The organism is Motilimonas cestriensis (assembly GCF_021295315.1).
GTDB classification, from domain to species: domain Bacteria; phylum Pseudomonadota; class Gammaproteobacteria; order Enterobacterales; family CBDFNC01; genus Motilimonas; species Motilimonas cestriensis.
On sequence record NZ_JAIMJA010000018.1, the window covers coordinates 1 to 57,671 of the forward strand.

Genomic DNA, 57,671 nt, shown 5'->3' on the forward strand with positions numbered 1-57,671 from the left:
CATCCTCTATGACTACATGGTCAAGTGTATGCAGGAGTTAGCGAAAGCGGAGCCAGATATCGATGCGCTCCTGCCTTGGAACTTCAAACATTAGCAACATCAGCCCGTGGGATCATGGGGCGTTTACTGCATATCACCACCCTTCCTCCGATACACCTAGAAATGATCGGATTGTAATCAAAGCAACAGTTAATAAAGAATCGATTCTTTGGGCGAGAAATGCAGAGTCTGAGGTAGTACTTACCCTCGATTTTACAGCCATATCTGTATCAACTGCTATGACATATGATGAATTCATAGCTCAAGGTGGAGATGCCTAACCATTATACATAACAGCTTCTTAGAACCCATAACGGAGTGATAAAAACGCGCCAAAACGGCACGTAAAACATATCCACAATATTTGCATCATTTTTATCTATAGTAAACAAGTAATTAAAGAACGCGTTGCGCCTTCGCTGTTATATTCCGACAAAACGGCGCCTAATAATGTTATGCGACATGTGTTAACGAGTTATTGTCCAGCTTCGAGTTAGTCGGATCTGGGCTGGCACATTTTATGCCCCAAAATGAGTTTGGGGTGACCAGAAATAGTCCTGTATAGGCATATCAGCCAAATAATCAAGCAGGGTGTCAGTGAACGTCTCACCCTTGCCTGTGGTATCACCAGCAAAGGGCCTTGTAGAACAAAGAATCATATTGGCATTAGCAATGAGTTACGACAATGCTTGTCTCATTTTACGGCCACCAACAGGGTTCAAACCGTTTTTTGATAAAAGTTTAACGTACGTTCAAATTCAGGTAGAGGTGGCGTACTGATCCCTACCACTACTTTCAGCCCCGCCTATCATGTGAGTCTATAATAGGTGGTTTATCCCTTTCAATTACTTAGTTAAGCAATATCAGCAGCGTTATTACCTTGTAATAACGCTAAACGTTGCAGTGCCCCTTGTTCGGGTAGCTGGCGTTGCATTTTGCCGGTAAGGTAATGTTCTTTAAATACGTCAAACCACGCGTTCATTAACGCGCCATTTTTGGGCTCATTTATACTGTCGTAAACCAGCGCCGCCACTTCAGCTGTCGCGAGTTGATGGTCTTGAACACTTTTTCGAATTAAATAACGCGATACCAAATCAGGTGCGAAAGACAACACCGGCAAGTGGGCAAGCCAAGGGCTCTTCTTGAACATTTTTCGCGCTTGGCTCCAACTTGCATCCAGTAGAATAAATAGCGGAATTTTACCTAGCGGAACTTCTGGTTGGCTCACCACTCGCTCTGACGCGGCATACTCACCGGGAAAAACAACAAACGCTTGGTATTTAGGATCATTAATGGTGTCGAGCATGGCCTGCTCAGGCTCAGTGCGCGACCATATATAAGCATGACAATCACTCGCTACATCTGCTATTAAGCGCCCGGTATTACTGGGTTTAAGCACTTCATCATCATACATGACCAGCATAAAGGCAGCTTGGCTTTTAATACTCGGTCGATGGCCGCAAATGCAAAGATGGGCATTGATCATGCACAATTTACATCTAACTACATTTGCCCCGCGCGCTAAATAGGGTCTTGTCACCCGTTGCATTCGCGCTTGATATAAGCGTTGCACAGCATGAGTTTCGCTCATAAATACCTTATAAATCTTAATATTACAGTCGGAACGCTAGCGTGCTTGCCAAGCTTCACTGCCATAAAGAGGCACTGTCGACAAAGAGTGTTTATGACTACCGTTAGTCTCTTTGGTTGAATAACTGAGATAGAGTAATGTTTGTTGCTCAGCATCAAATACCCTACGCACTTTCAAGCTTTTAAACAAAATACTTTTAGAGGCAGAAAAAACCACTTCACCACTCTTACTTTTGTCGATTTTTGCTATTTCAGCAGCGCTAATGGGACCCGTTTGGCGACAAGAAATAGCCATGTCGGAAGGATCGGAAAAATCAAGATTGGCTTTAATATGACTTAGGTGACAAGTCACGCCGGGTAGCTTAGGGTCGGTCATGGCTTCGATGATCACATCTTTAGTCGTAAACAAGCCAAGACTAACTTTGCCTACGTCATCGCTGCATGCGCTAAGTAGCAACAGCGCCGTAGTGAAACCAAATAGCGTGAATCTTTTTTTCATTGGGTAATCGCCTTAAAATGAGTCGCTGCTTTTTTTGTTAGCTGTTTGTTTGCCATTTTTACCATGCTACGTAAATGCGGTTTTAAATGGGGCAATGCCTTTTTATAGTCAAGATCATGGCTTTGGCAAAACAGTGCAATAGCATAGCAAGTTTCCGCCTCAGAAAGCATCGCTTGGCGGCCTAATTTTGTGTTATGACAACTGCCACAGCCGCCACCGCGAAAAGTAAAGGCACTATTGGCGACCATGATCCCTGCCCCTAGTGCGATACTCAGTAACTCTGCCGCTTGTGGTCGCATTTGTTCGCCGCCAATGGCATCCAACTCAGACGGTTGCAATAACCAATGACTTAGCTGGATGGCCATGACAGAAACCAAGGCGTTTGGATTATTCAGGTGCGCGGGATGATAATCAATATATACCGGCTGACTAAGGGCATTTTGCTTTTGATTCAGCACCATTGGTTGCAGTAAGTGAGCAGGGAGCGAGACATTAAATTGATTAGGTGACTTAATGGTAAAACTCTGCTGCTCTAGCCCCATATACTGTTTTATCTGTTGCAAGGTTGCCAGCGCAATGCCTTCTGGCGAGTCTGCCTTACTCGGAAAGTCTTTAATTGTTGGGGTTATCAGTCGCGGACTAAACTGATGTAAAGCCATGACACGGTTAAATTGCGCCATGCCCTGCTCTAGCCATTGTTGCTGCTCAGCGCTAATCAGTTCAGCTGGACGCATTAAATTTTTCAACCAAGTTAACACAGGTACTCCTTGCACTGCATTTGCTTAAACTATTTGCTAATTAAACTAGCAACCGTAACAATACCACTTTTTATTACTAAGATCGTGTTTACCCAAGTAGCATACGCTGAACATGCCGCCGCTTGGGTATAATAGCGCTTTGAATACGAAGGATTATTTTATGTCTCCGCGCTCAGCCGCTAGTCAAATTCAACAAATGTTGGATATGCAACATCAAATGAATACTAAAGTTCATCCACAATGGTTCAATCAAGACTTTGCTTGGCATCGTGCTATCTGGGTAGAATGCGCTGAAATGCTGGATCATTTTGGCTGGAAATGGTGGAAAAAACAAAACCCTGATACCGAGCAGGTTATGCTTGAGTTGGTTGATATTTTACACTTTGGTTTAAGTATTCGCATTGATGGCCAAACGTCATTTGACGTTATTTCTCAAACCTTAGCAAGCGAGCTTGAACAACCAACCTTGGGCGATGATTTTCCACAAACATTAGAGCTCTTAGCCAGTGCTGCCGTAACAAAGCAAACGTTTGACGCCAATGCCTTTGCGGGATGCATGCAGCAAATAGGCCTTACTTTTGATCAAATGTATCGCATGTATGTGGGTAAAAATACCTTGAACATGTTTCGACAAAACAAAGGTTATAAAAGCGGCGAGTATATTAAAGAGTGGAACGGTCGCGAAGACAATGAGCACTTAATGGACATTTTGCACCGCTTAGACAGTCAATCGGTGCAATTTGCAAAAGAAGTATATCAGGGATTAGAGCAAGCCTACCCCGCTTAAGCTGCAGCTAGCTGTTGTCAAAGTTGACACAAGTATGACCGTCAATCCAGTATTGACGTTCATACCCTTGCGGTGTTTTAACCGATTTTGACCCTAGTGCGCCTTCAACCAACAAACTTTGCTGCTCAGTCAGCTTATCTAACATCAGCTCGGCGGTTTTACCGCGCAAATTTACTTCTAAACTCAACTGCTCAACCTGCAACAACAATTTAATGTAATCAGCATCACTCACACTTTTTAGTCGCTCTATTTGGCTGACTACACCGCTGCAGTAAACTTGATTCCAAAACAATTTATTCTTATCTGCCCACTGGCATTGAACAGCCTCGATATATTTTCCCAACCGCCCTTGCACAAATAGCGCATCGCCAGCCTGAACCCGTTTGGCTAGTTGCTCAGCCAGGGTGTCCAGCACGCGAACGGTGACAAAGGTATCATGGGTTTTAAATTCGCCTTGAGCGGTTTTCCATGATTTTTTTACCACAAGGTCGAGCATCAGCACGGCCTTGCCATCAGCAAAGTAACGCACCGTGTTTTGCTTGGAAACAACATTGCCTAATAAGTTGACCTGGCAGCCTAATACTTGATTATTCATGAATACACCTTAAATTCTACTTGTTAAAGGATACTCATGCAGGTTTTTTATTCAACGGTTATCCGCAGTTGAATGAAAAATCTCTAAGCCTGCAAATTAAGGCTAAATATCATAAAGTGATAAATTAATTCATCAAAGTAAGGCATTTTTGCTACCTTCTCCTAATATAACTAGAGACAAAGGTAGCAGATTATCAATTTAGCCATTTTAAAACCCCGTGAGATGACATATATAGAGTAAACATCCATGAATAATCCGACTGATACGGGAAGATCAATGAGAAAAACAGAAATAGTAACCACCGACGACATTTTATTAGTGTTATGTAAATCAGTCACCGGCGTTCTGGCCAGCGCCACTGCCAGTGACATCAATTACTCTGCAATGGTACAAAAAATAAATAAAACCTGCTTAAAACCAGACATTGGTTGCTTTGTATTGTTTGATGGTGGTTTCTCGGGCCTAGTGTTAATTAACTTCTCTGCCGCTGCAGCATTAGAAATTTATCACAACTACATGGTTAACATGGGCATTCCAAAAGAAGAGCTTGCCACCATGCACACATCCGATGATGTCGGCAATGTAATGGGTGAATTAATGAACCAGATTGTTGGCGATTTTACTGGTGCCATTGGTAAAGAGCTGCACACCTCTATCACCCAAAACCAACCAAAAATGTTGACGATTAATAAGCAAGTTGTAGTGTCAATTGACACTAACTTAGATCGCCCACAAGCAAGACGGGTAACCTTCACTACCGAGAAACACAATATTTTTTACCTTGAGCTGGCAATGGATAAAACTGAATTTATCAAGCTCCATGATTTTGATCCTAAGGCTGATGTCGATCCAGACCAAATCATCAGTGATGCTCAAAATAACCAACCAGCATCAAAAAAACCTGCCCCTGCGCCTACGGTTGATATTGACCAAGATCTGCTCGACGAGCTTGGTATCTAATTTACCCTTCTTTATCAGTATTGGTTAAGCCTTTGTTAAGGTTTGCTTAAACATAATTTAACCAATACTGGATCACTGATTTCTTAACATACTTTATTTATCATGAATTAGTGGTACATACGATTGCTGTGGGCCCTTATTATTGTGGAGTGTGAAATGAGAAAGATTCTACTGATACTATGTTTATTGTTAACCGGACCAGCCTTGGCTGACGAAGTTCAGGTTGCTATTGATAATTTTAAGCAAGCACCTGAAGTGAAACGTTTTTTTAAAAATTCTTATGGCTATGCGGTATTCCCCACAGTAGGAAAAGGTGGCTTGGGTATTGGCGGTTCATATGGTGAAGGTGTGGTCTTTAAGGGGCATCGCAGAGTCGGTGATACCTCATTAGTGCAACTGTCATTTGGCTTTCAAGCCGGTGGACAAGCCTTCAGCGAGATTGTATTTTTCCAAGATAAGCGTGCTTATGACAAATTTACCAGTGGTAATTTTGAGTTAGCGGCGCAGGTGTCAGCCGTTGTTATCACCTTAGGAGCACAAGCAAAAGCCAGTACTTCTGGGGCGTCTGCTGGTACCGACAATAAAAATCAACATGGTACTTACGTTGAAGGCATGGCCATATTCACTTATGCCAAAGGAGGCCTAATGTACGAAGCGGCCATTGGTGGGCAAAAATTTAACTTCACTCCCTACTAAGCGATATGGTTAGACAGCTATATTGATAAAACTAAACGCCAATTTTTGCGCTGTCGTTGTTCATTACAGTTTTGTTAAAGCTCTAGCGACCAAAAAGCGAGTTTAACTTTCCATTTTAGCTCGCTTTATTTCTTATTTACTTTTTACTAACCCATTCATATAAATGAAAAATACTTCCTCTATTTTGTCTTAATTGAATGTAGGTGTTTTTTTTACGTGATCGATTTCAAAAAAGCTTGCACATTTACCGATATATGGTATTTTTTCGCCGCTTTTTTATATCCGTCAAACAACGCAAATGACGTTTTAATTTAGTGTGAGATAGGAAGATCGCTAAGCTTGAAAACATTCAAGTTGGTGATAAACTGAGCAGCCCTTGCCGTATGGCCTTAATCTATACGGACAAGATAATCGGTATGGGGTAACCAGCCCCCGTAATAGTAGGGATAGTGTAAAGGCATTTTGTCTTTCATTAACAGTTTTAGGAGCCCGAAATGATTATGATCTCTCAACAGACCAACCTACATCCGGTCACCAGTCAATTTTGCCTGGTGCCAGAGCCTTGATCGCCCCTTACTCAATTTAAATTTCTCCTTATGCGCTTCGCATGGGTTTATTTTATTTATTCGTTAATTCGAAGCATTTATTGTCGCTTGAATTAATACAAAAAATTTATTGTTGGGATAACCAGTATGAATAACGTTGTTAACCTAGGGGTTGAGGAGCTAATCCACGACCAAATGATTCCTGAATTCAAAACAGTGTACGACTTAACACCTGATAGTGTGTTGTTAAGCCAAGAGCACTATGAATCAGAAGTGCGCTCTTACCCAAGACGTTTTCCAATTGCGATCCAACATGCAAAGGGTGTATTGGTTCAAGACACCAAGGGACAAACTTTTCTTGATTGTTTAGCCGGTGCTGGCGCGCTGCCACTGGGTTACAACCACCCAGAAATCAACCAAGAAATCATTAACAAACTCAATTCAGGTGTGCCATATCAAACTCTTGATATTACCACGCCAACAAAGGACGCCTTCATTAAAGAAGTGATGGACTTTTTACCAGCAGAGTTTGCCAAAGAATCTTGTATTCAATTTTGTGGCCCATCAGGTGCTGATGCGGTAGAAGCGGCGATCAAGCTAGCTAAGCTATTTACCGGAAAGAATAATATATTTTCTTTCCACGGTGCTTATCACGGCATGACCAATGGTTCATTAGCTTTAACGGGTAACCTAAATGCGAAAGAGCGCCGTACTGGCCTAATGTCAGATGTGCACTTCTTCCCTTTCCCTTACTCTTTACGCTGTAAGTTTGGTTTGGGTGGCGAAGCTGGTGACAAAGCATCGATTCGTTACATTGAGTCGGTGTTGCACGACCAAGAAAGCGGCATTGTTAAACCAGCCGCGATCATCGTTGAGCCGATTCAAGGTGAAGGTGGTGCCATCCCTGCTTCTGCTTACTGGCTACAACAGCTACGTCGCATTACCGAAGAGCAAGGTATTCTCCTTATTTTTGATGAAATTCAGTGTGGTGTTGGCCGTTCAGGTCGTAACTTCGCATTCGAATACGCAGGCGTTGAACCTGACATCTTAATTATGTCGAAAGCCATTGGCGGCGGTTTGCCCCTCTCTTGCTTAGTATTTAAGAAAAAATTTGATAGCTGGAATGCGGGTGAACATACCGGTACTTTCCGCGGTAATCAGTTAGCAATGGCAACGGGCGCGAAGGCATTACAAATTATTAAGCGTGACAACTTAGTTGAAAACGCGCTAAACATGGGCGCACGCTTAACCGAAAAATTACTTGATCTACAAAGTAAGCAAGCCTGTATTGCTGAAGTACGCGGTAAAGGCTTAATGATTGGCATTGAAATTGTAAAGCCCGGCGCTACCAACGCAATGGGTGAGCCACTAGCCGACCCACAAATGGCGGCACGTATTCAGCGCGCGGCGCTAGAGCGTGGTTTGATTATTGAAAAAGGCGGTCGTCACGGCGCAGTATTACGCTTTCTACCACCATTGATCATTAACGAAGAGCAAATTGATTATGCTGCCTGGGCATTTGCCGAAGCAGTTAACGTCTCAGCGGAGTGCGCAAGTGAATAATTGGCAACAACATTTTATTCAAGTTGGTGAAAACGGTAGCGATAACTACCGCCGTGCTATGACCAACAGCGTTAACGAAATTGTTAACGTATTTGAGTCAGCGGATAAGCCTTATTCCGCCATGGATGCCACGACATTACAACGTGCTATTTATGATTTGCGTCTCGAGCAAGGCAGTGTTTCACCATTAAGCCAAGTGATCAGCGAAACCGCTGAACTGGTCGCGCGCAACGCCATTATTGTGCAACACCCTGATTGCATCGCGCATTTGCACACGCCGCCACTGATTGCGGGGATCACGGCCGAGAACTTTATTGCCGCGCAAAACCAATCGATGGACTCGTGGGATCAATCAGCGTCAGCAACGTATGTTGAGCAATACATAACAGATTGGTTATGTAAGCAATTTGGCTTTGATGAGCACAGCGACGGCGTATTCACCAGCGGTGGTACGCAAAGTAATATCATGGCGCTATTAATGGCGCGTGACTGGGTTGCCGATGTGATGACCGGTCACAACATTCAAAAAGAAGGTTTACCTGAATACGCACCTAAATTGCGTATTCTTTGTTCTACCAAGAGCCACTTCACCGTTAAAAAAGCCGCATCCATTATGGGCCTAGGTGAGAAAGCAGTCGTGTGCGTACCAACGCATCAAGACGGCACGCTTATTTTAGCAGCCCTTGAAGAAACGTTAGCGCAACTAAAAGAGGCGGAATTAATTCCGTTTGTCGTAGTAGGCACTGCAGGCACAACAGATCATGGCGCCATTGATGATCTAACGGCGATCAGCAAAATTGCTGAGCAGCATAAAATTTGGTTCCATGTTGACGCAGCTTATGGCGGCGCGGTTATTCTCAGCCAATCTAAGCACCGTTTAGCAGGCATCGAACTAGCCGACTCGGTAACGGTCGATTTCCATAAATTATGGTTCCAACCCGTTAGCTGTAGTGCGGTGATGCTAAAAAATAAGACAAATTTTAAGTACTTATTACATCATGCTGACTATTTAAACCGTGAAAGTGACGATCTACCAAACTTGGTGGACAAAACCATTTCCACCACGCGCCGCTTTGATGCTCTAAAGGTATTGATGACATTACGCGCAGTGGGCTCAGAAACATTGGGGCAAATGGTTGACCACTTATTAGCACAAACCCAGCAAGTGGCAGCCATGGTCACCGAGCACAATGAGTTTGAGCTATTAGCACCACCACCACTCTCTACCGTGTTGTTTAGATATGTCGGTGAAAACATCGGCGAGAATGTTGACGAGTTCAACCGTCAATTACGTGTGCAACTGCTTAAAGCAGGTATTGCGGTTTTAGGGGAAACGACCGTAGATGGCCAAGCGGCTTTAAAGCTAACCATTTTAAACCCTTGTTTAACACTGAACAATTTTAGCGAGCTGTTCGAAAAGATCGTGAAATTTGCGAAAGCGCTTAAATAATTTTAGGAAAAAGTATGTCTATTTTACAAATAGGAGCCGGCGGAGTCGGATGGGTAATTGCGCACAAATGCGCTCAAAATAATGATGTTTTTGGCGATATTACTATCGCCTCACGAAATATTGAAAAGTGTGAAAAGATCATTGCATCTATCGCGTTACGTGATAATCAAAAAGACAAAAATGCCGCGATCCGTGTGGCAAAGGTCGATGCTGATGATTTAGATGCGCTAGTAGAATTAATTGAAGACGTTAAGCCTAAACTAGTAATTAATGCCGGTCCTCCATGGGTAAATGTTACCATTATGGAAGCCTGTTACCGCACTAAAACATCCTATTTAGATACCTCTGTTGCGGCTGACTTATGTAGCCCAGGCCAACAAGTGCCAGAGGCATATGATGTGCAATGGGCGTATCGCGAGCGTTTTAAAGCCGCTGGCATAACTGGTATTTTAGGGGCGGGTTTCGATCCAGGTGTAGTGAGTGTATTTGCCGCTTATGGCCACAAACACCTATTTGATGAAATTGATTCTATCGATGTGATGGACGTTAACGCTGGCGACCATGGCCGTAAGTTTGCGACAAACTTCGATCCAGAAACCAACATGCTTGAAATTCAAGGGGATTCTTTCTACTTTGAAAATGGCGAGTGGCACCAAGTGCCTTGTCATAGCCGCATGTTAGAGTTTGATTTCCCTGTTGTGGGCAAGCAAAAAGTGTATTCCATGGCTCACGATGAAGTGCGCTCTATGGCAGAATTCATTCCTGCTAAACGCATTGAATTTTGGATGGGTTTCTCTGATAAATACCTAAACTACTTTAACGTAATGCGCGATATTGGCTTACTGAGCCCTGATCCGATTAACGTTGATGGTGTTGAGTTGCAGCCATTGCGCGTGTTGAAGGCGCTATTGCCTGATCCAACCTCTTTAGCACCCGGTTACACTGGAAAAACCTGTATCGGTACTTGGCTACAAGGTAAAAAAGACGGTCAACCACGTAGTGTCTTTATCTACAACATCTGTGACCATGAACAAGCCTATAACGAAGTTGAGCACCAAGCTATTTCTTATACTACAGGTGTACCGGCTATCACAGCTGCACTGTTGTTCTTCCAAAATAAATGGGCAGAGCCTGGCCTATATAATGTAGAGCAGCTAAATCCAGATGACTTTTTAGAGCTAATGCCGAAAATCGGCTTAAGCTGGGATGTGCAAGAGCTCACACCTAACGCTTAATCGAAAAGCTCCCAACTGGGGGCTTTTTTTTCGCAGATTTTTAAGAGAAATATTATGACTGAATTAGCAACTCCCTACTTCATGATCCATGAAGACAAGTTAATCGAAAATCTTGAAAAATGTAAAAAACTAAAAGAGCTCAGCGGCGTTAAACTGGTGCTAGCTTTAAAATGCTTTTCAACGTGGGGCGTGTTCAACATTATTGAGCCTTACCTTGACGGCACCACCAGTAGTGGTCCTTACGAAGTGATGCTAGGCCATGAAACCTTCGGCAAAGAAACCCACGCCTACAGCGTCGGTTACAGTGAACAGGATGTGCTTGATGTTGCTAACAAAAGCGACAAAATTATCTTTAACTCACAGTCACAACTGAATCGTTTTGCGCACCTTGTACCCGATTCATGTAAAGTGGGCCTGCGCCTTAATCCACAGCGTAGCGCCGCAGGGCAAGACTTAGCCGATCCTGCTCGTCCGTTTTGCCGTTTGGGAGTGAGAAAGTCGATTTTAGAATCTAACATCGCGGAGAAGATTTCAGGTGTAATGTTTCACATGAACTGTGAGAATAAATCTGTGTCTTCATTTAGCGCCCTGCTTGACCATATCACAGAAAATTTTTCTGACTTATTGGCCAAACTGGAATGGGTTAGCTTAGGCGGTGGCGTGTTCTTTACCTACCCCGGTTATGATCTGGAAGCCTTAGCCGAAAAGCTAAAAGAATTTAGCGAGCTGCACGGCGTGCAACTTTACCTTGAGCCGGGTGAAGCCGTCGTCACTAAAACCACTGACTTAGTGGTGACCGTGGTTGATATTGTTGAAAACAAAAAACTAACGGCGATTGTTGACAGCGCCACTGAAGCACACCGCTTAGATACGTTAATTTACAACGAGCCTGCAACCGTGGCCGAGGCCGATGAAGACGGTGAGCACGCTTATGTGATCGGCTCTTGCTCTTGCCTTGCTGGCGATCAATTTTGTGAAGCGAAATTTGCAGTGCCACTTGAGGTTGGCCAACGCTTAACCATCGCCGATAGCGGCGGTTATACCATGGTTAAATTAAACTGGTTTAACGGCATTAAAATGCCAGCGATTTACTGCCAGCGCAGCAATGGTGAGGTTGAACTACTTAACCAATTTGGCTATGAAGACTTCAAGCGTATGCTATCAATTAACTCAGTTTCTCAGTAGTTAAAACTAAATAACAATCGGCGGCGATATTCTTGTTCGTCGCCGTTTATGAGCAAGCCAAAAGCGGATGACCAGTCGTTAATGCAAAATGCGCGAAACCCGGTGGAAGGTTAATTGCTGTCGCCACTTCCCATTTTGGTCCCCTGCTAAATAGTACCCTTGTTCAATCATGGTTGGCGATACTAGCGCCATAAAGTCTGCCGTTTTCATTTTTATCATTTCTTGATGATTGCCAGCATTAAAATAGATCCATGGCTGCACTTCAAAACTCACCGCCATAAATACCGGTAAATGAAATATTGAGCCAATAGGTGGAACCGCACCAAACTCACACTGGCTGAAATAAGGCATAAATTCATCCTCGCAGGCCAATAGCACTCGATCGGCACCTAATTCAGGCGCAAGCTGTTGTAAATCTAGTTTATAGGGAGCAGGAACGACGACCATTGCAAGCTGTTCATCAAGATTAACAATCACAGCCTTGGCCAACTCATAGCCCGAAACGTGTGCGGATTGTGCGCGATGTTGTGAGGTGTAGGCGGGATCAAATTCACCAATGTAATAGTTAATTTGATTCAATTCGAATAAGGCTTGCAGTTTTGCTTGGATCATAGCCGCTTCCTTTCTACTTCATTATATTGAGTATAGAAGGAAACGGCTTAAGGGCGTATTTAGCCTAATAACTGCGGATCGTTATTGAATAACGATATTAGAGTTAACCACTTGGCTACTGATGCCCTGTCCTAACGCTAAGCCTAATTTCTTAGTAAATGCATCAATCGGCGATGGTTGCACCGTGTAGTTAATAATATCTTCAGCGTTAATGACATCTCGAGCAACTTGCCCAGGACTGCCAAGGCCATCAATTAGACCAAGCTCAAGTGCTTGCTCACCATTCCAAATTAAGCCACTGTATAAGCCATCCGCTTCAGTGGCTTTTAAACGATCGCCACGACCATCTTCAACCACTTTAATAAATTGCTGATGGGTTTTGTTTAACACCTCTTGCCAGAACACTTTTTCCTCTTCCTTTAAAGGTGAAAACGGGTCTAAGAAAGCCTTGTGCTCGCCCGCCGTAAAGTGGCGACGCTCTACACCCAATTTTTCCATGGTGTCAGTAAAGCCAAAGCTCGATGCCGTGACACCAATTGACCCCACTAAACTGGCTTTATCAGCATAAATTTCATCTGCGGCAGCAGCAATATAGTAACCACCGGATGCACCTAGCTCGGAAATGACTGCGTAAAGTTTTTTATTCGGGTAAATGCCGCGTAAACGCTTGATCTCATCATATACGTAGCCAGCTTGCACGGGACTGCCGCCGGGGCTGTTAATATGCAACATGACCGCTTTGCTGTGCTCATTTTCAAACGCCGCACGCAGTCCGGTGACAATGACATTGGCGTTAGCGTCTTGATCAGCCGCTATCACACCCGTCACCTTAACCAATGCTGTGTGCTCTTTGTCAGCAGAAGGGCCATTATTCAAGCCACCTATATTTAAAAACATAAATAAGGCAACAAACAGATAAATAAAAGTAAGTAGTTTAAAAACAATGCCCCAACGCCGCGATTTTTTCTGCTCGCTAAAACTTTCTTTCATGTATTGCTTGATCCATTGCTGCTCTGGCTCTTGGCTCACAGGTTAACTCCTTGATTGGGTGTCAATATTAGTTAGTTGATAAGAATATACAGAGCAAACAAACAATGATACCTAAACGATATTTTTTTTCGTCTCGATAACCATGTTCAACACAAAAACGCCATACTCAGCTGATTTAATCCACACTTGTTGAGGGCTGCATCTATACCCAGCACTTTAATCTTTCCATTAATCAAATATTTATATTTAAAGAGACATGTAATGATAAAAGGAAGCTGCTGTTGCGGAACGGTTCAATTTGAAATAAGCGAAAAACTGAACTTGATAGGTTTGTTTCCGAGAAACCAAGTTGGGTATCAACTGGTGATAAGGCAAAACAATTTATCGAGCACCCACATGAATAATGAGTAAAAGACTCAACTTAGGAGGCAATATGTCTACAAACATAATTAAATCTTCAGTGGCTACCGTTCAAGTTGGCGTAGCAAAAGCTGATGGCAAACTGTTGTTAACAGATTCAGTCGTTATTTTTGAACCTTACAATCAGCAATTTGGACTTGGCCCCTACCAATTTAAGCGCAATGAAATCACCTCAGTGACCAAGTGTTTAGGTAAAGGCGGTGGCATATTACCTATCACAACAGACGCGATACGCATTACCTTGGCAAGTGGACAAGTTTACGAATTGATTATTTCGGATCCCGAGCAATGGATCAATGAACTAAGTGAGGTTGTCTAATAAAGTATCAAACAAAAATGGCCAAAAAAAGCCGCTGTCATAGCGGCTTAGGCAAGAGTGTAAAACGAAAACTTAGCTCTGCTTAAGGCTGATCAGTGCTTGTTTTTCACTATTAGATAAAAATGCCATTGCTAAGCCATTCTTTTGCAACGTAAATATTTCGCTTTGGCTTAAGCCTATCTCGCTAGCGGCAATCTGATACTCGTGAGCGATATCAATGTTACTGACACCTGGATCATCGGTGTTAAGGCTCACTGGCACACCAGCGTTAAGGAAAGTTTTAATCGGATGCGTTTTATAATCTGCCACCGTCGAAGTGTGAATGTTGCTGGTTGGACAAGACTCAATACCGATACTATTGTTCGCCATAAACGCGAGTAATTTTTCATCATGTATTGCTTTAACGCCATGGCCAATCCGCGTCGCGCCAAGCTCGTTTATGGCCTGCCAAATACTTTCGCTGCCAGCTGCTTCACCCGCGTGTACAGTGATGGCTAAATCACTTGCACGCACTTTAGCAAAATGTTCATTAAATAATTCACCTGGGAAGCCAAGCTCATCACCGGCTAAATCCATCGCCACTAAATGCTGTTTACACGCCAATAAAGCGTTTAATTCGTCTAAACACGCTTGTTGACCAAAGGTACGCGACATAATACCTATTAAATTCACTTTGATAGCGTGATCTTTTAAACCTGCTTGAACACCATCAACCACAGCTTCAACCACACCTTGTAGTGGTAACTTATGAGCCATGGCCATGTAATATGGGCTAAAACGTAATTCGGTATAATCCAGTCCTGAAATAGCCGCATCGGCAACGTTTTCATAAGCAATACGTTTCACTGCGTCTAAATCGGCAAGCACTCCCACCATCCAATCCAGTTTAGCTAAAAAAGCCACTAGGCTACTTTCTTTTCCTTGAATTTGAACATAAGGAGCGAGCGTTGCTAGTGAGTCAGCAGGTAACTTAATATTGTGTTGTTGTGCCAGCTCCCAAATGGTGTTAACACGCACATTACCGTCTAAGTGACGATGTAAATCAACGAGTGGGTATTGCTTATTAATCATTTTTTGCAGTCCAGATTAGGGTTATCGTGGAGTATAAAAAAGTCAGGACTAAGCCTGACTTTCATTAATTAATGGCAAGCATTAATTAGAAGTTGTAACGCATAGAGTAGATCACGGCGTTTAGGTTGTCAGCACTGCCTAGCTTTTTATCAGCGTAGCGGTATTGAACACCCGCTGTGATGTTGTCTGTTGCATTCCACCAGAAGCCAAGTGCACCGTTCATTGATGTGCCTTTTTCTTCGCCAGAAGCAGCAATGTATGCATCTTTGCGGCTAAATTCCATCTCGTGCCAGTTAGACACCCAGAAGTTTTGGTCAAATGCAGTGAAGTTGTAAACTGCTGCCCAACCTGCCATGCCGCCGTTCAAACCAGAGAAACCGGTGGTCCAAGAAGGGTTAGTAATGGTGTAATGGCTACCAATGAATGGCGCAACAAACCAACCGTCACCTTCAAAGCGGTATTGACCACCTAGTACCGTGTTGCTAGAAGAGAAGCCGCTAGAGTCTGTTGCATAATGTTGTGCGTAAGCGCGAAAGCCTGATTCGCCAAGCTTGTATGCCGCTGTACCTTTGTACGCAGTACGTAGGTCACTTGAATCTTCTTGGACGTTTTCAACGTCGAAGAAACCGTATAATTCACCCCAAGAGAATCCTGCGCCGCCCTCAAGCTCTAGGTAAACGAAGTCTTTGTGATGTGCAGCGCGATCTACACTGCCTTTCGACCAATCTAGTGCGTTAACACTTACGTTACCAAAACCGTATAAATATTCTGCACTGGCAGGTGCACTTAGGCTCATAGTGATAGCTGCTGCAATAGCGATTTTTTTCATTTTAATATCCCTGTCTTCTTGCTCACGGTAATTAGATTGCAATGTTTTTGTGTTGAAGATTGCGTTAATCTGGTGGCCGATTTTAAAGACAGTCAATCAAATAAAGCAGCGCGAAATCACACTTTCAGTGCTTTTTCACATCTGTTTTTGCAGTATTAACCTCACGTGTTTATTAATCAAATAATCATAAAACACCAAAATATTATTATTTTCAGCGCTAATTGTTTGTTTAGTAAACCATTAGTAGTGAATATAATAACCCTAATCTACCCATGTCCACATTCGACTGCGGCGACGGCCTTGTTGAGCAAATCAGACAAACTCAGTGCTTGCTTGGTAAATCCCATGCGCATTGCCGGCGTATCAGCTGTTTTCAACAACTGACAATAATTATAAATATTGCGTTGGATCTCTATACTGGCATCAAGGGACTTTGCACTTTTTAAGCTAGCAGCTTGATGGTCTTGGATCCATTGATGTACTTTTTTAGGTCCGTTTGCATCAAATAACGAAAATGGAACTGGGTATTTATTGCGATAAGTGATCGGGCAATAAGCGCCATAGTGAGTGCCATACCAACGGTCGCTCCACCATCCTATGTTATTGCCATTGCTTGGCAGCTCTTTACCACCGGTAAAATGGCGGTAGACAAAAAACACTTCCGCTTGCTCAGCTTTTATTTCATCGCTACTGGCCATTAATGCTGCGCCACGAATCGCACTTTCATGTTCAATGTAATGATGGAAATGCTTGGTAGGCTGACAAAACATGCGTAATAGCTGAAAGTGAGCATAAGATAATGTGCTTGGCTTTACATAATCAGCTCCGCGCAAAGGGGCGATGAGTCCGTAATGAAGCGCCTCAAAATGTGGTCTTCTCATGGTACTTTGATAACGTGCCGTCAAGGCGGCCAAGATAGACGGCACCTTAGGCTCAGGCAAAATACTACTGGCTTTGCCTTCGTAGACGGTATTGGCAGGCGTGTTAAGTAACAAGTTATGGTTGTATAACAAACAATAACCTGATTGTGCTTCCGTTGTCGCCAGACACCATAATGTTTTATCGCCAGCGAAGCGTAATAAACCACTCTCTGTGTGCAATGCAAGGAAGTTACTCTGTAATAACGCCTGCTCGTTAAGCCTTGCGTAAGATCTTAGAATATCAGCTAACTTTGCTAATAACTGGTAATAAATTTTGGGCGCACACGCTAATTGATCGATGATATCAGTGGTCGACTTATTTTCAGCAATAAGGTGTAACAATCGCTCTAACTTATCCACTTGTTTGATCAGCTTTAAACTATAAACTTTTTGACAATAGCCACATTTAAGGCGTTGTTGGCCAGCACTGGTATGGCCATATCGCTTGGTGGCGTTTTCGCCTTGCTTAGCCTTGGCGTGTGCAATAAAAAAAACATTTTCACAATGAGTGCAGCCTGTTAGCGGTTGGCCAAATTGAATGCCTAGCTTTTCTTCAAGCAACACTGCAACCGTTGCGTCATCTACCAATGGCGGATAACTGCCACACGCGCGGCAATGGATCGCAGGGTATCCTAAATGATTGCTTTCCATCTGATATTCTGGGCTATTGGCAATGCCCAAGTTATGACACGGATAACTTTTGCAACAATTAAAAGTGGTACGAAACACTATTCAATCCTCAGCTTAATAGCGACCATAATGTCGCCTTTATACGCCTAAAACCTAGCCTTAATTTTTCCGCATAACAACTCAAAGGGTTAATATTTAGATTTAAATAATATATTTGGGTGTTTAGTGTGATTGAGATCTCGTTTGAATACTAACTTGACGCCTAGACTTGCTACATCAAATAAGCACAACAGAACAGGTAAAGCATGAACGAAATAGTGATAGCAATATTGGCAGGGTTTGTCGTAGGTGTTTTTTTTAGCGCCTTGAAGCTACCTATTCCGGCTCCGCCTGTTTTGAGTGGTGTGATGGGTATCGTCGGTGTTTATCTTGGCGGTAAAGCTTACGCAATGATTATTGAACGTTTTTTCTCATAAGTTAGTAAAGGAATTTTTACCATGGCAACTCCACATATTAATGCAAACCCAGGTGATTTCGCAGAAACTATTTTAATGCCTGGCGATCCACTGCGTGCCAAGTTCATTGCTGAAACTTATCTAGAAAACGTAACCCAAGTAACTGACGTCCGTAATATGTTGGGCTTTACTGGCGAATACCAAGGTAAACGTATTTCAGTCATGGGCCACGGCATGGGCATCCCGTCTTGCTCTATTTACACCCACGAGTTAATCAGTGAATACGGTGTTAAAAACATCATTCGCATCGGCAGCTGTGGCGCGATCAGCGAAGAAGTAAAATTAATGGATGTGATTGTTGCCATGGGCGCGAGTACTGATTCAAAAATTAACCGTATGCGCTTTAAAGATCACGACTTTGCCGCGATTGCTGACTACAACATGTTAGAAAAAGCGGTGAATAATGCTCGCGCACAAGACGTAAAAGTACGCGTTGGTAATGTTTTCTCAGCCGACTTATTCTACACACCACAACCAGAAATGTTTGATGTAATGGAAAAGTACGGCATTCTTGGGGTGGAGATGGAAGCTGCAGCCCTTTATGGTGTCGCCGCTGAATTAGGCGCTAATGCCCTTTGTATTTTAACCGTGTCTGATCATATTCGTCGTCATGAATCATTATCAGCTGAGCTAAGACAAACGTCATTCAACGACATGATGCAAGTCGCGCTAGCAACGGCCATTGAGCTTTAAGGAAGTATAATGTCAAATCAATTAGAACAATTAAGCCGTTTTACTTCGGTGGTTGCCGACACAGGCGACATTAATGCCATTGTGCAATTTAAACCAGAAGATGCCACCACTAACCCATCTTTAATTTTAGGTGCGTCTAAGTTACCTGAATATGAAGCCGTTTTTAGCCAAGCGATTGATTTTGCAATCGAGCAAGGCGGCTCAGAAACTGAGCAAGTTAATGCCGCGAGCGATTTCTTGGCGGTTAGTATTGGCGCTGAAATTGTAAAACAAGTGCCAGGCTTAATCTCAACCGAGGTTGATGCGCGCTTGTCTTACGACACCCAAGGCAGCATCGCCAAAGCAAAACAGCTGATTGCACTTTACGAGAGTAAAGGCATTGATAAAAGCCGCGTATTAATTAAGTTGGCTTCAACTTGGCAAGGTATTAAAGCGGCTGAGCAGTTAGAGCTTGAAGGTATTCGCTGTAACTTAACGCTGTTATTCTCATTTGCGCAAGCCCAAGCCTGCGCCCAAGCCAATGTCTATTTAGTGTCTCCTTTTGTTGGCCGTATTTACGATTGGTATAAAAAGCAGAACGGCGTTGAGTACACCGCTGACAATGATCCCGGCGTGGCGTCTGTTACTAAAATTTACCAATTCTACAAGCAATATGGCTATCGCACCGTGGTAATGGGAGCCAGCTTTAGAAATGTGGGTCAGATCATCGCGCTAGCCGGTTGTGATAAGTTAACCATTGGCCCGGGCTTACTGACGCAATTAGAGCAAAGTAATGAAACTGTCAGCGAAAAGCTATCTGCAGATGTGGCAGTAGAGCCAAAACCAACGCCGCTAACAGAAGCCGATTTTTATTGGCAACACAACCAAGATCCCATGGCCGTTGAGAAACTGGCAGAAGGCATTCGTTTATTTGCCGCTGACCAAGAAAAATTAGAAGTGGTGATCCGCGAGCGTCTTCAAGCTCGTCACTAACTACCCTAGCCGCACTTACTGAGGTAATAAAAAATGAAAAGAGCCATTATATTAGTTGCTGATTCTTTTGGTATTGGCGCTGCAGATGATGCAGTGAAATTTGGTGACCAAGGGAGTGATACCTTTGGTCATATTGCTCAGCAATGTGCGGCAGGACATTGTGATAACGAACACCGCAGTGGCCCATTACACCTGCCAAACTTTGAACGCTTAGGTTTAGGTTTGGCCGCACTAGGTTCAACCGGACAGCTACCAGCTGGTTGCTCGGGTAAACCAGAACTCATTGGTTCATACGGTTATGCCGCAGAGCTTTCAACAGGCAAAGACACACCGTCTGGTCATTGGGAAATTGCTGGGGTACCAGTATTGTTTGATTGGGGCTACTTCCATGAAAAAGAAAACAGCTTTCCAGTTGAGCTATTAGACAAAATTGTCGAGCGCGCTAATTTACCCGGCTACTTAGCAAATTGTCACGCGTCTGGCACACACGTGTTGGATGATTTTGGTGAAGAGCACATGGCAACAGGAAAACCGATTTTTTATACCTCGGCTGACTCGGTATTTCAAATTGCCTGCCATGAAGAAACCTTTGGCCTAGAGCGCCTACTCGAGCTTTGTTTGATTGTGCGTGAAGAGCTAGAGCCATACAACATTGGTCGTGTTATTGCGCGCCCATTTGTTGGCCCGGCAAAAGGCGAATTTGAACGCACCGGTAATCGCCGTGATTATTCTCTTGAGCCACCGGCGCCAACGGTGTTGGATAAGTTAGTCAACGAGATCCAAGGTGACGTAATTTCAGTGGGTAAAATTGCGGATATTTATGCGCATTGTGGTATCACCAAAAAGACCAAAGCAACCGGCATTGGTCCGTTACTCGATGCAACGTTAACAGAGCTGAAAACCGCGCCCGCTAATAGCATTGTCTTCACCAATTTGGTTGACTTTGATTCAGCCTACGGCCACCGACGTGACGTAACTGGTTATGCACAAGCACTGGAATATTTAGACCAACGATTACCTGAAGTTATCGGTGCTATGCTGCCTGACGATATTTTAATTATCACCGCTGATCACGGCTGCGATCCTACTTGGCCAGGTACAGATCATACCCGTGAGCATATTCCCGTGCTGATTTACGGCAAAAGCCTGAGCCCAAGAGACTTGGGTAAAAGTGAAACCTTTGCCGATATTGGTCAGACCTTAGCCAGTTACTTTGGCCTGTCTAAGATGGATTATGGCGTGAACCTGCTTTAATCCAATTTACCGATTTATCTTTTTACCGTTTATTTGTTATACCCATTTTTTTTGTGTTACTTCCCTTTTTGCCAGTCTGTCCATTGACTGGCTTTTTTTTGGCCAAATTTCGTCCTTTACTGGCTACCTCTGTATGAATACCTACTATTACTTACAAACAATCTTTAGCTTTGGCGATTTTTTCAGCTTATCGGAGCCAATAACGATTAAAGCAATATAAGTAAATCAAGAGCAACAACACAAACGGTAAGCATCTTAAAATTTGAGTAATATCTACGCTAAAAATGTGAGGCATGGTGGGAATCGAGGGTTGTATTTCAGGCATATTGCACGGGTGATTTACGGACAAGCACTCAGTGTAGTGCGTGGTCCGTTAACAGGATTATTTTAGTGAGATTGATTACCAACTCAGTAAATAATTCTGTTAAATACCCCTTAACCCAGATTAGGCGTAAGCCAGCCGTCACCGACAGCACAATGATTAACTAGATAATAAAAGGAACCACCATGGCAGCATTAATGAGTTTAATAGGGATAGGTGCATTGCTCTTAATTGCATATCTCTTAAGTGACAACAAAAAAGCAATTAACTTTAGAACCATTTTGGGGGCATTTGCCATTCAAGCGGGTCTAGGTGCTTTTGTACTTTACGTTCCATTTGGTAAAGATGTATTAGAAAGCATCTCAGGTGGTGTTCAAGCGGTTATCGATAGTGCGCAAGCCGGTATCAACTTCTTATTTGGCGGCCTCGTCAGCAATAAGATGTTTGAAGTATTCGGTGGCGGTGGCTTTGTGTTTGCCTTCCGTGTACTGCCAATTATTATCTTTTTCTCTTCATTAATCGCCGTGCTTTACTACCTTGGCGTGATGCAATGGATCATTAAGCTAATCGGTGGTGGTTTACATAAAGTACTTCGTATTAGCCGTCCTGAAGCCATGTCTGCTACTGCAAACATCTTTGTTGGCCAAACTGAAGCACCATTAGTTGTGCGCCCTTTCATTCCTAAAATGACCCAATCTGAGCTATTCGCTATTATGGTGGGTGGTTTAGCGAGTGTTGCTGGGTCTGTATTGGCTGGCTATGCAGGTCTAGGTGTTGAGCTTAAGTATCTAATTGCCGCTTCTTTCATGGCAGCCCCTGGCGGTTTGTTAATGGCTAAAATGATGAAGCCAGAAACGCAGCAGGTTATCGACAACATGGATGACGCGATGGCTGAGCAAGAAGATAAGCCAGCTAACGTGATTGACGCGGCGGCATCTGGTGCATCTTCAGGCTTGCAACTGGCGCTTAACGTGGGCGCAATGCTACTGGCTTTTATCGGTCTTATCGCGCTAATGAATAGCTTTGTCGGCTATGTTGGTGGTGTGTTCGGCCATGATAACTTCACCATTCAATTAATCTTAGGTTACGTGTTTGCACCTGTTGCATGGCTTATTGGTGTGCCATGGGCTGAAGCGGTTACCGCAGGTAGCTTCATCGGTCAAAAACTAGTGCTTAACGAGTTTGTAGCTTACATCGATTTTGTTGGCGTACGTGATACGCTTTCAATGAATACGCAAGTTATCGTTACCTTCGCATTATGTGGTTTTGCTAACCTTTCATCAGTAGCGATTCTACTAGGCGGTTTAGGTACGATGGCACCAACACGTCGTCATGACATTGCTAAGTTAGGTGTTAAAGCCATTGTTGCTGCGTCATTAGCCAACTTAATGAGTGCAGCGTTAGCGGGTCTGTTCTTCGCTTTATAAGTGATAGAAGCTGCCTAACTAAAAGTACATTTAATAAAAAAATCGGCCAACAGGCCGATTTTTTTATTTCTTAAGTTTCACTGACTTTAGCTGGTTATTCCCCTCTTCCCTTTTCTTCTCTAATATCAGCAAGTGTTGCCGAGGTTGCTTTTAGTAATCCGTCACAACTTAACCCGAGATCAAGTCCGCGTTTTCCGCCACTGATATACAGGGTTTCAAGGCCAGTTGCAGAGCTGTCTAAAAAAGTAGCTAGACGCTTTTTCTGGGCTATCGGGCTAATCCCGCCGACGATATAACCCGTTACTCGCTCGGCATGAACCGGATCTGCCATTACCATCTTTTTAATTTTGGCCGCTTTAGCCAACGCTTTTAAATCAAGTAAGCCAGCCACAGGAACAATCGCAACAACGAGTTTATTTTTATCCGTTGCGTCACAGGCTAATAGGGTCTTAAATACTAGGTTTTGATCTAATCCCAACTTTTCAGCGGCTTCTTTACCAAAGTCATTATTGGATTTGTCATGTTCGTATTCATGGATTTCATAGGGAATGTTTTGCTTTTTAAGCCATCGAACGGCTGGTGTCATGTTAGATCCTTTGTTGGTTGAACTTGTTGATTCGTGTTTCTTGTGGGACCTGAGCTTGCTCAGGGAATTTGTGATATTCGCAGAGCAAGCTCTGCCTACAGCTAAACTTGGCTTCAAAGAGCTAAGCTGGCGAAAAGTGCACTAGCTTATATTATTTAAGGTCTGTTGATCTTTGGTGGTTAATTTTTGTTCGATAGGGGACACCTTGTCTAAAAGCGTTTTGAGCGAGGCGAGCAGTGTGTAGCTTAGTACTCTAAGTAAATACTGCTCAGCGACGCGCAAAGCGCTTTTAGCCGAATTCTTTGGGCTGCGTTTGTTGCTCATTTCTACTGCGTTAGCACCTTTTTGCGTAGGTGACTATGCCGCAAAGTCTCTGCCTTGTATAAATACCCAACAAATCGCTGAAAAACAAGCTCAAAAGATCAACAGACCTTAGTCATCTCCCAAAAACATATCTTCATCTTCCGTTTCTGAGAATAGCTCATTACTCTGTTCATCAAGGCTTATCACTTGATTATTCTCATAATAAACTGACGTTGGTGCGGAATAATTTGGCACGTTGTCATAGCTAAACACAGAATAATACTTAGCAATTTGACTATTACCAAATCGGTCAACGGTATACTCGTCTTTACCGCCATAAATTTTAACGCCATCTGCAGGTGATTTGGGCGGATGAAATCGATTTCGTACCACAAATGAGCCCACAAAATCTGGGTGAACTGGATTCTTCCACGTGAGTTTTAATGCTTTATTCTCGCTAATAATGTTCAAATCACTGGGCGGATCGAGCGGAAACTTACGTCGTTCGATGGTGTTGATCACCAGTTTTGCCTGCTGTGCATGATCTATTGAATACCAATCTACCAAGACATTTTTCGATTGAGATGCAGCAGTGGCGCGAATAATAAAATAAAACGCTTTATTCTCACTATGTAAGCGCTCAAGCGCTAGCCGGCTATAGCTATCAAAAATAAAAAACTGTTTTGCTTGTTCGCGCAATTGTTCAATGCTGACTTCGTAACCAATGTATTCAATTTTTTCACGTTGCTTTACACTTGAATAGTCAACATCATTTAGCTCAACCAATTCAATAGTAAAGCGAATATCTTTACCGCCTAGTTTAGCATCACTTAATTTATGATTAAGTACTAAGTAGGCTTCAGTGATCACAGTCGTATCAGGGTCAGGTAAAGCATCAAGCGCAAATGCCATCTGGCCATAAATGATTTTACCTTGTGGGTCAAAACCGGCAGCCAGCTTACCCTCAACGACCCTATCAGGATAAATGGTATGTAACGAATCAGGCAGCATTTCAATTGTTTGCTGCTGTTTACTGTAAATCAATTCCAGATAGGGCCGATAATGTAACCCACTGCCAAAAGGACCAAAGCCAATATCAAATTGCATCATCTGCGAGTCATTACCCAGCGGTAAAGTAGTCGGCCCTTGGATCCGTAATAATAGGTATTTTTTTACGCTAAGGTTTTCTTGTTGCTGACAGTGCTGTTGTAATCGTTCTCGCTCAACCCCGTTAAAGGGCCAGTGGCTCCAAATCCCTTGGGTTAGTTTATCTGACTCGATAGTATGACCTAAACTAAACAAACTGGGTGCTGATGCAATCTCAGTGAAATCATAAATATCAGCAATTTGGTGGGCGTCGAGAATATCAATTGACCAATGACCATATTTTTCAATTTTTGCGGCAACACGATTCATCGGATACAAAGCAAACCGGGCAATCTTAATGTTGGCACCTTCAGGCAAATTAGTTAAATCAAACCGCACTAACCCATAACTGATCCCTCGTTTTTGATTAACGCCTATAAACATTGAGTTATAACCGAAATGTTCTTTATTTTTATTAAGGTAGTTGGCGCCTAAATAGCCAACTTCTGCCTTACTTGGAAACACAGTTAATGAAAACTCATCATTGGCGAGTAGGGTTTTTAAGCGGATTTCGGGGCTAAAAGGTGATTTGATTTTACTGATTTTATCTACAGCGCGAATATTATAGTAATAACTTTTACCACTGCTTAATTGCACATCAGTAAATAATGTTGATTTAGTAATCGCCACTAATGTCTGCTCATTACATTGGCTTTTGCTACTGTCGCTGCGATAAATTTCAAAATATAAGTCATCATTAGCAGGCGGAAGCCACTCTAAGGTCACGCTATCAACACCAATTTTGTTGATGGTAAACCCTTCTACTCGCTTGGGAGCAAGGCTAGAGTAATTAATCGCTTCGCTCAGTGCGTAAAATAACGCGGGAATATTTTCATCGACACTTTGTGCCATGTTCTGCATATAGTCAGGAATATTACGGGTGCCAACCTCTACCACCACCGCTAATATTCCCCGTGCATAATAATACTCTCGGCCGCTGCCTCTAATTAAATTAGCAGGCGGCTTACCACGATGAATACCGTATTGCCGACCTGTTACTTTTTTGATTTCACAGTTCATATTAGCGCACAGCACATTAAGGTCGGTGCCTTCTATCTCAACCTCATGGTTAAACTTGTGTGCAGGGAAAAACACATTACCTTGAGAATGGTAATCAAGTGCTATCGTAATATTTGGATGGGCTTCAACAAACCCTTTAATCGCTTGAGTTTCTGGCTCAGAAAAAGCATGTGGTCCCGAATAAGTCGTACTATTGGCATCTACCTGTTTACGAAAATGAGAATCAAAATTTCGATTTAAATCAACACCAAATGAACCGTCACCATTGTCACGACGATTTTTACGCCAAAACGAAAAGTGATTACGCGAATATTCAAAACCATCAGGGTTAAGACAAGGCACAAGGTAGAGGGTGTTACGCGTCAGGGCAGCCATTAACTTTGGATTAAATCTATAATTATCAATAATATATTTAACAAATTTAATTGCTAACTCATTTCCAATCCATTCTCTGGCATGAATTGTACCAGTGTAAAGCAAGGCAGGCTTTTGATCGGCATAACTCACATCATTAGAAATGGTGGCTAACATAATGGGCCGCTGTTCCCAGGTTTCACCAATGCTTTGTAGGCGTATCAAATTTGGATGCTGGCTCATGGCCTCTTCTAAAAATGTCAACGTTTCTTGATACGAGGCGTATTGAGTTTTCATAAATGAACCCGTTTGAATGGAAAAGCAAAGGGAGCGTTGGCATTGCAGTTTTGCACAATACCACGCTCCCATGTAAGGCGTTATAGCTGTTGGTTGTAATGCTGCCAGTGGCTAGTGATTAGTTTGAGCTTTTTATCTTTCACATTCTTAATGCTGCATAATTTCTGTGGGTCATGAGTCAACGCATCCACAACGCCTTGGATCCCTAAGGTGGCGATAATTTCAGATGCCATTTTTTCACCTATACCTTTAATACCAGTGAAAAAACTCATCAACGAATGGTGAGAGATCACTTTCTCATTGCTAGTATTTTCTTGCTCTAACGTTTCGCAACTTTCGTCTTGGCTAACGGCAATATTCTGCAACGGAAATGACTGATGATGGTTTATTTTTACATTGTCTTGGAAATTCCAAACACAACTGGGCCACTCTTCAATCCTGCCCTGCTCTACTGCAAGCAATGGGTAGCCTTGATCGTCGAGTTGCTCAAATAGCTCATTACCATCGCAACTTGGCGTATATTTACCAAAACTAATATGGCGCATAGTACGCAATAATTGTGGGTTAATTTTCCCCAATTCTTCCCAGTTCCACATTGGAAAATGCGGTTTACTAAACAAGCCTTTTGAATACTTCCACATCAGATATTGACCAATCCAATCGCGAATATACGGAAAAGCCGCAAAAGCGGTGGCACATTCCAAAATATAGATTTTACCGTTTTTACCCAATGCAATATCACATGCCCAATATTCTGCTTTGGCGGCTTTTGATGCTTTAACCGCCAGATTAAGCACACTTTTGGGCACGTTTTGATAATCCATGCTGCCACCTTGGCTTGTATTGGTCAGCCATTCCCCCTCAGGAGGCCGACGCCAAAAAGCACATACAGGTTTATGACCAATCAACATCACCCGAATATCCGCCTCCATGGGCACAAAATCTTGGACATACACAGGGTAGTATTTACGCTTATTCAGAAGCTTGCTGGCTTCATCATAGCTGTCCACTTTATGCACAAAATAACCGCCATAATTTGAAGGGCCAAATGAGCGTTTAATGATCTTTGGATATTGTGTTGTCTTCAAAAATTGTTCTGCGCGCTCAGGTACATAAAAAATGTCAGTCGCAGGAACGGGTAAATTATATTTATGACAAAAATGCGTGACGTTTTCTTTTGATTTGTTGGCAAACTGCGCATCAAGTGACGGCACAAACTCAACCTCGGGTAACGCTTTTGCTATTTCTCTGAACGTTTCATAAGCGGTAGCAGGAATATTACCGATCAATACATCAATCTGTTTCTCCTTGATCTCAGCGATTAAACGCTCTTTATCTTTACCCCAACGGTAGGTAACTTGCTCAATTTTATTGGGCCAGCCTTTAAAGTTAGACTTATCAAAAAAACGCATTACATGATTCAAATATAAAAAACCCAATTTGGGCAACGAACGATTCACTTTCATTAGTTAGGCCACCTTAGCCTGTGCCACGTGTACGGTGCGGTCAATTAAATTAACGATGGCATCAATTTTCTTTTGATTAAAATTAAGGCCCAATTTTTCTTGCTCAGGGGTCGCAAACGCGGGAATACCATTCACTTCCAGCACGACAAATTTCTCTTGTTCGCGATCGTATATGATATCTACCCCAGCTATCTCCAAACCGCTGATAGCCGCGGCTTTTAATGCTAAGGTGACCACCTCGTCACTAGGCTCGCGCACAAACACACTGCCACCACTGCTAATATTGGTTTTCCAGTCATCTTTGCGGGCTCTGCGACCATAACAGCCGATATATTGACCATCGACAATATCGACACGGTAATCGGTGTTGTCATAATCAATAAAGCGCTCTAGGTAGAGATACTGCAGAGCGGAGTCAGCTAAAAACGGCGCTAACATGTCTAATGCTTGCTCACCTTCTATTTTTACTATGCCAGCACCGCCCCAACCGTCTGTCGGCTTGTAAATGATCCTCCCTCCCCAATCGCGCATCGCTTGTTTTAATCCAGCAAGATCACTTTTATGGCATAAGCGAAAATCCGCAGTTGGAATACCGTGGCTATGCAGCAAATAGGAGGTTTTGAACTTATCTTCAGATAATGCAAAAGCGGCGTAATTATTAATGGTGGGAACCCGTTGGCTGATAGCTTCGTATAAGTACACTTGATACGGTGATTGTTGGCCAGCGTTGTAACTGAAAAATAAACTGAGATCTTCCATCACCACATCATGACAGATAATTTGGCCTTGATGTGAGTAAGCGTCACGCAAGTTTAAATTACTCACACTTGTAATATTACGCTGCTTCAGCGCCTGTACTATTTTTGCTTCAACCTCTGCACCACCACCATTTTCATATAACCAGAGCCCGACATTTGCTGTTGCCATTATTTTTTCCTTAGAAGGTCATTGTTCGGTACTGCTTAATCAAAGTGATTATAGTCATTCTTGTGATGTTATTTTGACAAAACAATAAAAACACTAATAATTCATAGAAGTTCAAGAAATAAGTCATCAAACCGCCGCCTTTTTGTAAGAAATTTATACTTAAATAGTAAAGTTATCATTCATACAACGCCCTAAGGATAGATTTAACTCATGATGCATGAAATTGATTTTTATGAACTTTCTGAAATAATCAATCTAAACTCTCACAGTGGAAATAAACAAGGGATTGATGATAACGCTGAAATTTTTAAAGCATGGATGTTACCCCTAGGTTTTCAGTGTCAAACCTATCACCGTGAAACCATTGGCAACCATTTATTATTCAGCTCTGTAAAAGTACCTGGGCCAAAAGTGCTGTTGCTCGGGCACTTAGATACCGTGTTTCCAGAGGGCACTTTTGAAGGTTTTCAGCAAGATGAGGAGTGGATATACGGCCCAGGAGTGTGCGATATGAAAGGCGGGAACTTTATTGCACTTAATGCCCTTCGACATGTTAAAAATGAACTAGGTAAGGTGTTCAATATCGACATGTTATTAGTCAGTGATGAAGAAACTGGCAGCGATGACAGTAAACATTTATCAGCATCTTTAGCTGCTAATTATGACTACTGTTTTGTTTTTGAAGCGGCTGGAAAGAATCATGAGGTAGTTATTGGCCGTAAAGGGGTCGCTACTTTTACCATTAATTTAACCGGTAAGGCCGCACATGCGGGCAATCATTATCAGAGTGGCATCAACGCTAACTTAGCAGCGGCCCATATGATTATTGCTCTTACTGAGTTAACAGACCTGAGCCAAAAAACCACCGTGAATGTGGGTAAAATAAGTGGTGGTATCGGCGCTAATACTATTTCTCCCACCGCGACACTTGTTGTCGAAGCCCGCTTTGCCAATAATGATGAAAAAATGCGATTACTTGAAAGCATAGCGCACATCATCGATACCCCAAAAGTGGCTGGCATCACCGTTAACATCAGTGGAGGTGTGCAGCGTGATGTAATGGCGCCAAGTAAGGGGCAAAGCACGTTAGTTAAACAAATTAGCAAGGTAGTTGGTTACCCAATTTTAACGGAGTTCCGCGGTGGCGGTAGTGATGCCAATATCATGTCAGCAGCAGGGCTTATCACCCTTGATGGTTTTGGCCCTTACGGGGATGGCGACCATACCAGTGCGGAGCGAGCAGAAAAAGCCAGCTTTGTACGGCGTATCGATGAGATGAGTAAAATATTACTTTACTTTTGCCAGCAAGCTTTAGCAAAAAAGAAAAAGCAGATATCTAGCTTGAATTGTGGCTAATAACGGTGTTACGAAACAAGACCCTAAAGAGGGTCTTGTTTCGTGTCGAGTCTATTTTAGTTGTGATTATTAGTTTTACTCAGCCCAGTTATTACTTCACTGGGCCAAGTCATCACATAGCGAAAGCAATACAATAACTGCTTATTTTGTTACAGGTGGCAAGCTATCAAAATAGCTAGCGTGGCCGTTAACAAACTTGCTGCCTTGAGTGCGGTCCCAGTTAATTGACCAAGTCATCACACCACGTAAGTTATTGTAGCCTTCTGGGTTTTGCAGTACGTATTTACCGCCAAAGCTCTTACCTGAAATCAGGTAATCCATTGCTTTTTGGGTATCCGATACGCTGACAAAACCGCCCGATGGCGCAGCTGCTGGGATAGACGGTAAACCAATCGCTACTTGATCAGCACGTAAACCTGGGAAGAAGTGATCGCCGACTTTAAAGCCAGTTAACATCATTTCAGTCATCGCCACGATGAAGTCAGGTGTACCTTGACCGTATGCTTGTCCATCTAGTGCGTTAATGCTACCGGTGTTGTACAGCTGTACATGGATAACTGTTAACTCATCACGTAGTGCGTGGATAATCGGCAAGTAAGCACCTTCTAATGGGCCGTAAGCACGGTAACCACTTTGCACGTAAAGCGTTTCCGGCGCCATAGACAAGATTAAATCACCGTTAAAGTGAGCAATAATGTCTTTAACCGCGCGGATCATGTTCACTGTAGTTGGCGTGGTTGGGTTACGGAAGTCTTTATCGTCGCTATTTAGCGCCAATGTTGAACCACCTTCAAGGTCAATGTCCAAACCATCAAAACCATAGTTCTCAATCAACGCAATCATGCTTGCAGTGAACTCTTCACGTTCAGCGTCGGTTTTCAATTTCACGTGCGCATTTGCACCACCGATAGAAATCAACACTTTTTGGCCACGCGCTTGGACAAACTCAATGTCTGACTTCATTTGCGCTTCACTGTGACCTAGCTTAGTTTGAATTTCCAAGGTCATGTCTGATTCGCTGCCACGTTTCGGCTCAGCAAAGGAAACATTGATAATGTCCCACTCTGGCGATACTTCAGGAAGTAGCGGGAAGCCACTGCCATTTTCAAAGTTATGCCAGTAACCAATCACAGCGCGATCAGCTAAAGGAGGAATACTCGTCGCTTTAACTGTTTTAGTATCTTCTGCAGAATTACCTTTACTGTCGGTAGCGACTACTTTAACTAAGTGATCACCGTCGGTCGTGAATGTCATGTTATAGCTGTATGGATAGCTCGTATCACTACCAATCATTGCGCCATCTTGATAGAAATCGACTTTAGAAATAGCAGCAGGAATTGACTCAGCTGACACTTCGATTGCAACCACTTTACCTGTGTTTACTTTACCTTTGCTCGGCGCAGTAATGTCAACCACAACTGGTTTATCACTTACTTTAATGTTACTTAATGCCACGCCCACTAGGTTTTTACTGTCTGTAGCCACGGCTTTAAGGGCAACATTACCTAAGTCCATTGCTTTGTATGACACGGTAAACGGCGCATTAGTGTCTGTACCAATGGAAATATCATTTGCGAAAAACTCAACACTGGTAATGACTCGGTTAGCATCAGTTGATTTCGCATTAACCGCTACATCGATTAAGCTACCTTGTAAATGTGCACTGCCTTGAACAGGCGCAGTAAAGGTCACATCAGTCACTACCGCTGGGCACGCTTTTACTTCTGCCCAAGCATCTTGCCATGCACTGCCTACACCTGGCTCATAATAGAAGCCTTGGTCAGATGAACACCAACCACCAATGACACACTCGTAACCTTTTTCATTATTTTGCACAACATCGCCAGCAACATAAGACGTACCCGCGACATAAGCAGGCTCATCACATACGCCAGAAGACGGTGGTTGCGTTGGCTCTAATGTTGGCTCAATAGTGGGCTCTTGAGTAGGCGGTAAGGTCGGCTCAATAGTCGGCTCTTGTGTGGGTGGCGTAGTTGGCTCCGTGGTCGGCTCTTGAGTAGGAACGGTGCCATCACAGCCAATTTCATTCCAGAACCAGTTACCGCCAGCCGCTGGCGTTTCCCATGGACCCGGATTGTTTTTCGCTTCAAAGCAGCGATCGTTATAACTGACTTGGTCGCCGTTACTAACACGGGTCGTGCCCGGTACCCAAACAATCATACCAGCAGGTGGTTGGGTTGGCTCAATACTTGGTTCGGCTGTTGGCTCAGTTGTGGGGGTAACAGAGGGTTCAACTGTCGGTTCAACCGTAGGCGAAGTGCCACAGCTTGTTGCTGACCAAAACCAAGAAGTGGCCGTTGGGGTTTCCCAAGTACCGGGATTGTTTTTAGCTACATAACAGCTGTTGTTGTAAATCACTAAATCACCATTAGTGACTTTTGTTTGTCCGGCTTGCCACTGAATAGGCTCAGCCGCCATTGCTTGCGAACTAACGCATGCACCGATCACCAAAGAGGCGATGGTCGATAGTTTCATATTCATTGTATTCATCCTGAAATTGTTACAATAAGATCCTTTATTGCAATTTCATCATAAATCAAAATACCTGAACTGTACCAATTGCGTAGGGAAAAATTGGATCAGATTCAACTTTTTGATGTAAAACAGCGCAATTTACCAACGCAAATGCATGTATTTAATTAGCGTTTGCCTACAATCAACAACAAAACAAATTGGAAATATCATGGACACTTGTATTATTCGCTGTCCACACTGCAGCGTTAAAAACCGTATCGCAACCAACAAACTTGCGCAGCAGCCGCAGTGTGGTAAATGTAAAACCAACTTATTTGCCGGGGTGCCTGTCGAGGCAACCAGCGATAACTTCACACACCTTATAAACAGTGGCATCCCCGTAGTGGTTGATTTTTGGGCGAGCTGGTGCGGACCTTGTCAACAATTTGCGCCGGTATTTGCACAAGCGGCCAAAAGCTACGAAGGCCGCGCTATTTTTGCCAAAGTGAACACCGAAGTAGAAACGCAATTAGGCAGTCAGTATCATATCCGCAGCATCCCCAGCCTAATGGTGTTTAAAAATGGTAAAATGGTGCAACAATTAGCAGGCGCCCTGCCCGCTGGCCAATTCACTCAATGGCTAAACCAAGAGATCTAATCTGTTTTAGTAAATTGGTTATTACTGGTCTGGTAAAACCAACCATGGTTGTTCAAACGCAGCTCAAGCTGCGTTTTATCCATTTCATAACGTTGGCAAAAGTCTTCTAATTGATCACCTTCATCACGTAACTTCATATTAACAATGCTGAGTAGCATATTAACGTCCATGGTTAAGTAGCGACTAAAATTCATAAACCTCTCCAAAGGGGCAATGCAAAACTACATTATCAGCTTTCATCATACTGCCCGTAAAGTGGTTAATCATCGCTAAGTGATTGCATTTTTTGACACTGCTGACGCATATATAGACTGGCGCCAGTTAATAACAGAATGAGCGTGAATATAGCAGATAGGTGCATATTGTATGCAGGCTCCGGTAAGCCAAAACCCGCATTTAATATCAAGGGGGGATTTACCTGAGTGTGTCGAGCAGTTGTTGCTGAAGTATTTTTATACCCTGTCTCGTTTGCAGTAAGGGCCGCTCCCACCGTACTGGCCATTGCCCAACCAGAGTGAGATAAAGCTAAATTTAGCTGTTCCTCTAGGTTGTTAGCCACCTCTAGTGGCTCAGAAAAAGTCGCCGCTTTTAATGGTTGCAACAAATTCGTTAAAAATAACAACAGTAAGGTAATGAGCACGCTGTTTAGTATTGTTTTGCCTAATTGATATTTCATAGTTTCCTTCCTCATTGACGGTGAATGAGAACATTACAGCAATGAAAAAGGGTTATTAGATGGTTAAACTGAGGCAAATTAGAGTGCAATTATGGCAAATCATGTCGCATATTCTGCCCAATTGTGAAAAGTTACTTATTATTAGTGCATAAGTATTGATATTGCGGCACGCTCAGATTGCATTAAGGACCCCTTTTACTTATTATTCTGAGCAGAAATTAGGAAGTAGCACTAGCTAAGGAAAATAATGAAAAACTATAAAATTGCATTACTTGCAGGTGACGGTATCGGCCCAGAAGTAATGAAGGAAGCGGTAAAGGTACTTAAGTTAGTAGAACAACGTAATAAAGACGTTTCTTTTGAACTAAACGATGTACTATTTGGTGCAGCGGCCTATTTTGCAACCGGTAAATCATTCCCTGAAGAAACCATTAAGGCCTGTGATGAAGCGGATGCCATCTTAAAAGGCACCATTGGCTTAAGCCATGAAGAGTCGAAGAAGATCCCAGTTGATGAGCAACCAGAGCGCGGTGCATTACTGCCACTACGTCGCCGTTACAACACCTACGCGAACTTCCGTCCAGTGTATTTACCAAAAGCCCTTTCTCACTTCTCGCCGCTTAAGCAAGAAGTGATTGGCGAAGGTATTGACATTATGATCATCCGCGAGCTGGTGGGTGGCTTGTACTTTGGTCACAAAGAAGTCGGCGTTAACGAAGACGGCAAACGTTATGTACGCGAAGTACTGGAATACGATGAAGACCAAATCCGTCAAATCATCGTAGTTGGCTTTGAAGTTGCGCAAAAACGTAAGAAAGTATTGCACAACATTCACAAATCAAACGTGCTTAAATCATCTGTTCTTTGGAACGAAATTGTCGATGAAGTTGCAGTTGACTTCCCTGACGTTGAAGTGAAAAACATCTTAGTGGATGCTGCCGCCACTTACCTATGCCTAAACCCAGCACAATTTGATGTGATGGTAATGGAAAACATGTTTGGTGACATTCTAAGTGACCAAGGGGGCGGTATTCTTGGCTCTCTTGGCCTAATGCCTTCAGCATGTAAAGGTCCTGAAAAATCTTACTACGAGCCTTCTCACGGCAGCGCGCCAGACATCGCAGGCAAAGGCATCGCCAACCCTTACTCTATGATAGGCTCAGTGGCATTAATGCTAGAAATGAGCTTTGGTATGGAGCAAGAAGCGAAAAACCTTTGGGCAGCAATGCAAAGCGTTTTTGCTGCAGGCTTCTCAACGCCTGATCTGTCAAAAGACAGTGAAGCGACCTTAATCAGCACTGAGAAGTTCGGTGATATGGTATGTGCCGCATTAGCTGAAATGCCAGTGGCATAATTTTGCTTAATTAGTATTCTAAAGCGCACCTTCGGGTGCGTTTTTTCTTTATATTAACATTAACCTTTATTAATAATTGACAAACAGCCGCTTACTTTCTACCTTGTGCAATATAAAAACTAAGCGTTTAGTAAAGCGCTACAAAACCGCACAAACATAATAATATTTTCAGCTCTCCAGCCTCTTGGTACTTAGCCAACTTTATATATTTTTGGAGTTATACAGTGAAACCTTTCTTAGCCGCGTTTGCGTCGATATTACTGACCCCAGTGGTGAGTGCGAGCCCGCAACACAGTTTTCCCAGTGAATGGAAAATGCAAACCGATGCATCAACCGTCTCTTTACGTGGGGAGAACTATCAAAAATTGATGCATTATGATACTTGGCTAGACAATCGTCATTTTGAAGCAGCCAAGCAGCAAATCACCATGGCCGGTGAATCGCGTGTTGATCAACAACTCACGCACAACTGGCAGCAGCTGCAGCAAGTTAACTTTTCTTTAGCCAGCGCAGAGAACCGCCAGCTGTTTGCTAATGCCTTGCTTTATGTATATCGCTACAAAGAATCGATGAAACAAGTTGGTGTCGACTGGTTCTTTCAACCTGACTCCAAGAAAAAGCAAAAAGTCACTTTGTTGGAGGATAGCGACCAAGCGAAGGCTCTTAATCAGGCGCTAAAGTTGAATCAATTAGCGACTTTTATTGAACAACAGCAATCCCATTTTGATCAATTCCAGCAAATGGCGGCGGTAAAAGATCACTTCAATACACTAGCCGATGTTAGCTGGCCCATGGTTACCGAGCCAGTGCGAGTAGTAAGAGATAACGATCCACTGCAAAGTGCTGAGCAAATTATTGATATTCTTACCCTACTCGGTGATATTTCAGCCGAACAGGCACAACAACTAAAAGATTTACATTTAACTTATTTGTCTGCTGAACTGCAAGAGCATATCCGAGTGTTTCAGCGCCGTCATGGCTTATTTGTCGATGGCATAATAGGGCCAAAAACTTTAGCTTGGCTAAATGCTTCAATCGAAAAGCGTCAACAATTGTTAGCGCTCAATATGCTTCGCTTATCGTTATGGCCTGAAGACAAAAAAGGCATCGTGGTGGTAAACGTACCCGCCTTTGAAATGGATGTATGGGTCGATGAAAAGCGCGTGTTTGAAACGCGTGTTATTGTTGGCCGCCCTAGTCGCCAAACGCCAATCTTTATAACCCGACTCGACTCTATTGTGTTTAATCCAGGCTGGAACATTCCAGTGACGATAATGCAAGAAGACATCATTCCTAAAGCCAAGCGTGATGAAAATTACTTACCCAGTAAAGGCTACCAGGTATTGCAAAATTGGAGTGCCGACTCGCCAGTGATCCCGCCACAAGAAATCGATTGGCAAGCGGTTAATCCAAAACACTTCCCGTATCGGATGCGTCAACCGCCGGGTAACAGTAATGCTTTAGGTCGATATAAATTTAATACCCCTAATGACATGGCGATTTACTTACACGACACCCCGGGTAAATCGCTTTTCAATAGAGAAAACCGTTCTCTCAGTTCTGGCTGTGTCAGGGTTGAGCACGCAGGTAAGTTTGCAGAAAAATTGCTGACATTGTCGAAGAAAAATCCAAAAGACTTTGAGTATCTGCAAAAAAATGAAGGCGAAATTAAAACCAAAGCTATTTCATTACGCTTAAAACTGCCTGTTCATATGATTTACCAAACAGCGTGGGTCGACGAAACCGGTAATGTGAATTTCAGAAGTGATATTTATGATTTCGATCAGCCAGTTATCGAAACAGATATTCGCCAAACGGTTCGCAATTCGCAAAAGACGGTCGCAAATTTATAATAATTTGACGGTGCAACCCTCACAAAATACCCCAAAGGGTCAAACATTGATTTGACCCTTTTTTGTACAACCGTTATGGTGACCGGGCTTGGAACGCCTCATACTTTTCTAATACGGATATAATCCTTCTGTAAAGTTTGTTGCTAAATATTGGCAACATAATTGCTTTCCACGTTTTACCCATTCCATAACAGTTGAGTAGTATTTATGGCTTCGATAAATCGTAGACAATTTTTAGCATTAGGCGGCCTAACTGCTGCTTCAACCTTATTACCTAATCTTGCTTACGCAAGTAAAACCGTTACGCCAAGTAACCGTATCTTGACCCTTTCAAGTGTTCATACTGGTGAGTCTGCTCGCTGTGAATACTTCAACGGCTCACAATATGTTCGCGAAGGGCTACTAGAACTCAATCACATTTGTCGAGACTTTAGACAAGACCAAGCCACCATGATGGACGCAAGGTTATACGACAAGCTCAACGCAATTCGTCTTAAGCTTAATGTAAATGATGCGCCCATTAAAATTATTAGTGGTTATCGCTCACCTGCAACTAACAAAATGTTGCGCAGCAAATCAAGCAAGGTAGCGAAGAAAAGTTTTCACATGACAGGCCAAGCAATTGACTTCTTTATTGAAGGTGTACCAATGAAAGATGTACATAAAGCGGCCATGTCATTGCGCTCTGGTGGGGTCGGCCGCTACCGCGACTTTATTCACATTGACACTGGCCCAACTCGTGCTTGGGGTTAGTATTAAACCATAAACAGCGACAAAGCGCTTAGCCAAGCTGATTGGCTAAGCCTTATCGCTAACTATTACTACTTGGATTTGCTCTGTGATTCAGCGCTGAGTTTAGTTTGAATAAAATCACTGTGTTTTAGATACAGCAAATCCGCAATTTTGCGAATAATATAGTCTTCAAACGGGTCAAGCTGATTATCAGCATACGCCACTAGCCACATACCTTTGACGAAACGTACGCGCTGCTCGTAATTTAGCTGATCTTTTAATACCGAAGTAAAGGTTTGCATCGACACCGACTTATCTTGCTGTAGCTGCGCTTTAAGTAACAAAGTTTTTGCTTCTTCTTCATTTAAATCAAAGCCTTTCATCAGCATGTACTCAATCTTTTGTTGCTCTGCAACGGACATTTCACTGTCGGCTTGTCCTACCTCAGTCAACAAAACAGCCACCGCGAGTTCAATATCAATCACCTCGGTTTTTTCTTCTACTTTTAAATCAGCAAAAAAGCTTTTTAATGCAGCAATCATAATATTCCTATTTTTAACAAGGCAATGCTGGCTGTTCATCCAACCTGTTCCAGCGCGATCATCGCGCTACCAAAACCCCAAACTAACAATAAACCAATAACAAACCGCCTATCTAGCGCAAGTCGACTATAATTGGTTTTGACTAAACGCTTGTTTTATTTAACTACAAGGACACTTCCTATGTGGTCAGACATCTGTAAAAACATCAGCAGCACACTCAACCGAGAATTTGTACCCATAGAAAAAAAACCACTGCTAAACGGTAACATTTCCCACACCTATCGATTAAGCAGTGCTAATGAGCAGTTTTTTGTCAAAATAGACGAGCTCGATAAACTCGAACTGTTTGCTTGTCAGGCCGACAATCTAAACCAAATCAGCCAAAGCCAATCAATACAATGTCCAAAAGTGATTTGTTATGGCACCACTAGAGCCTTTAGCTATTTGGTACTCGAATACTTTAACTTTTCCTACGCTAAGGATCAAAGCTGGCATGCCACGGGTGAGCAAGTAGCGCGGCTGCATCAATTCGGTGAACAAAAAATGTTCGGTTGGGACACCGACAACTACATCAGTGCCTTAGTACAACCTAATCGCTGGGCTAAGCGTTGGTCTACTTTTTTCTCAGAGCAGCGTATTGGTTGGCAATTAGAGCTTGCCCTAGAAAATGGCATGGCTTTTGGTCATATCGACTCAGTGGTAGAGCAAGCACATCAAGTATTAATCCATCATAAACCTACCCCTAGCTTACTTCATGGTAACTTGTGGCTGGGTAACATCGGCTTCCATCTAGGTGAACCAATCGTCTTTGGCACCGCAAGCTATTGGGGAGACCGCGAAGCTGAAATCGCCAGAAGCCGATTACTGAACGCATTTCCTGAGCCATTTTATCAGGGTTATCAACAAGTATGGCCGCTGGCCCATGACTATACAGATCGAGAACTGATCTATCAGTTATACTATCTATTAACCTTATGTAATCAGGATGGCAGCGACCATCAACTAAAAACTGAAATGTTGGTTAAACGTATTATGTTGCTCTAACCAACTATACGACTTAGAGGTGTAGCATGATCAACTTTTATGAAGCATCAATTACCTGCCCTATTTGTGGCAATAACACCGACGTATCTCTCGACGCCAGTAACGGGGATCAAGACTTTTACGAAGATTGCCGTCAATGTTGTCACCCCATTCATATTCATTTACACACCAACGAGCTGACAAATAGACTAGAAGTAATCGTTAATTCAGATGATGATTAGTTCTTCAGGCTGATATCTTTGACATAAACCAACATTAAAACAGAATTTATATTCATTTTTATGTTTTCCATACCTTGCTAGTTGAATTCTCAACGCATTACATTTATTGTGCCCGGCCTGCTCACCAGCCCTACTTATATTTATTATTTTGATATATAGCAGAATGGTCAGCTCAATAACTCTAATAATATAAAATTATTAACTGTTCGAGGTTTCCTTTGCAAAAACAACTAGGCATTGCATCATTAGTCGCTTTAGTCATTAGCACTATGATAGGGGCTGGTATTTTCAGCTTGCCACAAAATATTGCGGCTGGCGCTTCCGCCGGTGCGGTTAGCATCGCTTGGTTGATTACAGGCGTGGGCATGACAGGCTTGGTGCTAGTGTTCCATTTTTTGGCCAAAGTAAAACCTGAGCTGCAAGGCGGGATTTTTGACTATGCCAAAGCTGGATTTGGCGATTTTATGGGCTTTAACTCCGCTTGGGGTTATTGGATCTGTAACTTATTGGCTAACGTATCTTATGCTGTGGTGTTTTTCGGCGCGCTAAGTATTTTCACCGACACCACCGATTGGGTATTGTTCGGCGATGGCAACACCGTTGCTGCCATTATTGGCGCGTCTATCTTAGTCTGGACCATGCATTTTTTAGTTCTTCGCGGTGTGCAAGTCGCTGCGGCAGTCAACATCGTTGCCACTATTGCTAAATTACTACCGATTATCGTATTTATTGTCGCGGTGATCTTAGCCTTTCAATATGAAAAGTTTAGCTTCGATTTTTGGGGAGACGCCAGCCCAGCGTTAGGCAGTGTAATGGATCAAGTTAAAGCGTCGATGATGGTGACGTTATGGGTATTTATTGGTATTGAAGGCGCGGTGATCGTATCTGGCCGTGCCAAAAAACGCAGTGACGTAGGTAAAGCCACGATCATTGCACTGATCTGCGCCCTCACCCTATACATTATGGTAACGCTATTTACCTTTGGTGTTATGACACAACCTGAAATTGCTGCTTTGCATAATCCATCCATGGGGCAAATTTTGGCGCACATCTTAGGTCCTTGGGGGGCTAAATTTGTCAGTGCTGGTTTAGTGGTTTCAGTATCGGGCGCACTACTTAGCTGGACAGTGGTATCGGCTGAAGCGCCATTTGTTGCCGCTAAATCGGGGTTGTTTCCTCGTTGTTTTCGCCGTGAAAACAAAAATGGCTCGGCCTCATTTTCACTATGGGTATCAACGCTATTAGTACAGTTTTTCTTGATCATGACACTGGTCCAAGAAAGCACTTACCTTGCGTTAGTTTATATTGCTACTTCTGCGGTACTGCTACCTTACTTATTAGCCGCCGCCTACGCCGTCAAACTGGTCGTCACCCAACAAAAACGTGAGCACAAGGGCAGTTTATTCATAGCCATCATTGCCACCGTTTACAGTTGTTGGTTAGTCTATGCCGCAGGCTTAGATTCGCTACTACTTTGCGCACTATTATATGCACCCGGCATCTGGGTATATCGTAAAGCCAAAAAAGAAGCCGGTGAAAGCTTCTTAACCAGCCACAAAGAAAAAGCCTTCGCGGGTTTACTTATTTTTATGGCGTTAACAGCTTGCTACATGATAGCCACTGGCACCATCAATCTATAACAGCACAGCCTGTTGACGAAATAATGACAAACTCAGTTTGATGTTAACTTACCAAGCTGAGTTTTTTGTTTAATGCCCATCCGCTCAAAAACAACCTAGATAAACACTGTTGTTATCAAACTCCCAATGGTAACCTGCTGCAAAATAAATCAAATTTCCACATTAACAGGCAAATATGAGCATTATTGTATACTTGGTTTTGGGGGCCTGCGCAGGACTAATAGCAGGCTTATTTGGTCTGGGCGGCGGTGTTATCATCGTCCCTGTGCTTATTTTTGCATTCGGATTACTCAAATTTCCTGCCGATGTATTAGTTCACTTAGCCGTTGGTACTTCCCTTGCCACTATCATTATTACCTCAAGCAGCTCAGTATTAGCCCATCACAAACGCAGAGCTATTTCTTGGCCTGTGGTTAAGCAAATGAGCATTGGTATTATCATTGGAACTTGGCTAGGCGCGTTTGCCGCTGACTATATCTCAGGCCCCGCATTACAAAAACTCATTGGTGTATTTTCGTTATGTGTAGCATTACAAATGGCGCTCAACCTCAAACCGAGCGCCGCACGTAAGCTTCCCAATAAATGGGGACAAAGTGTTGCAGGCACCATTATTGGTAGCATATCGTCTTTATTTGGCATTGGTGGTGGCTCTCTCTCGGTACCTTTTTTGTCTTATTGTAGCGTCGCCATGCCAAATGCCGTGGCTACTTCATCCGCCCTTTCCTTGCCTATCGCCATTTCCGGCACCTTAGGGCACATATACTCTGGCTGGAATAGCACGCAATTACCTGAATACAGTCTTGGTTACCTCTATCTACCGGCATGGCTGGGTATTATTTTAACCAGCGCTTTGTTTGCCAAATTAGGGGCTAAGCTGGCCCATCAACTGCCGCCAATCGTTATGAAACGCTTATTTGCCACCATCTTAACGCTGGTGGCCATTAAGTTTTTATTCTTCAGTTAGCGGGAAATTTAATAACAAGCTTGGCGCAACGCATAAAAAGACATCGCCATTAAAAACGAAATGTACAACAAAAAAACAAATTGATTTAAAAACCAGCATTCAAACAAAAATGACAGATTAAAGATTGAAATGACCTGTCCGTTAGGTAATAATCCACACCGTTGCGAAAGCAATGAATCAATGGTGACCCTAGGGTCCTCTCGCATTGATACTCCGTGAACTCGGCCAGGACCGGAAGGTAGCAACCGCAGCGGATGACTCAAGTGCCGGGATGTGGCTTTAGGGTTACCACCCAACCATATTAGTGGGTGTATCACCATACCCATAAGCTGTAATAACTCCCCCATAAAGTGAAAAATTTGAACTATAAGCTGTAATAGCCTATGTTTTATTTGTAACTTTACAACATTCGGGTGTGTTATGTATGTCCGTAATCTTCGTAAACCGTCCCCAGTAAAAAATCTTTTTCGTTTTGCTAGCACTAAATCAAGTGAACTGATTATGTGTGAGAGCAGCCTAGAATTTGATGCTTGTTTCCACCTTGAATACAACGAAGATGTCCTCACCTTTCAAAGCCAACCCGAATTATGTATTCTTTTGAGGGTAAAGAGCTTCCCTACACACCTGACATGCTCATCACCAAACACGACTCAACCCTTTGTTTTCATGAATACAAACCATTTGCTAAAGCTTGTTCTCCCCTGTTTCGTGAAAAGTTTTTAGCGAAGAAGTAACGATACCAATAGCCTTTAACGCATTATTTCAAGTGGGCTTGTTGTATCAAGACAGGCTGTTTTAGTCGCTAAAAACCGACTAAATTGCAATTTTTTATGGGGTTTCATCAGGTTAATATCATAGCCATCGAGAAACCAATTCAGCTGTTGCCCCGTTAACGTCACCAGCTCATCAGGGCATTTTGGCCACTTAAATTTATCCTCGGCCAAGGCTTTGTAATAGAGCACAAAGCCATTATCTTCCCAGAACACACATTTGATTTTGTTGCGCTGCTTGTTGGTGAACGCATAAAGCTCGCCACTGAAAGTTGTTCTGGTCAAATTCTTGTAATCGGGTAGCTGGGAGCCCTCACCCCTACACCACCCACCATGCGTCTCCCCAATGAACAGCCCAAATTCATTTTGGGCAAAACCGAGTTATCAACCCGATAGCCACCCAGACATAAAGCCCTATAGCGCTCAATCTAATTGTGATTGTCCGGATTCAAAGAGCGGTGATATCCCTGACAATCCTCTGACGCTTTATAGTCTGTGCCATTCGTTCTAACATCTATAAATTTAGTGACATTTCCTAGGGTTGGTTCCTGAATGAGGAAGTCTCGACTATTAAAATAGACCCCGCCCTTGGATTTACAAAAGCTTAAGATAAACTCGCCTTTGATTATATCTTTCTGAAACTTACTCATAGATGACACATAGATTAATATTTCTATCACTTCACCTTTTTTGAGGTCGCCCTTAAAAACATCCGTCACCTCTGCTTTCACTATATAAGGTATCCAGCCAAAAGAGATGTATTGGTAATATTTCTTATCCCCTCGTGTTACTTGTTGGCTTTGTAGCAAAGCCGAATAATGTGTATCGACATAATTAGGTTCAACCCAGATGGAGTATTTAGATATTGAGCCCTCTCGTATTTGAGGTGATGTGCTTGGTTCAATTGATGGGCTACAGGCACTTTCTTGTGTCGTCATATTTCCAGCCTCATCTTCACAATGGTGCAGCTCTTCAGAGAAAGCGAAACTAGAAACAAAGAAGGCAAGTAACAGCAATTTATTCATTAATACACCTTAGCTTTTATAACCTACTGATTATTAGACGTTAACGGCAAACCCATCGCAAGCATTTTCTTTGACAAATAATTTACATGAAGCCACAAGGGTCACTTCGACCCAAGGAACGGATTACTAAACCGCGGGAGTAATAATCTGAGGGCTATCTGCGGCTATATTTATGTCGTTGCGATAATGGTTTGAGATAAAACATCTGACCAATAGATATGGTTTGTTGATGGCGTATGGATGGCTGTACAGCAAGCATTTATTTGACAGCACATGGCAAGTTGAAGATGATGCCAGTATGCCGCATGGTACTACTACCACTATCGCCATCGGCAATTGGTCGCGTTAGAACGCAGAAGCCTTTATTAGATGGATTAAAAATATGCACCCTATCCTTGTTGATTTAAATAAGCGTTATACTTCAAAACGCTATGATCCCACTAAACGCATCCCACCAAGTGATCTTGAGGTCATCTATGAAGCCATGCGCTTGTCGTCGTCTTCGATTAACTCACAACCTTGGAAGTTTATCGTCATTGAAAGTGATGCCGCTAAACAGCGCTTGCACGACACATTTGCCAATAAGTTTCAATTTAATCAACCCCATATCATGGCTGCATCGCACATTGTATTGTTTGCTCATAATCCTAAATACAACCGTGACGATTACGCCAAAGTGGTAGATCAGGGCATCAAAGATGGCCGAACCAAACCCGAAGACAGAGAAAAAGCCTTTGGCAGTTTTGCCTTTGCCACCTTAAATACCGATGAAAATGGCAACACGGCGCCTTGGACCAAGGCACAAGTTTACTTGGCCCTAGGAAATACATTGCACACCCTCGCACGCTTAGGCATTGACTCTACCTGTATGGAAGGTGTTGATAGCGAATTAATTGGCGAAATATTTAAAGACGAGTTAGCCGGTTATGTTTGTGATGTCGCGTTAGCCATGGGTTACCACCACCCAGAGGAAGACTACAACGCGAAGCTGCCAAAATCTCGTTTAGCCGCCAAAGACGTGATAAAAATCATTTAAGCTGGGGGATATGATCAACGCGATTTGATGGTCCACCTTAAGCCTGCTCTAGCAGGCTTAGGGCAAAGAAGGGAGGCATCACCTCTTTGCTCTATTAACCCGGACCCATCCCTTGCTTCACAAGTTACGCGTTCTAGTTTTCAATCAGAGCATACTCAATTTTATACCTTGGCCTAAAACGATCTAAAGATAATAGAATTACACCAAAATAGATCATTGATAGCACAATTTCATAAACTGTCGGAAAAAGCTCAACCAACAATCCCCTTGCAAAAGGATATGAAACACTAGATAAAAAAATTGCCAAGCACCAGATAATAAACGACTTCTTATTCAACAAAATTCTTTTGTGTATATCAATACACATGATACAAGACTCAGCACCCCTCAAAAAGCAAAATTGGGCAAGTCTAAAATACCCACTTCAGTTTCGTGGCACACCATTACATCAAATAAATATAATGACAAACCGCACAGAGGTGCCATTTCTCTCTATGACAAAAAGATTAAATGTCTATAGTTCTAGATCACTCTTTATTGCATATATAGCAACATAAGCAGTCAGCTTTTTAAAAAAGGTTATTTAATGTCACCATCTGAACTAGTTACCTTCCTTGAATCCATTGTTGAAAATGACGTAAAACATGCCGTGATGATTTGGGGCCCACCGGGCGTAGGCAAATCGTCTATCGTTTCTCAACTTTGCAAAACGAACCAAATAGGCTTTGTTGATGTGCGCTTGAGTCAGCTGATGCCCAGTGACCTGCGAGGTTTACCCTCACCCGTAAATGGGGTGACTCATTGGAACCCTCCGGCATTTCTACCGACAGAGGGACGCGGTGTATTGTTTATGGACGAGCTCAATATGGCTCCGCCTGCACTGCAAGGCGTGGCACAACAGCTTATCCTAGATAGAAAAGTAGGCGATTATGTCTTACCTGAAGGCTGGCTGGTTTGGGCAGCAGGTAACCGAAACACCGATCGCGCCGCGGTATATGAGATGCCCGGGCCATTGGCAAACCGCTTTTTACATTTAGAAGTGGCCCCCTCACTTGCCGATTTTAAACAATTTGCTTTTGCTAATAATGTTTGCGAAACCATCATAGGTTTTCTGACATACCGTCCTGATCTGCTACACAAAATGCACCCATCAGACCCAGCTTGGCCTTCTCCTCGCACCTGGGAAATGGCATCCAATCTGGTTCGCGCTGGGCTATCTATTGAATCAGCTGTGGGTCTAGGCCCTGCTGAAGAATACCGTGCCTTTGTACAACTTCGTGACCATCTACCAAATATTGACGCTATTCTTGAGGGTAAAACATCCGAGGCCTTCCCTCCCGACCCGTCCATAAGATATGCCACCATTGCCGCATTGGTATCACGGTTCCAAAATACTGAACAGGCCGTAGCCGCATTTCAATGGTTAATTACTAACGCCAATGAAGAATGGGTTCATCTTTTCGCTAGTGACCTTTTCCCGCGCCTTCGAGCATTGCAACAGTATCAAGGGTTTGCCAGCAAAATAGTGGCGGACAACTCAGCCAAACGCTTCCTTGCTGACTTTGTCTCACTGGTGTCCTAGCAAATGAATGCAACAAATGACTCTGCGAAGCTATGGAGTAAGTTTTTGCTCAAGCTCAAAATGCAGAACCCTTTTTTTTCAACGTTAGCGATGTTCGCAACCTTTGAGCTCAATGACAACATTACTCACGCTCAAACACAGCATAAAAAGCTGGTCATATCGCCGGCATTTCTACAACAGTTTAGCGAGCAACAACAGTTTAGTTACATGCTACATCAGGTGTTACATCTTGCCTTGCAGCACATTAAACGAGGTGAAGGACGCAACCAACCACTGTGGAATATCGCTGCCGATATATCAGTGAATCAAATTATCAGCGATACCACAGACTGGCCTATAGCCCCGATGACAGCCTGGGACCACCGCTTTAAAGGACACTCTGTTGAGCGAATATATGCTTCACTGCAAAAAGAAGTAGTCAAAACAGCTGCTCACTTAAATGCCTTGGCAGTCCAGTCGAGTTTTCATGCACAAAACAGTAGCTCAGATGGAAAGCCTAAAGACGACATCTCGACTGAACAGATCAACGCACCTGAACACCTTCAAGGTATAGGCGAAACGCAAGCAATTGAACAGCTTATAAAGCTATATGAAATCCATGCTGATTTCAGCACTCTTCCTAGTGAAGAGACCGAATTGGCGAATACCTATTGGCGCAGCGCGGCGACTAAAGCCACTCAACTGCATCCCGATCCTCACTACGGCAATCATTCCGATAGCTTGGCTCGAGAAGTTGAGCTCAGTTGCAAAACACAGCTCGACTGGCGGCAAATGCTTTGGAAATATGCAACCCCCACTCTGTCTGACTATACCGAGTTTGATAACCGCTTTATCTATTGTGGGTATTACACAGAAACATTACAGGCTGAATCTCTTAGTATTGATGTGATCATTGATACCAGTGGTTCAATCTCAAAACGTGAGCTATCAAGTTTTGTCAGCGAAATGATTGCTATAAAACGCTGCCACCCGCTGGTAAATATTAAGGTGTATTACGCAGACGATGAATTATATGGCCCCTTCGAGATGCCTGAGAAGGTGTCTGAATTGCAGATGCCTATTGGCTGGGGGGGAACAAGCTTTGCACCTTACTTCAATGCGTTAAAGCAGAAGAATCGATTTACTGATGCACCTCAAGCCGTAATTTATTTCACTGACGGCTTTGGGGATTACCCGGCTCAAGCCCCCTCAATCCCGGTCCTCTGGCTAATTACCGAAGATGGTTGTGATGATAGCAATGTGCCATTTGGCATCATCGTAAGACTTAAGGAGACATCTGTATGACACTAAATGAGATATACCAGGCTGAAACATGCCCACCTAAAACCCAGTGGCTCCCTGAGTTAATCGCTGCCAGCCGTGAGGAAATAGATAACTTTGTTGCGTCAGAAAATACCCAAGCCTGGTTCTTAAATGGGGTATTCCATCACCGGTTGGATAATGATGATAAGGTATGTCAGTCTATTTTTCAGCACCCTAATTGCCCACCAAGATTGATCGCCATAGCGCAACGGTTTAAACCTGAGTGGATAGTCGACTCCCCTGCACTGGCGCTGATCCAGCTTGGCATGTTAGATCCAGATGGTAAAAAAGAATGGGAAGCGACTAAAAGTTCGCTCGCCCATAAAGAGCTAGCGATGTTTATCTATTCTGGTTTGTTTCAACAAGAAAGACGCTATATTCTGAACCACTACACTTACGACAAAGACCACTTTGATGAAATCCTAGTGCTTTGCGCTAACCGTAATCGATATCAAGAATACCGACAGGGCCTGATGCGTAATTTGTTTGCATTAACTCCTCAATTCATTTTCGACGCCTTTGCCGATGAGGCTAAAACCCCCATCACCCTTGCCGCTTTTCAACCTATCCAAGCTCTCGCTAATAGATTAGCGGCAATGAAGGTCACCGAACTTGAGTTTGTTGCACAAAGAGATGACCTGACCCTTGAAATCCAACACTTTCTAGCATCTCATCACTCTGTAAAAGTTAAAAAGCGATTGTTAGAAAACAAATGGGCTGACGAAACGGTGTTGCTTCAACTGGCACAAGATTTAAACGCCAAAATAGCTGAGATGGCTAAAAAAAAGCTTTCTAAGGAACGCCTGAGTGAGCTGAATCAGGCTCTAACCACTACAGCTCTTAATAACAAGCTGGATGACAAAGCACTGCTTGATTTACTGCGAATTGAAGCAGTATCCACGCAAGCATTATTAGAAATAGCCACAACCGCTAAGCCGCTCTGGTGCTGTGCAGCCACTCTACACAAGTCTGCAACACAAGAGGTGTTTAACGCTGCTGGGCAACGAGAGGATTTGCCTAACTGGGCCAAAATAGGTATTGCACTGCATACGCAAGATGCTGCACAAATCGATGCATTGATAGCAACGGACAACAAAGATCTCTGGTTTGCGTTAAGTGATAACCCAAACCTTAGCGCAGCTCAGGCAGAAACGCTGATCGTTAAAAGTAAGGATGAAGTTATTTGGTGTGGAATTGCCAACACCTTTATTGATAACCATGAAGTCCTTGACATTATCCTCAACCAGCGTGGCAAAAAAGTACTTTGGCAAAAACATCTAAAAATGTTGCTCGACCCTGACACCTCAAGTAAGGATGTGGTTAAAATCCAAGGCAAAACAAACCCGCATGGCATTGTGTTTTCTCGATTGATGGCCCGCCACGCTCGCTGTCCAATCAACTTCATTATTCGACTCGCAGCGTATTTTCCGCAAGACACTAAGCTCAATACAAAATATGTGCTTAAGCTACAAGAAGATCCTGAAAGTGCGCAAGCCGAACAATACAGCACTGGAAAAATTGAAAACTTACTGATGACAGGTGAAGGCTACAGTTTTGTATACGAATGGGTACTTGAGAACTTAACCGATGAACGTGATATTCGCAGGTGTATATCAGTACCAAGGTTAAACCCAAATAAAGTGCGCCACTTGGCTATCTCAGCGGATGATGAAACGCTACGACGTTTTGTTGCCACGTCAGCTAGGAAGTATTCATTCTATGAGTATCGGATGTTAGCAACCATAGGCAATGCAACAACCCTTAAGAGTCTGATCAAATCGGAATATATTGATAATGATTCGTTGAAAGAATTGCTTGAACACAATGATAGTTCAGTGAAAACTCACGCATTAAAACTTGCGAAAAAGCGCAAGCTTAATGTGAACATTTCAACTCCAATAAAGAAAAAACCACGCCAGAACAGCCTAGGTAACAAACCAGAACGGGTAGAGCTTGCAAAGGAAACGTCAGATTTGGCACTACTGACTATTCTTGCATCCGATAAAACCCGAGATGTTCGAGAACAAGTCACCAACAACAAGCATGTTTCACCCGAGCTACTCCTATTGCTCGTAGCCGATAAAGATGATTTGGTCACGCTATATGCCCTTAGACAGTTGAAAGAATTTACGCTGTCTAAGTCTGAAAGTGAACGCTTGCAACGGGTACTCAAGGACATATTCGTTGATGATAACCGCGCTGAACGCCTACGCGTCGAGGCTGCTAAAGTCATCGATGATGGTGTTCTGTTAGCCTCTCAGTTCATCAATGGTGCCAGTGATTTGGACAAGGTTATCTTGGCAAAATCAAACTGCAGCGAGTTTCTTGATAGAGCCTTCTTTGCCGCTCAGCGCGGGGATATCAATATACACTATCCAAGTTTGGCTAGTAATAAGCACCTGAATCCCCTTCACGTGAATCAGTTAATCAACAGTAAGGATAAACAAGTACGAAAAAACATCGCGTGTTATCAAAGGTTAGATGATGATCAGATTTTGCGTCTTTGCCATGATAATGAACTTATCGTTTATCACTTGGCAAGTTCTGAGCATCTTGATCTAAATTGCCTACCTACCTGGGCTTTATGCAAAGCTTATCACTACACTAGCAGGGGGACTGTTCGTGAGCGTGTCGCCCAAGCCCTCGAATTAAGAGGAATTAAAAGTCACAAGATCATAATGACTCTACCGAACTTACTAAAGCTGTTTGGCTTAAAGATGTCTGTTAAGAATTTCAATAAAAAACTACTGGAAAAGGGGCTGGTTGAAATAACAAATACGGCTCATCATTCCGTTAAGCCCATTAACAGAGAGCGATTTTCCGATAAAGCTTATTTATATGGACATGATACAGACTTTCCAGGGAATATGTTCACTCCTTTATACTACCCACACAGCTTCGCTGAGCTACTTGCGTTACTTGAAATAGAAGTTAAAGAGCCCGTGTCTTAACTTAACGCAAAGAGGCCAGCATGTGCTGGCCTGTTCTGCGCTGCATTGTATCTAACTCAACTATCGCAACCCCTGATTGTGAAAAGCATTACTGTGCCCCCATAAGCAACGACAGAGGTCCTTTATCTAACGCCTATTATTTTGCTCTTTCAGTATAATTGCAACCAAACGACGCACTGGCATTAACTTTATGCTACATAAGCCAAAGGAGCAGTATAATTAACTAATCAGTAAGAGTTTACGTAAAGCTCGCTCTTGTCTCATCATGTACAAAATATAAGTTTTATTCGCTTCTATTTTGTAAAAAATACGGCAAGGTTTAACCAATATTTCACGATAACTAAGATTGCTTAGCTCTATTGGCGTCTTGCCTGACCCAGGAAATGTTTCAAGTCGGTCGACTTTATCAAATATGTTTTTAACCAAACTCTTAGCAGCGAGTTGATTACTTATTGAAATATATTCAGCTAAATCATTCAAATCTTCTAATGCTGGGGTTGTCCATGTTCGGTGATCAACACTGCTCTTTAGAAGCGTCTAGCTCTGATAAGATCTTGGTGGCTTGTCGTTTGAGTGTTGTTACTAATTCTACTTTCCTGATTGTTTCCAGCGCAAAATGTATCACTATAGTTGCACTGTCGTCGCTGTTAGGAAATGCAGCTCATTGGCACTGACACAAACCTACGCTTAATTGCTATTCGATTTGCAGCTAACATTTGCTTGGTATAGAGTAGTACAATATTTTTGTACTTTTTAATACTGGAATGGGGATGAGACAAGTTGATTGGCATTATAAGCGACCTGAGCTTGCCACTCGGTATCTAAAATCTGTTGGCTTAAGTCCTATCTCGCGGATTGCGCTGTTAGGGGTGCGGCGCATCGGTAAGACCGCATTTTTGCTTAAAGATCTTGCGCCAAAAGCCTCTGAGCTTGGCTTTGTGCCAATTTATCTCAATATTTGGGAGAATGAAGAAAGCCCGCAAGAGCATATCATTATGACCCTTGATCGCTTTATCAGTTCAATGAAATCGAGCGCGAAGCAATCGATAAAGGACTTACTTGCGTCAGAGGTAAAAAAACTGGATATCAACCTAGGCCTGATCAAAGCAACCGTTGATACTTCGGCATCACACACCGCGGTGACACCTTCTGAAATATCGCAAATAAGCGAGCAGATCAAGGAAGTAATCAGGTTAGCCAGTGAGATGGACAAACGCCCTTTGTTTATCATTGACGAAGTGCAGATCTTAAATTCATCCGAGAAATTCTTACCCCTGCAAGCCTGTTTACGAACCAATTTTGATACCTTTGATGAAATATGCGCTATTTACGCGGGCTCTTCACGCGGTGGTGTTGCGGCTATGTTCAATCAAAAGGAAGCCGAAGTATTAACTGGTGAGAAGTTCGCAAAGCGTGAAATGCCCTTTTATAACAGCGCATCTCTTGTTGAGTTCCCTCACCTTGAGCCTGAGTGTATTGATTTTTTCCTTGGTGTTTTAGCCGATCGTTTTAGTATTAATTGTCCTAAGCGCGAGCTGTCTGATGCCTTCAAAGCGCTTGACTATTCCCCTTTTTGGCTGCGCATGTTGCTCACCGAAATGACCGCCAACATGCAAGATGTGACCTCGGCAATGAAGATCATTAAGGGGAAAATTGAGGTGGATGGCGCGCTGGATTACATTACCGCCGGCCTGAGTAAAATTGATAAGCTGGTTTATCTTCGTCTTCACGGCACCCGTAGCAAATACTCGCAACAAGACATGCAGTTTTACTCTGAGCACATGGGTAAAGCCGTTAAGAAAAGCTCAGTGCAAAATGCCATTAGCAAACTGAAACGACTGAAACTGGTCACCGAATATGATGCTGGTATGTTTTTTGAGAAAGCCGGCCTAAAAACCTATATCGAGAAAGACTTAAACCTTTAAGCGGTTTAATCTGTACTCGCAAAATCACACCTTGTAATTGAGTCTAATATGACAGAAAAAGAGAAAATGCTTGCTGGTGAATATTATGATCCCAGTGATGCTGAACTTGTTGATTTACGCCTTCACGCTCGCTTGCTTACCGAAAAGCTAAATCAAACCAGTGTGAATGAGCCAGACAAGCGCGTTGAAATAATTAAATCATTATTTGGCGCTACAGGTATGAACATTCATATTGAATCGTCATTCAACTGTGATTACGGGGGTGAATATAAGGGTTGGTGAAAACTTTTATGCCAATTTTGGCTGCGTCATTTTAGATGTTGCAGACGTTACAATTGGCGATAACTGTTTTATCGCGCCTCAAGTGGGCATTTATACCGCCACACATCCCATTGACCCAATAGCAAGAAACGCCGGTTTAGAATACGCCAAGCCTATCGCTATCGGTGATAACTGCTGGATTGGTGGCCATGCTACGATAAATCCCGGGATCACATTAGGTAATAATGTGGTTGTAGCATCAGGCGCGGTTGTCACTAAAAGCTTTGGCGACAATGTTGTTATCGGTGGGAACCCAGCAAGCGTACTTAAAAGAATTGAGTGCTCATAAATAATTTAATAGAAGAAAAATGTGTGTGATCTTTGGTAGTCATGTAATGTAATAAACCTGATTTGACTCAGGTTTATTACATCAGGTTATTCCCGCATGGGGTGATTAGGCTGCGCTTAACACAAATGTGCGGTAATCTTCGCGGACCAAATCTTGATCCAGTTCGAGGGATAGCTTCGAAGCTATTTGCTCAAGAGCGGCAAACTTCCAAGTTAAACCACTGGCTTTACTTTTTGATAGAAAGGCTTCGCCCGCTGTGGTGGCTTGGCGCGCTTTACCGGTTTCTTTGGCCTCTTGAAACGCGATATCTTCAAGTAGTTTATTCACTTTTGCCGCGCCCACATTGAGCAGCTTGCCCATGATAGTTGGCGTTAAATCATCAGCTTTAATCGCTGTGTCAACGGCCTTCACTACATCTGCTGGGTGGTTCACTGCAAATGCAGTGGTAGGCTCGGCGCTTACCTGAGGTTGCGGCGTTGGCTCGGCAGGCTTAGCTATTTCGGGTTTAGCTACTGCAGGCTTAGCAACTGCGGGTTTAGTTGTTTTAGCCACTGGTTGGCTGTTTGGTACCGCAGGTTTGTGCCCTACTTTATTGGCAGATTGCGCTTTATGTGCTTTTTGTTGGTTAAATTTTTGTTTTTTACTTTTCGCTCTTGCTTGGCGTTTTGCTAACTTCATTACGGCTTATTTTCCATTATCTATTGCATTTGCATACTTCGCCGAGTCATCCATCTCGGCCACTTCATGCCCTTATTTTTCGCGGCTATTATAAAGCAACTGAGCAAAGCTTCAAATTGAGCCAACGCAAGGACATTGTAGATGCCAGCTATTTATCTTTAACACACTGAATTGCAAATATAAATAACCCAACCGCCATTGCGACTAACAGCACAGCCCACACCATGTTTAAACCTAATTGTAATGAATGCAGCAAGCTGGTCACCAGCAATAACACAACGCTTAGCCCCATTAACTGTTTAAATTTTCGCCTTAATGATGCTGGCGTATCTTGATCTAGTTGCTGCTGGCGCAATTGCCAACCCGCTAGCGCAGCGGAAAAGGCTGTCACAATAAAGTAAAAGTCAGCTTGCCCCCCCGCATTATTTATTGCGATTAAACACAGCGCCACACTGGTGAGGTAAAAAATGGTCGCCGAAATATTTTTATGGAGCCGATAAAAAGGAAACAAGCACAAAATAATCAACACCATGGTTCCCGTTGGATAATACATAGCGCCGATACCAAGCACGGGGAAAAGTTGTAATACTAAGGCATAGATCATTTCATTTTCCTCTGTAGTCGCAATGCAGGCAGTAGCTCTTGATGGTAAAACGCGTTAAACGATTGCTCCATCTGCCAGTTAATTAAGTAAAAGCCTTGTTGCCTAAATGGATCCAGCACGCTTTGACGCTCTAAGTGATATAACGCCTTGATATGCTCGTGATGCTCGCCACTGACTAGACCAGACGGATCTGGCACGATCACGGTTAAACAATACCCCGCGCGTTTTAGGCCTTTTAGTAACGGCAAATCACTGGCTTGTAATTGACTAATAAAGACAATGTTCGCCTTGTTAGGAAAATACATCGCCGGTTTGTGCTCAAGGGCCCATAAGTTAATTTTACTGCCAGTTGATGGCTCTACCTTGGTTAATGTTTGTTCAATTTTGCGCAGTTGCCTGCGACCAAAGTTTGGATAAACATAATCCATTTGCTGGCCTAAGGTGAGTAAACCAAGGCGGTGGCCACTGTTGAGTAAACTTTTTGCCATGGTTAAACCCAGCGTTAAGGTTAGGTCTAAACTGGTTGCCAGCGCATTAGCTAACTCACTGCTGCCATGTAAATGGCCATGCTGGCGTGCATCAACAATCAAGCCCACATTCATATTACTGTCTTGTTCATATTCGTTGGCTAGCAACAATTCTTCATGTTTCGCACTGGCGCGCCAATTAATGGCTCTGCTTGGCATGTGGTCTTGGTATTGGGTTAAGCCAAAGAAAGCTTCACCCGTGCCCGCTTTACCCGCTGCCACGACACCGTTAAAGCCAAAGGTTTTATTCGATTTAAGAGGAATGTTCCCCATGTACTGTGCCACGGGGGCTTTGCTCGCCGTTTGCGCATCCTGTACATTTTCACGGTGATAAACTTGGCCAATATAATCTGCGACGGATATTTCTATGTCACTAAATTCAAAATGCCCTCTTTTTGCCGCTAATTCATGTTGATGATTAAACACCCCCTTTTGTTTTAACGTCGCTGTCATGGTTACGCTGGCCCAGTTAGGTTGATTCAGTGCCTGTTCATTCTGTACCTGTTGACTGAGCGCTAAGGCCTGAGGTATCACCTCTTTGAGGTATATATGCTGTAAACCGCTAGCCAAATTTTCAATTTGATAAGAAAGGGTAAAATGGCTGTCGCTTGTCGCTATATCACGCCTCACGTTTAACTTAGCCGGGCGCTGTGTTGCCGCTGCCGCTAACAAGTAAGCCAAAGGGAATAGGCTCATTGCTACTAAGGTGACATTGGTGGTAATCAAGCCCATGACAAAAAAGATAACAAATAATAGCTGTAAGGATTTAGTTTGCTCCATGGCCTGGCTCCATTGGCACAGCAAGTTTATTTATAATGCCTTGAATGATTTTTTCAGCGGCTTGATCTTGTCCCCATAACTCTGGGGATAAACTTAATCGATGGGCTAAGCATGGTACGGCAATGGCTTTAATGTCGTCCGGTAATACATAATCACGCCCCCGCATGGCAGCCCATGCTCGGCTAATACTGAGCAACGCGAGACTGGCTCGGGGACTAGCGCCAACCACCACATTGGCCAAGTTGCGGGTTGCCCTAACAATTTGCACTATGTAGCTTTGCAGTACATCACTTACAGTCACTTGTTCGATGGCATTTTGCATCGCAACTAACTCACTGCGCTCAGTGATCACATCTAAGTTTGCTTGCGCTGTATGGCGGTGTTGTCTGGCTGCTAAGATGGCTATTTCTTGCTCTTGCGACGGGTAACCGACAGAAAGCTTGAGCAAAAACCGGTCTAACTGCGCCTCTGGTAACGGAAAGGTAGACTCATACTCAATCGGATTTTGTGTCGCCATGACAAAAAAGGGCTGTGGCAGCATCAAGGTTTCACCGTCTAAGGTCACTTGCTTTTCTTCCATCGCTTCTAACAAGGCTGATTGCGCCTTAGGTGATGCGCGGTTAATTTCATCGGCTAACAGCAATGAGGTAAAAATAGGGCCTTTTTTCAACTGAAACTGATTGGTTTGGCGATCAAATATAAAGCCACCTAAAATATCTCCGGGGAGTAAATCAGGGGTAAATTGAATACGTTTAAAATCTAACCCCAACACCCTAGAAAAGCTCTTCGCTATTTGGGTTTTTGCCACCCCCGGGTTATCTTCAAGTAACACATGTCCCTGCGCCAATAACGCCGCAAGCACTTGTTCTAAAATATGTCTTTTACCGATAATTGCTTTTTCAACCTCTGCCAATACCGCCTGACAGATCTCGGGAATTTGTTGTAAGCCAATATTATTTTCGTTCATCGCTGCTTCCTTAAGATTGATTTGATTGATGGCGACACAAAGCCGTTAAAATGATCTGAGCATGGCGCAAGTAAGGCTGCGTATTGATAGGCCAATGGCCAAAGCTCAGTGTTTGCTGCCAGTTTGGTTTTACCGCAAACGCCAATGCCTGCTTTAAATCTTTGGCGATGGCTTGGTCTTGTAGTAACTGTTTCAAGCCGTCTCTGCTGCTGATTTGATGTTGATTACAATACCTTTTCAAATACAGGGCCTTTAAATAGCCGTGTAATTTCGACTCGTTACCGGCTTCAAAGTAGTAACTTAATTTTTGTAATAAGTGAATATCGGCTACTGGCGCGGCTTGGTAGTTGATGATCAACACTTCTGCTGCCAAGTCGGCTTTTTTGATCCGTTGTAAGCTGATAAAAAACAGCATTAACAGCAA

At 43.2% G+C, this 57,671-nt stretch carries 52 protein-coding genes, 1 other RNA gene and 2 pseudogenes (1 of these 55 running past the window's edge); 29 read left to right on the forward strand and 26 right to left on the reverse strand.

Translation table 11 applies throughout. The annotated features are described in order from the left end of the window. Positions 1-892 precede the first annotated feature (892 nt). From K6Y31_RS16040 to K6Y31_RS16050, 3 genes are read right to left on the reverse strand one after another with little or no spacing between them, the layout of a single operon-like run. A complete protein-coding gene (locus tag K6Y31_RS16040; RefSeq protein ID WP_233053953.1) occupies positions 893-1,630 on the reverse strand; it encodes a tRNA-uridine aminocarboxypropyltransferase in 738 nt (245 codons plus the stop codon). Between the two features lie 36 nt (positions 1,631-1,666). Continuing rightward, the gene (locus K6Y31_RS16045; RefSeq protein ID WP_233053954.1) at positions 1,667-2,128 is read right to left on the reverse strand and encodes a CreA family protein; all 462 of its coding nucleotides are present in this window, start codon (positions 2,126-2,128) and stop codon (positions 1,667-1,669) included. After that, the gene (locus tag K6Y31_RS16050; protein ID WP_233053955.1) at positions 2,125-2,886 is read right to left on the reverse strand and encodes a hypothetical protein; all 762 of its coding nucleotides are present in this window, start codon (positions 2,884-2,886) and stop codon (positions 2,125-2,127) included. Before K6Y31_RS16050 ends, K6Y31_RS16045 begins: the two co-directional genes overlap by 4 nt. Before the next feature lie 160 nt (positions 2,887-3,046). Here K6Y31_RS16050 and K6Y31_RS16055 point away from each other — a divergent pair, with 160 nt between their 5' ends. Then, positions 3,047-3,673 (forward strand): dUTP diphosphatase, encoded by a 627-nt coding sequence (locus K6Y31_RS16055; RefSeq protein ID WP_233053956.1) that lies wholly within the window; start codon positions 3,047-3,049, stop codon positions 3,671-3,673. Between the two features lie 7 nt (positions 3,674-3,680). Here the strand turns inward: K6Y31_RS16055 and K6Y31_RS16060 are convergent, their stop codons facing one another. After that, positions 3,681-4,268: a single-stranded DNA-binding protein gene (locus K6Y31_RS16060; RefSeq protein ID WP_233053957.1), complete on the reverse strand. Its 588-nt coding sequence runs from the start codon at positions 4,266-4,268 to the stop codon at positions 3,681-3,683. Positions 4,269-4,544: 276 nt separating this feature from the next. Here K6Y31_RS16060 and K6Y31_RS16065 point away from each other — a divergent pair, with 276 nt between their 5' ends. The 6 genes from K6Y31_RS16065 (at position 4,545) to nspC (ending at position 11,902) form a co-directional block, all read left to right on the forward strand. Continuing rightward, positions 4,545-5,228 carry a DUF3334 family protein gene (locus tag K6Y31_RS16065; RefSeq protein WP_233053958.1) on the forward strand — a complete coding sequence of 228 codons (684 nt, stop codon included), beginning with the start codon at positions 4,545-4,547 and terminating at the stop codon, positions 5,226-5,228. A 156-nt stretch (positions 5,229-5,384) separates the two neighbouring features. After that, positions 5,385-5,924, forward strand: a complete 540-nt coding sequence (locus K6Y31_RS16070; RefSeq protein ID WP_233053959.1) for a lipid-binding SYLF domain-containing protein — start codon at positions 5,385-5,387, stop codon at positions 5,922-5,924. A gap of 692 nt (positions 5,925-6,616) precedes the next feature. After that, positions 6,617-8,032, forward strand: coding sequence for a diaminobutyrate--2-oxoglutarate transaminase family protein (locus K6Y31_RS16075; RefSeq protein WP_233053960.1), 1,416 nt, complete (start codon positions 6,617-6,619; stop codon positions 8,030-8,032). Beyond that, entirely contained in the window at positions 8,025-9,482 is a 1,458-nt protein-coding gene (locus tag K6Y31_RS16080; protein ID WP_233053961.1) for a pyridoxal phosphate-dependent decarboxylase family protein, read from the forward strand. Before K6Y31_RS16075 ends, K6Y31_RS16080 begins: the two co-directional genes overlap by 8 nt. A gap of 14 nt (positions 9,483-9,496) precedes the next feature. After that, the gene (locus tag K6Y31_RS16085; RefSeq protein WP_233053962.1) at positions 9,497-10,717 is read left to right on the forward strand and encodes a carboxynorspermidine synthase; all 1,221 of its coding nucleotides are present in this window, start codon (positions 9,497-9,499) and stop codon (positions 10,715-10,717) included. 54 nt (positions 10,718-10,771) lie between these two features. Further along, on the forward strand, positions 10,772-11,902 hold the full coding sequence (gene nspC, locus K6Y31_RS16090; protein ID WP_233053963.1) for a carboxynorspermidine decarboxylase: 1,131 nt from the start codon (positions 10,772-10,774) through the stop codon (positions 11,900-11,902). A gap of 78 nt (positions 11,903-11,980) precedes the next feature. Here the strand turns inward: nspC and K6Y31_RS16095 are convergent, their stop codons facing one another. Together K6Y31_RS16095 and sppA are read right to left on the reverse strand one after the other, a co-directional pair. After that, positions 11,981-12,514 (reverse strand): aminoacyl-tRNA deacylase, encoded by a 534-nt coding sequence (locus K6Y31_RS16095; protein ID WP_233053964.1) that lies wholly within the window; start codon positions 12,512-12,514, stop codon positions 11,981-11,983. Between the two features lie 81 nt (positions 12,515-12,595). Next, positions 12,596-13,543 (reverse strand): signal peptide peptidase SppA, encoded by a 948-nt coding sequence (gene sppA / locus K6Y31_RS16100; RefSeq protein WP_233053965.1) that lies wholly within the window; start codon positions 13,541-13,543, stop codon positions 12,596-12,598. A 394-nt stretch (positions 13,544-13,937) separates the two neighbouring features. Between sppA and K6Y31_RS16105 the strand changes: the two genes are divergently transcribed. Next, a complete protein-coding gene (locus tag K6Y31_RS16105; RefSeq protein ID WP_233053966.1) occupies positions 13,938-14,243 on the forward strand; it encodes a hypothetical protein in 306 nt (101 codons plus the stop codon). Between the two features lie 72 nt (positions 14,244-14,315). On the opposite strand, the gene add is transcribed toward K6Y31_RS16105, so the two are convergent. The 3 genes from add to K6Y31_RS16120 form a co-directional block, all read right to left on the reverse strand. Further along, on the reverse strand, positions 14,316-15,314 hold the full coding sequence (gene add, locus K6Y31_RS16110) for an adenosine deaminase (RefSeq protein WP_233053967.1): 999 nt from the start codon (positions 15,312-15,314) through the stop codon (positions 14,316-14,318). Positions 15,315-15,399: 85 nt separating this feature from the next. Continuing rightward, complete coding sequence (locus K6Y31_RS16115; RefSeq protein ID WP_233053968.1) at positions 15,400-16,143, reverse strand: outer membrane protein OmpK; 744 nt, start codon at positions 16,141-16,143, stop codon at positions 15,400-15,402. A 266-nt stretch (positions 16,144-16,409) separates the two neighbouring features. Beyond that, complete coding sequence (locus K6Y31_RS16120; protein ID WP_233053969.1) at positions 16,410-17,792, reverse strand: hypothetical protein; 1,383 nt, start codon at positions 17,790-17,792, stop codon at positions 16,410-16,412. A 206-nt stretch (positions 17,793-17,998) separates the two neighbouring features. On the opposite strand from K6Y31_RS16120, the gene K6Y31_RS16125 reads away from it, so the two are divergent. The 5 genes from K6Y31_RS16125 to K6Y31_RS16145 all read left to right on the forward strand — a co-directional run bounded on the left by K6Y31_RS16125 (position 17,999) and on the right by K6Y31_RS16145 (position 22,876). Further along, positions 17,999-18,169: a XapX domain-containing protein gene (locus K6Y31_RS16125; protein ID WP_233053970.1), complete on the forward strand. Its 171-nt coding sequence runs from the start codon at positions 17,999-18,001 to the stop codon at positions 18,167-18,169. Positions 18,170-18,190: 21 nt separating this feature from the next. Further along, positions 18,191-18,901, forward strand: coding sequence for a purine-nucleoside phosphorylase (deoD, locus tag K6Y31_RS16130; protein WP_233053971.1), 711 nt, complete (start codon positions 18,191-18,193; stop codon positions 18,899-18,901). Positions 18,902-18,910: 9 nt separating this feature from the next. After that, the gene (gene tal / locus K6Y31_RS16135) at positions 18,911-19,873 is read left to right on the forward strand and encodes a transaldolase (protein WP_233053972.1); all 963 of its coding nucleotides are present in this window, start codon (positions 18,911-18,913) and stop codon (positions 19,871-19,873) included. Between the two features lie 33 nt (positions 19,874-19,906). Continuing rightward, positions 19,907-21,127 carry a phosphopentomutase gene (locus K6Y31_RS16140; protein WP_233053973.1) on the forward strand — a complete coding sequence of 407 codons (1,221 nt, stop codon included), beginning with the start codon at positions 19,907-19,909 and terminating at the stop codon, positions 21,125-21,127. A gap of 507 nt (positions 21,128-21,634) precedes the next feature. After that, positions 21,635-22,876, forward strand: coding sequence for a NupC/NupG family nucleoside CNT transporter (locus tag K6Y31_RS16145; RefSeq protein ID WP_233053974.1), 1,242 nt, complete (start codon positions 21,635-21,637; stop codon positions 22,874-22,876). 94 nt (positions 22,877-22,970) lie between these two features. Here K6Y31_RS16145 and ybaK read toward each other — a convergent pair whose 3' ends face one another. The 4 genes from ybaK to K6Y31_RS16170 all read right to left on the reverse strand — a co-directional run bounded on the left by ybaK (position 22,971) and on the right by K6Y31_RS16170 (position 28,975). Beyond that, a complete protein-coding gene (gene ybaK / locus K6Y31_RS16150; protein WP_233053975.1) occupies positions 22,971-23,462 on the reverse strand; it encodes a Cys-tRNA(Pro) deacylase in 492 nt (163 codons plus the stop codon). Positions 23,463-23,894: 432 nt separating this feature from the next. Beyond that, entirely contained in the window at positions 23,895-26,582 is a 2,688-nt protein-coding gene (locus K6Y31_RS16160) for a M14 family zinc carboxypeptidase (RefSeq protein ID WP_233053976.1), read from the reverse strand. Positions 26,583-26,662: 80 nt separating this feature from the next. Beyond that, positions 26,663-28,048 carry an ATP-grasp domain-containing protein gene (locus K6Y31_RS16165; protein ID WP_233053977.1) on the reverse strand — a complete coding sequence of 462 codons (1,386 nt, stop codon included), beginning with the start codon at positions 28,046-28,048 and terminating at the stop codon, positions 26,663-26,665. Positions 28,049-28,051: 3 nt separating this feature from the next. Further along, positions 28,052-28,975 (reverse strand): ATP-grasp domain-containing protein, encoded by a 924-nt coding sequence (locus tag K6Y31_RS16170; protein WP_233053978.1) that lies wholly within the window; start codon positions 28,973-28,975, stop codon positions 28,052-28,054. A 210-nt stretch (positions 28,976-29,185) separates the two neighbouring features. Between K6Y31_RS16170 and K6Y31_RS16175 the strand changes: the two genes are divergently transcribed. After that, positions 29,186-30,331, forward strand: a complete 1,146-nt coding sequence (locus tag K6Y31_RS16175; RefSeq protein ID WP_233053979.1) for a M20 family metallopeptidase — start codon at positions 29,186-29,188, stop codon at positions 30,329-30,331. A gap of 141 nt (positions 30,332-30,472) precedes the next feature. Here the strand turns inward: K6Y31_RS16175 and K6Y31_RS16180 are convergent, their stop codons facing one another. Then, a complete protein-coding gene (locus tag K6Y31_RS16180; RefSeq protein WP_233053980.1) occupies positions 30,473-32,833 on the reverse strand; it encodes an Ig-like domain-containing protein in 2,361 nt (786 codons plus the stop codon). Positions 32,834-33,035: 202 nt separating this feature from the next. Between K6Y31_RS16180 and trxC the strand changes: the two genes are divergently transcribed. Then, positions 33,036-33,464, forward strand: coding sequence for a thioredoxin TrxC (gene trxC, locus K6Y31_RS16185; RefSeq protein ID WP_233053981.1), 429 nt, complete (start codon positions 33,036-33,038; stop codon positions 33,462-33,464). Here the strand turns inward: trxC and K6Y31_RS16190 are convergent. Together K6Y31_RS16190 and K6Y31_RS16195 are read right to left on the reverse strand one after the other, a co-directional pair. Continuing rightward, positions 33,461-33,658 (reverse strand): DUF4250 domain-containing protein, encoded by a 198-nt coding sequence (locus K6Y31_RS16190; protein ID WP_233053982.1) that lies wholly within the window; start codon positions 33,656-33,658, stop codon positions 33,461-33,463. The two genes, trxC and K6Y31_RS16190, sit on opposite strands and share 4 nt — an antisense overlap. Before the next feature lie 65 nt (positions 33,659-33,723). Further along, positions 33,724-34,140 carry a hypothetical protein gene (locus K6Y31_RS16195; RefSeq protein ID WP_233053983.1) on the reverse strand — a complete coding sequence of 139 codons (417 nt, stop codon included), beginning with the start codon at positions 34,138-34,140 and terminating at the stop codon, positions 33,724-33,726. Between the two features lie 247 nt (positions 34,141-34,387). On the opposite strand from K6Y31_RS16195, the gene leuB reads away from it, so the two are divergent. The 3 genes from leuB to mepK all read left to right on the forward strand — a co-directional run bounded on the left by leuB (position 34,388) and on the right by mepK (position 38,100). Then, a complete protein-coding gene (gene leuB / locus K6Y31_RS16200; RefSeq protein ID WP_233053984.1) occupies positions 34,388-35,494 on the forward strand; it encodes a 3-isopropylmalate dehydrogenase in 1,107 nt (368 codons plus the stop codon). Between the two features lie 224 nt (positions 35,495-35,718). Further along, the gene (locus tag K6Y31_RS16205) at positions 35,719-37,347 is read left to right on the forward strand and encodes a L,D-transpeptidase family protein (protein ID WP_233053985.1); all 1,629 of its coding nucleotides are present in this window, start codon (positions 35,719-35,721) and stop codon (positions 37,345-37,347) included. A 207-nt stretch (positions 37,348-37,554) separates the two neighbouring features. Beyond that, positions 37,555-38,100: a peptidoglycan L,D-endopeptidase MepK gene (mepK, locus tag K6Y31_RS16210; RefSeq protein WP_233053986.1), complete on the forward strand. Its 546-nt coding sequence runs from the start codon at positions 37,555-37,557 to the stop codon at positions 38,098-38,100. A gap of 68 nt (positions 38,101-38,168) precedes the next feature. On the opposite strand, the gene K6Y31_RS16215 is transcribed toward mepK, so the two are convergent. Continuing rightward, the gene (locus K6Y31_RS16215) at positions 38,169-38,621 is read right to left on the reverse strand and encodes a tellurite resistance TerB family protein (protein ID WP_233053987.1); all 453 of its coding nucleotides are present in this window, start codon (positions 38,619-38,621) and stop codon (positions 38,169-38,171) included. Between the two features lie 180 nt (positions 38,622-38,801). Between K6Y31_RS16215 and K6Y31_RS16220 the strand changes: the two genes are divergently transcribed. From K6Y31_RS16220 to ffs, 5 genes are all read left to right on the forward strand, one after another. Then, positions 38,802-39,665, forward strand: a complete 864-nt coding sequence (locus K6Y31_RS16220) for a fructosamine kinase family protein (protein ID WP_233053988.1) — start codon at positions 38,802-38,804, stop codon at positions 39,663-39,665. 26 nt (positions 39,666-39,691) lie between these two features. After that, complete coding sequence (locus tag K6Y31_RS16225; protein WP_233053989.1) at positions 39,692-39,886, forward strand: CPXCG motif-containing cysteine-rich protein; 195 nt, start codon at positions 39,692-39,694, stop codon at positions 39,884-39,886. A gap of 218 nt (positions 39,887-40,104) precedes the next feature. Then, positions 40,105-41,526, forward strand: coding sequence for a basic amino acid/polyamine antiporter (locus K6Y31_RS16230; RefSeq protein WP_233053990.1), 1,422 nt, complete (start codon positions 40,105-40,107; stop codon positions 41,524-41,526). A 175-nt stretch (positions 41,527-41,701) separates the two neighbouring features. Next, positions 41,702-42,490: a sulfite exporter TauE/SafE family protein gene (locus tag K6Y31_RS16235; protein ID WP_233053991.1), complete on the forward strand. Its 789-nt coding sequence runs from the start codon at positions 41,702-41,704 to the stop codon at positions 42,488-42,490. Positions 42,491-42,679: 189 nt separating this feature from the next. Beyond that, an RNA gene (gene ffs, locus K6Y31_RS16240) (signal recognition particle sRNA small type) lies at positions 42,680-42,776 on the forward strand. Positions 42,777-43,239: 463 nt separating this feature from the next. Here ffs and tnpB read toward each other — a convergent pair. Both tnpB and K6Y31_RS16250 read right to left on the reverse strand, forming a co-directional pair. Further along, complete coding sequence (gene tnpB, locus K6Y31_RS16245) at positions 43,240-43,545, reverse strand: IS66 family insertion sequence element accessory protein TnpB (RefSeq protein WP_233053992.1); 306 nt, start codon at positions 43,543-43,545, stop codon at positions 43,240-43,242. A 143-nt stretch (positions 43,546-43,688) separates the two neighbouring features. Next, positions 43,689-44,285, reverse strand: coding sequence for a hypothetical protein (locus tag K6Y31_RS16250; RefSeq protein ID WP_233053993.1), 597 nt, complete (start codon positions 44,283-44,285; stop codon positions 43,689-43,691). A 382-nt stretch (positions 44,286-44,667) separates the two neighbouring features. Here K6Y31_RS16250 and K6Y31_RS16255 point away from each other — a divergent pair, with 382 nt between their 5' ends. From K6Y31_RS16255 to K6Y31_RS16270, 4 genes are all read left to right on the forward strand, one after another. Further along, on the forward strand, positions 44,668-45,321 hold the full coding sequence (locus K6Y31_RS16255; RefSeq protein ID WP_233053994.1) for a nitroreductase family protein: 654 nt from the start codon (positions 44,668-44,670) through the stop codon (positions 45,319-45,321). A gap of 586 nt (positions 45,322-45,907) precedes the next feature. Continuing rightward, positions 45,908-46,903, forward strand: coding sequence for an AAA family ATPase (locus K6Y31_RS16260; RefSeq protein ID WP_233053995.1), 996 nt, complete (start codon positions 45,908-45,910; stop codon positions 46,901-46,903). Between the two features lie 3 nt (positions 46,904-46,906). Continuing rightward, a complete protein-coding gene (locus tag K6Y31_RS16265) occupies positions 46,907-48,187 on the forward strand; it encodes a vWA domain-containing protein (protein WP_233053996.1) in 1,281 nt (426 codons plus the stop codon). Continuing rightward, positions 48,184-51,156: a hypothetical protein gene (locus K6Y31_RS16270; RefSeq protein ID WP_233053997.1), complete on the forward strand. Its 2,973-nt coding sequence runs from the start codon at positions 48,184-48,186 to the stop codon at positions 51,154-51,156. The genes K6Y31_RS16265 and K6Y31_RS16270 overlap by 4 nt, the downstream gene beginning before the upstream one ends. A gap of 219 nt (positions 51,157-51,375) precedes the next feature. Here K6Y31_RS16270 and K6Y31_RS16275 read toward each other — a convergent pair whose 3' ends face one another. After that, positions 51,376-51,636, reverse strand: a complete 261-nt coding sequence (locus K6Y31_RS16275) for a type II toxin-antitoxin system RelE/ParE family toxin (RefSeq protein WP_233053998.1) — start codon at positions 51,634-51,636, stop codon at positions 51,376-51,378. Between the two features lie 14 nt (positions 51,637-51,650). Continuing rightward, positions 51,651-51,757, reverse strand: a pseudogene (locus K6Y31_RS22450) (type II toxin-antitoxin system prevent-host-death family antitoxin); the annotation flags it as partial. Positions 51,758-51,926: 169 nt separating this feature from the next. Here K6Y31_RS22450 and K6Y31_RS16285 point away from each other — a divergent pair. Then, positions 51,927-53,081, forward strand: a complete 1,155-nt coding sequence (locus K6Y31_RS16285) for an ATP-binding protein (protein ID WP_233053999.1) — start codon at positions 51,927-51,929, stop codon at positions 53,079-53,081. 48 nt (positions 53,082-53,129) lie between these two features. Next, positions 53,130-53,691: pseudogene (locus tag K6Y31_RS16290) on the forward strand (sugar O-acetyltransferase). 105 nt (positions 53,692-53,796) lie between these two features. On the opposite strand, the gene K6Y31_RS16295 reads toward K6Y31_RS16290, so the two are convergent. The 5 genes from K6Y31_RS16295 to K6Y31_RS16315 all read right to left on the reverse strand — a co-directional run. Further along, positions 53,797-54,369, reverse strand: a complete 573-nt coding sequence (locus tag K6Y31_RS16295; RefSeq protein WP_233054000.1) for a hypothetical protein — start codon at positions 54,367-54,369, stop codon at positions 53,797-53,799. Positions 54,370-54,517: 148 nt separating this feature from the next. Beyond that, the gene (locus tag K6Y31_RS16300) at positions 54,518-54,973 is read right to left on the reverse strand and encodes a hypothetical protein (RefSeq protein ID WP_233054001.1); all 456 of its coding nucleotides are present in this window, start codon (positions 54,971-54,973) and stop codon (positions 54,518-54,520) included. Next, the gene (locus K6Y31_RS16305; protein ID WP_233054002.1) at positions 54,970-56,280 is read right to left on the reverse strand and encodes a DUF58 domain-containing protein; all 1,311 of its coding nucleotides are present in this window, start codon (positions 56,278-56,280) and stop codon (positions 54,970-54,972) included. Before K6Y31_RS16305 ends, K6Y31_RS16300 begins: the two co-directional genes overlap by 4 nt. After that, positions 56,267-57,247 (reverse strand): AAA family ATPase, encoded by a 981-nt coding sequence (locus K6Y31_RS16310; protein ID WP_233054003.1) that lies wholly within the window; start codon positions 57,245-57,247, stop codon positions 56,267-56,269. The genes K6Y31_RS16305 and K6Y31_RS16310 overlap by 14 nt, the downstream gene beginning before the upstream one ends. Before the next feature lie 10 nt (positions 57,248-57,257). Continuing rightward, a protein-coding gene (locus tag K6Y31_RS16315; RefSeq protein ID WP_233054004.1) for a hypothetical protein crosses the window boundary here: on the reverse strand, positions 57,258-57,671 show its 3' portion. The gene runs 156 nt beyond the window's last position; only the last 414 of its 570 coding nucleotides appear in the window; its start codon lies beyond the right edge, outside the window; the stop codon is at positions 57,258-57,260.

Coding starts and splice junctions, on each gene's coding strand:
- K6Y31_RS16215 (WP_233053987.1), bottom strand. CDS start 38,621: ATGATTGCTGCATTAAAAAGCTTTTTTGCTGATTTAAAAGTAGAAGAA.
- K6Y31_RS16140 (WP_233053973.1), top strand. CDS start 19,907: ATGAAAAGAGCCATTATATTAGTTGCTGATTCTTTTGGTATTGGCGCT.
- K6Y31_RS16040 (WP_233053953.1), bottom strand. CDS start 1,630: ATGAGCGAAACTCATGCTGTGCAACGCTTATATCAAGCGCGAATGCAA.
- add (WP_233053967.1), bottom strand. CDS start 15,314: ATGATTAATAAGCAATACCCACTCGTTGATTTACATCGTCACTTAGAC.
- K6Y31_RS16235 (WP_233053991.1), top strand. CDS start 41,702: ATGAGCATTATTGTATACTTGGTTTTGGGGGCCTGCGCAGGACTAATA.
- K6Y31_RS16170 (WP_233053978.1), bottom strand. CDS start 28,975: ATGGCAACAGCAAATGTCGGGCTCTGGTTATATGAAAATGGTGGTGGT.
- ybaK (WP_233053975.1), bottom strand. CDS start 23,462: ATGACACCAGCCGTTCGATGGCTTAAAAAGCAAAACATTCCCTATGAA.
- K6Y31_RS16045 (WP_233053954.1), bottom strand. CDS start 2,128: ATGAAAAAAAGATTCACGCTATTTGGTTTCACTACGGCGCTGTTGCTA.
- nspC (WP_233053963.1), top strand. CDS start 10,772: ATGACTGAATTAGCAACTCCCTACTTCATGATCCATGAAGACAAGTTA.
- deoD (WP_233053971.1), top strand. CDS start 18,191: ATGGCAACTCCACATATTAATGCAAACCCAGGTGATTTCGCAGAAACT.
- K6Y31_RS16065 (WP_233053958.1), top strand. CDS start 4,545: ATGAGAAAAACAGAAATAGTAACCACCGACGACATTTTATTAGTGTTA.
- K6Y31_RS16085 (WP_233053962.1), top strand. CDS start 9,497: ATGTCTATTTTACAAATAGGAGCCGGCGGAGTCGGATGGGTAATTGCG.
- K6Y31_RS16115 (WP_233053968.1), bottom strand. CDS start 16,143: ATGAAAAAAATCGCTATTGCAGCAGCTATCACTATGAGCCTAAGTGCA.
- K6Y31_RS16175 (WP_233053979.1), top strand. CDS start 29,186: ATGATGCATGAAATTGATTTTTATGAACTTTCTGAAATAATCAATCTA.
- K6Y31_RS16265 (WP_233053996.1), top strand. CDS start 46,907: ATGAATGCAACAAATGACTCTGCGAAGCTATGGAGTAAGTTTTTGCTC.
- K6Y31_RS16260 (WP_233053995.1), top strand. CDS start 45,908: ATGTCACCATCTGAACTAGTTACCTTCCTTGAATCCATTGTTGAAAAT.
- K6Y31_RS16165 (WP_233053977.1), bottom strand. CDS start 28,048: ATGAAAGTGAATCGTTCGTTGCCCAAATTGGGTTTTTTATATTTGAAT.
- K6Y31_RS16255 (WP_233053994.1), top strand. CDS start 44,668: ATGCACCCTATCCTTGTTGATTTAAATAAGCGTTATACTTCAAAACGC.
- tal (WP_233053972.1), top strand. CDS start 18,911: ATGTCAAATCAATTAGAACAATTAAGCCGTTTTACTTCGGTGGTTGCC.
- K6Y31_RS16195 (WP_233053983.1), bottom strand. CDS start 34,140: ATGAAATATCAATTAGGCAAAACAATACTAAACAGCGTGCTCATTACC.
- mepK (WP_233053986.1), top strand. CDS start 37,555: ATGGCTTCGATAAATCGTAGACAATTTTTAGCATTAGGCGGCCTAACT.
- K6Y31_RS16270 (WP_233053997.1), top strand. CDS start 48,184: ATGACACTAAATGAGATATACCAGGCTGAAACATGCCCACCTAAAACC.
- K6Y31_RS16075 (WP_233053960.1), top strand. CDS start 6,617: ATGAATAACGTTGTTAACCTAGGGGTTGAGGAGCTAATCCACGACCAA.
- leuB (WP_233053984.1), top strand. CDS start 34,388: ATGAAAAACTATAAAATTGCATTACTTGCAGGTGACGGTATCGGCCCA.
- K6Y31_RS16295 (WP_233054000.1), bottom strand. CDS start 54,369: ATGAAGTTAGCAAAACGCCAAGCAAGAGCGAAAAGTAAAAAACAAAAA.
- K6Y31_RS16305 (WP_233054002.1), bottom strand. CDS start 56,280: ATGGAGCAAACTAAATCCTTACAGCTATTATTTGTTATCTTTTTTGTC.
- K6Y31_RS16190 (WP_233053982.1), bottom strand. CDS start 33,658: ATGAATTTTAGTCGCTACTTAACCATGGACGTTAATATGCTACTCAGC.
- K6Y31_RS16180 (WP_233053980.1), bottom strand. CDS start 32,833: ATGAATATGAAACTATCGACCATCGCCTCTTTGGTGATCGGTGCATGC.
- K6Y31_RS16105 (WP_233053966.1), top strand. CDS start 13,938: ATGTCTACAAACATAATTAAATCTTCAGTGGCTACCGTTCAAGTTGGC.
- K6Y31_RS16160 (WP_233053976.1), bottom strand. CDS start 26,582: ATGAAAACTCAATACGCCTCGTATCAAGAAACGTTGACATTTTTAGAA.
- K6Y31_RS16225 (WP_233053989.1), top strand. CDS start 39,692: ATGATCAACTTTTATGAAGCATCAATTACCTGCCCTATTTGTGGCAAT.
- K6Y31_RS16220 (WP_233053988.1), top strand. CDS start 38,802: ATGTGGTCAGACATCTGTAAAAACATCAGCAGCACACTCAACCGAGAA.
- K6Y31_RS16125 (WP_233053970.1), top strand. CDS start 17,999: ATGAACGAAATAGTGATAGCAATATTGGCAGGGTTTGTCGTAGGTGTT.
- K6Y31_RS16285 (WP_233053999.1), top strand. CDS start 51,927: ATGAGACAAGTTGATTGGCATTATAAGCGACCTGAGCTTGCCACTCGG.
- K6Y31_RS16145 (WP_233053974.1), top strand. CDS start 21,635: ATGGCAGCATTAATGAGTTTAATAGGGATAGGTGCATTGCTCTTAATT.
- trxC (WP_233053981.1), top strand. CDS start 33,036: ATGGACACTTGTATTATTCGCTGTCCACACTGCAGCGTTAAAAACCGT.
- K6Y31_RS16060 (WP_233053957.1), bottom strand. CDS start 4,268: ATGAATAATCAAGTATTAGGCTGCCAGGTCAACTTATTAGGCAATGTT.
- K6Y31_RS16095 (WP_233053964.1), bottom strand. CDS start 12,514: ATGATCCAAGCAAAACTGCAAGCCTTATTCGAATTGAATCAAATTAAC.
- K6Y31_RS16250 (WP_233053993.1), bottom strand. CDS start 44,285: ATGAATAAATTGCTGTTACTTGCCTTCTTTGTTTCTAGTTTCGCTTTC.
- K6Y31_RS16055 (WP_233053956.1), top strand. CDS start 3,047: ATGTCTCCGCGCTCAGCCGCTAGTCAAATTCAACAAATGTTGGATATG.
- K6Y31_RS16070 (WP_233053959.1), top strand. CDS start 5,385: ATGAGAAAGATTCTACTGATACTATGTTTATTGTTAACCGGACCAGCC.
- K6Y31_RS16300 (WP_233054001.1), bottom strand. CDS start 54,973: ATGATCTATGCCTTAGTATTACAACTTTTCCCCGTGCTTGGTATCGGC.
- K6Y31_RS16310 (WP_233054003.1), bottom strand. CDS start 57,247: ATGAACGAAAATAATATTGGCTTACAACAAATTCCCGAGATCTGTCAG.